We start from the raw sequence: 57,671 nt of genomic DNA, 5'->3' as shown, positions 1-57,671 counted from the left end.
CCGGCAATCTCCAGCGGCCGGGTGATGGCCCCGCCCACGATGACTGCCCAAGCGCCCATATCCAGCATTTTCACAGCCTCATCCGGCGTGTGCACACGGCCTTCCCCGATAACCGGGATAGGAAGTTCTGACGCAAGGCGCCTGACCAGTTCAAAATCCGGTCCCTCCAGCTTGGGGGTGTAGTCCGTGTATCCGCTCATGGTGGTGCTCACCAGGTCAATGCCGCTTTTCCATGCCTTAAGACCCTCCTGGTAATCGGAGATATCGGCCATCAGAATCTGATCCGGATATTTTTTTTTGATGCTCTGTATGTATTCCCACGGGCTCAGGCCGTCTCCCCGCCTCCTGTCCGTACAGTCAATGGCAATGATGTCGGCCCCTGCCTCTGCCAAGGCATCCACCTCCCCCATGGTAGGCGTAATATAACCGTCAAAGCCCTCATACACCTGCTTTATCAGACCGATGACGGGAAGCCCTGTCTCCCTCTTGATTCCCAGCACATCCCGCACCGTGTTGGCACGTATCATAGGACTTCCGGCCTCCCTGGCCGCCCTGGCCATATAAGGCATCAGGGATCGCTCCGGATCATAAAGAGGTTCCCCGGGCAGGGCCTGGCAGGAAATGATGAGCTTTCCTTTGATACGGTTAAAAAGTTCTGTCTTGTCCATTTCGTTCCAATCCTTTCACTCCGGCTATCACGGCCTTTCATCGGCCACAGCCACCTTCACCACACATTTTTTGATAGATTCAGGCTCTTCCAGACATCCGCCCGGCCCATGAGCCTCCCCGGCCATGCACAGGATGAACCTGCCGGGTCCCATAACGCAGCGTCCCCCTGCCCCGCCCCTGGCTGCCGCCTTCTGAAAGTCCGGTTGGTATTCTCCGATGGGAGTCACACCGTCAAGGGCTGTCTCTATGACCTCGCACCCCTCAATGTCTATCTGGATGTCCATATAATCTCTGTGCACTTCATAGCTCTCATCCGTCAGCTGGCGGGTCCTGGCTTCCATCACCTGCAGGAATACCCTGTCCCCGTCAATCACCGTCTTTCCCAGGGGAAGGGTGTTTATATCCGATGCCATCAGATAATCAATGGCCTTATCAAGATTCCTGTTCATGCCCCTGTAATTTCCTATATTAGTCAGCAAGTCGTATATCATATCAGCAGTATCTCTCCTTTGCGTCTTCTATCATGGCGGCTGCCTCCCCGGCAATGGCCCGGTCGCTGCCGCATAAGTCTGTCAGCGGTTTCCTGACTCCGCCTATATCAATTCCCCTGCTGATGCGCAGCACTTCCTTTATCATGGCGTACATATTGCATGTTCCCGAACAGAGCTTATATATGATTTCATCCGCTTCATACTGGATGGCCCTGGCCTCTGCTATCCTGTTTTCCGACACCAGCTCATATATCTTTAAAAACAGCTCCGGCATGGCTCCGTAGGTACCGCCGATTCCCCCGTCCGCCCCCATGGCCAGACCGGACACCAGCTGTTCATCCGGACCGTTGAACACGATGAAGTCCTGCCGTGTCTTCATGGCCTCCGCCTTAAACATCTGGATGTCCTGTACCGGCATGGATGAGTTCTTCACGCCTGCCACCTGCCTGTTTAAAAGCATTGTCTTTAAAAGATTCATGGTCAGGGCCGTACCGGCCAGCTGTGGTATGTTATAGATAATGAAATCCGTCTCAGGCGCTGCCTCCGATATATCATTCCAGTACCCGGCAACAGAATATTCAGGCAGCTTGAAATAAATGGGCGGTATGGCCGCAATCCCGTCCACACCCAAGTCCTGGGCATGGGCTGCCAGAATGCGGCTGTCTCTTGTATTGTTGCAGGCAACATGGGCAATAACTGTGAGACAGCCCGCGGCCTCGTCCATCACAGCCTCCAGCGTCTTCTTCCTGTCCTCCACAGACTGGTAGATACATTCTCCCGAAGATCCGCCCACATAGACGCCCTTCACCCCCTGGTCCACGAAGTACCTGGTCAGCGCCCGCACCCCGTCCTCACTTACCTCTCCTGCCTTGTCGTAGCAGGCGTAAAATGCCGGGATAATTCCCCTGTATTTGTCAAGCTTCATTCTTATTTCACCCCCGTTATCTCAGACAGCTTCACCTTTCTGTTCTCAAACCGGGACTTGGTGCAGGCGTCTGCCGTGGCAATGGCGTTCCTGGCAGCCTCCCCTGTAAGCAGGGCCTTAAACTCCTCGTCCGGCTGGGCCCCATGCATGATATGGTTGAAATACTCCATCTCATCATACATGATGCTGTGAAGCCACATAGGCGGCTTCTTCCCCGGTTTGCCGTACATGATGGCTCCGTCCATCTCCGTGCCGTGATAGATTCTGGTGCGGTCGTCGTCCTCCTCCTGCGTCTTGTGCATGAGGAAATGCTCCTCCTTATCCCCCTTCTTAAGGGTTCCGCCGCAGTTAAACATATCCAGGCGGATGGCGCCCTCTGTTCCCTGAATCAGCACATAATGTTCCGGCCAGTGGAAAGCGGAGCCGTACTCCAGAACAGCGTACCGGTTATCACCGTATTCCATGGTGATAAACAGCATATCGTCCTCATCCCCGAACTGTTCCCCGCAGTGGGCCACATTGCCGCCTGCCATGGTCACTTCATCAGGGCAGCCGCCCATAAGGAACTGGATACAGTCCAGCTCATGGATGTGATGGTAGAGATGGCCTCCTGATTTGGCCCTTATTTTCTTCCAGCTGACAGAGGGCTGAATATCCTCCCAACCGTTCCTGGCAGAGTGGCAGTACAGCACCTTGCCGATGACTCCCTCATTAATCATCTTTTTGGCTGTGCGCACACCCCTGAAAAAGTTCATCACATGGCCTGCCATAAAGGTGACGTTGTGGGCAACGCATGCCTCCACCATCTCCACGCAGTCCTGATAGGACAGGGCAATGGGCTTTTCACAGAATACGTGCACCCCATGCTCCGCCGCCTTGATGACCGGTTCCTTGTGAAGGTAATTGGGCGATGCCACTATCACCGCGTCCACGTCCTCACGGCTGTATAACCGATCCAGATCCGTCTCCACGTCACAGCCCAGCTCAGCCGCCACTGTCCCCGCATTCTCCGGGTCATAGACAGCCACTACCCTGGCGCCCTCCTGCTCCTTCATGATGCGGGCCAGCTCCGCCCCAAAATATCCCGTTCCAACCACTGCATATCCAATTGTCTTCATGACTGTTCTCCTTTACCGTCCATATTATTTCAGTTCATAATTTCGCTGAGCTTTACCTTCCTGTCTTCCCTGAGGGACAGGGTGCAGGCGTCTGCCGTAGCTATGGAATTCCTGGCAGCCTCACCAGTGAGCAGGGGAAGGAACTCGTCCGTCACCCGGGCGCCGTGAAGCACATTGTTCAGAAACTCCATCTCCTCATCCATAATGCCCCTGAGCCACAGGAAGGGCTTTCTTCCCGGCCTTCCAAACTGGTTGCCGTTGTCCCGCTCCGTCTCCCTGTAAATCCGGGTTCTGTCATCGTCCTCTTCCTTTGTGCGGTGCACCAGGAAATGTTCCTCCTTTTGCCCGGTCTTAAGGGTCATGCCGCAGTTGCACATATCAATTTTAATGGCTCCCATGGTACCCTGTATCAACAGATAGTGCTCCTGCCAGCGGAAAGCGGAACCATATTCCAGAACCGCATAGCGGCTGCCCGGATACTCCATGGTTATGAACAGCATGTCGTCCTCATCCCCGAACCGGTCGTCCCTGTGGGCAACATTGCCGCCTGCCATGGTCACTGTTTCAGGACAGCCTCCCATAAGAAACTGAACGCAGTCCAGCTCATGGATGTGGTGGTACAGGTGTCCTCCTGATTTGGATCGTGTCTTTTTCCAGGTTTCGGATGCCCCGGTTCCCTCCCACGCATTGCGGGCCCCGTGGCAGTAGAGAATATCCCCGATAACGCCCTGTCCTATGAGTTCCTTGGCCTTTCTCACGCCCCTGAAAAAGTTCATCACATGACCGGCCATGAACACCACATGGTTTTCCTGACACGCATCCACCATCTCCCGGCAGTCCTCAAAGCTTAATGCAATGGGCTTTTCACAGAACACATGAAGTCCATGCCCCGCGGCGGCCAGCACGGGCTCCTTGTGCAGATAGTTGGGAGTGGCTACAATCACGGCCTGTATATCCTTCCTGGATACCAGCGATTCCAGGCTGTCCTCTGCATCGCATCCCAGCTCCGCCGCCACGGTGCCTCCATTTTCAGGGTCATAGACGGCCCGTATCTGCGCCCCCTGTTTTGTATTCATGATACGTGCCAGCTCCGCCCCGAAATAGCCGGAGCCTATCACGCCGTATCCAATGATTCCTGTTAAAGCTTCCATAAAATATAACACCTTTTACCTTTCTGTTAAATTCATTAGGATTTCACAGCGCCATCCGACATGCCGCCCGCAATCTTATTCTGTATGAGACAGAAGAAAATCACAGAGGGAAGCACCACCAGAGCAGATGCTGCCATCATGTCGCCCCAGTCCAGTATCTCAGCTCCGTCCAGGGAGCGCAGGGCAACCGCAACCGTCATCTTGCTGGTATTATTCATCAAAATCAACGCATACAGAAACTCATTCCAGGTATTGATGAAGGTGTAGATGGCCGTGGCCACCACGCCGGGCGCCACCAGCGGAAGCACCACCCGGACAAAGGTCTGCATCTTATTGGCCCCGTCGATTCTGGCCGCCTCCTCGATTTCCAGGGGTACGGTCCTGAAAAATCCGGTCAGGAGCCACACCGCATATGGCACGGAGAAGGACAGGTACACGATAACCAGGCCAATCCTTGTGTTAATAAGCTCCAGCTTTCCCATAACCACGGAGTAGGGAATGGCCAGAAGGATGGGCGGAAATATGTAAGTGGTCACCAGCACCTTGGACATGGCCGATCCCAGCCGCGTAAAGAACCTGACGATTCCATAGGCCGCCAGCGCAGCCACCGTAATGGCAATCAGGGTGGTCACCAGAGAAATGATGACACTGTTTTTGATGTTCACGAAAAACTTAAGGTCATTGATAACATGGGCATAATAGTCAAAAGTCCATGTCTTAGGCCAGAAGGCCGTGGGATTACCTGTCAGTTCCCCCTTTCCCTTCAGGGAGGATATGATAATCCATACCAGCGGGAAAATGGAGATAAAGGTCAGAATAATCAGGTATATATGGCTGATAATATTTCCTGCTTTAAACTTTTTCATTTACTGTCCTCCTTTTCCCACTTATTGATGACCGCAAAGTAGATGCCGCATATAATCATCAGGAATATAAACAGCAGCACGGTTACTGCCGATGATCGTCCGATAAGCTTGGTGCTCCATCCCATATTGTAGGCATAGAGCGGTATGGTCTGGGTGGTGCCCGCCGGCCCGCCGCCTGTAATCAGGTAAATCAGGTCAAAGTTGTTAAAAATCCACACTGTCCTTAAAACCACCAGCAGTCCCACCACCATCTTGATATGGGGCACTGTGACATAGTAGAACGACTGCCACGGCCTGGCCCCGTCAATCTGGGCAGCCTCGTACTGGTCCCTGGGAACCGTTTCCAGAGCCGAGAGCACATTTACCATAATCATGGGCGCTCCGAACCATATATTAATCAGCACCAGGCTTACAAAGGCCAGCGTACCGCTGGTCAAAAACTGCGGCGCCGCCTCACAGATACCCAGCTTCACCAGGATGTTTGGCAGGAAGCCGTATACTCCGTTGAGAATCCACTTCCAGGAAAATGCGATGACAATGGATGGAAATGCCCAGGGGATGATGAGAAGGGTCTTATAAACGCCCTTGCACACCTTAATCCGCTTCAGGGCCAGGGCAGCGGTAAATCCCACCCCTATCTGTCCCATCAGGGACAGGACCGTCCATTTCAGAGAGTTGAAAAATGAAAGCCAGAAACCGCTGTCCTTTAACACCTCGGCATAATTCTTAAAGCCAATGAATTTATAGGCCGGCTTAATCAGGTTCTTGTTTGTAAAGCTGTATACTATGCTGGAACAGATGGGATATATGAACAATGCAATTACAATGACGATTGCAGGAAGCACAAACAACCACCTTGTATAACTTTTCTTCCCCAAGATTTCCTCCTCCTTCTCAGTATTAGAGCGTGTCTCAAAATGCATCCGCCTTTTCAGACACGCTCCGGGACGGCTTATTCAGCTGTCTCAAACAGTGCGTTCAGTTTATCTTCCGCTGTTTTTGCAGCAGTCTTTACATCTGTCCCGTTGGTAATGATATCCTGGAACATATCCTCAATCACATGGTTGTTCTGCATGATTCCGGCCTGGACATTAGGACCGTGCTCATAACCGAAGGCTGTACCGATATCGGCTGCCGCGGTCAGCACTTCCTCTGCATGTGTAAACTGCCTGATGGTATCGTCATCCCTGTAGGCGTCCGTGTCAGCAATTCCCTTGATGGCGGGAAGCATGCCCACCGGAGTTGCGTGCAGGAATTCAACATATGTATCCTCGTCATAAAGGGTTTTCATAAATGCCTTGCAGATTTCGGGATGCTTGGAAGCCTTCCACACGACCATAGGCGTGTTGGTGGTCATGATTCCCTCGTCCGGGTCGTCCGCGTGGATCTTTGGAATCGGGTAGCAGTCCACATACTGGAGCAGGTCCGGTGAGTTGGCTGCAACGCCTGAAATCTGGAAGCCGGAGTTAAAATCAAATGCGGTTTTGCCCTGGTAATACAGGGTTGCCTGGTCCAGTACATCAAAGTTAATGGAATCCTTAGGCGAGCAGTCATTGTACACCTTCAACCAGTAATTGATGCCGTCAATGGCCAGATCGCTTGTCAGGTTGGCTTTCAGGTCATCGGTCAGCAGGCTGCCGCCGCCGCTTCTCACATAGAAATCCAGGAAAAAGGTTGCCTGGAAGTCATTGGTTCCGCATGGGAAAGACAATCCGTAGACGCCGTCCTTTGTAAGTGCCTTGGCTGTGTCGTAAAGCTCATCCCAGGTCTTGGGGACTTCCAGACCGTTTTTCTCCAGCAGGTCCTTCCTGATCCACATCACATGGGCGTGTCTGTAAAGAGGAACAGAATAGTTATTGCCGTCCACCGTACCCTCGGAAATGGCTGCCTCAGCAAATTTGTCACGGCCGATACCGTCAATCAGGTCATTGATGGGCAGCAGGGCGTCTGCGTTAATCATCTCCGCAACCTGGGCCGGAAGGGCGGTACTCATATCAGGTACATTGCCGGATGCAAGTCCGGTGGTCCACTTGGTGTAAAAGTCATTCCATGAGAACGTCTCAATATTGATTTTCACATCCGGGTTCTCTTCCATGAATTTGTCCGCCGCCTTCTGGATGGTCTCCAGTCTTGGCCCCTGGGTAAAGGAATGCCAGAAGGTAATTTCACCCGAAAGCGCTCCCTTAGTCCCGCTGTCAGTTCCATCCTGGCTTCCCGCCTCCTGTACCCGTGTCTGTCCTCCCGCTTTCCCGGAACCGGAAGCATCGGCGGACGACCCGGAACTGCCGCATCCGGCCAACAGGGCTGCTGCAAGTGCTGCCGCAATAATAAAACTTACATGACTCTTTTTCATACCATTTCTCCTTTTTCTGAATTATTTGCGTCCGTCATTTTGCTGTTTCTATAGGTATTATATTGATTTTCTTTATGCATTTCAACATTCTGGACAACTTATAATAGCATAAAACAACCATTATACTATTTTTTTGTCTTGTTTTGATTTTAAGAGGTGCGGGTAACTGTCGGGGTAAGGGGATGAGCACTGTCCGGGTGATTGCACGGGGGGGTCTGCGTATCTCTGGAAAACAGAAAAAGGACAGGGTCGGAACCTGATTCCGGATACCCGTCCTTTTTTCTTATCCTTGTTTCTTATCTCCGCCCCCTGTCCCGGCTTCCTGATTCTGAGTGTACTGCGTTTCCGGCACAATCCATTCTTTTTTAATCTGCCACAAGGCAGCCTGGACGCTTTTCGCCCCGGATTTCTCCCCTGCCCGTATCTGTTCATGATGGCGAAACAGCCTGGGCCAGCTGTCCATGATTTTCTGCTTCATCTCAGGATAAAACCCGGTGAGCACAGCATCCATTTCCCTGACCCCGCACTGCTTTAAATATGCCTGAAAAGCCCGATCGTCCGCCTCGTCTTCCCCCAGATATTTCAGGCACAGAATCTTATTCCAGTCATACATATCAAAAAACACAGCCTCGTCCCTGGGAACGCAGAGCGTCAATGTCCTGGTTCCTGGCGACTGGTCCAGGCTGTACAGGTTCATGAAGGACCAGTAGGGAAATTCCGCCCCCTCAGGCCTGGGAACCAGCTTCACGGCCTCCTTCACAAACCATTTGTACACAGTCAGGAAAATGGGACCGCTTTCCCCATATTTCCTGCGGACATATTCCTCCCGCGAAAAACAGCGGCCGTCCCTCTCTATGGCCTTTAAAACCGCATCTGCCTGCGCCGCATATAAAATCACCTTATCACCTGTGTCACCCATTCTTTTCTTATCTCCCATATATTCCCATATTTTGAATCATTGCCCAAAATTACGCTGTCATCAAAAAGCCGGTCCCAGCTGGCGATAATTTCCCGCTTAAGATATGGATAGAACCGGGACATGTATGCCTTGGCGTCGCTTACTCCGTACTGCTCCATCATATCCTGATGGCGTCTGGCGTCCGCCTCATCCTTTGGGATATAGGAGTAATTGAGGATACTTCCCCATTTTTCTATATTGACAGAGGTAATACAAGCCGGGTCCAGGGTCAGTTCCAGTATGACGGCACCCGGACTGGGAAGCATGACCGCCTCGCTGGTAAAGGAAACCCACACCGGATACTCCACATCCCCGGGCTTTTGGGCCGCGTCCGGGCTGTGCCTTACCAGCCAGTCATATACCTCCAGCACCAGTCCCGCATGTTCCTGCAGGTCACTCCGGATATACTCCCGCCTGGCAATGTATCTGCCTGTTTCATTCAGCTCCTTCAGCACGTTTTCATGCTGCTTTGTCCATACCTTAATCTGTTCCATCCGGTCATCCTTCCTCTCTCCATTGATTTGGCGCCCTTGCTTTAGTGCCACTGTTTTAGTGCCACTGCCCTTGCACGGTTCCTGCTGCGCCGTTTCGCCGGTCTCACGGCCCCTGCTTTGCTTCCTCGTCACCGTCTCTCCCCCACCGCTACTCCTGTGACATCTTCCTGTACCGGCCCGGCGTCATCCCAAATGCCTGCCTGAATACCCGTGTAAAATGGTTGGCATCCTCGAATCCCACATCGTGGGCAATACAGTTCACAGGATCATTGGACACCAGCAGCAGTCTTGCTGCCGTGGTCAGGCGTACCTGGCGTATAAACTCAGTGGCGGTCTTTCCTGTGGCCTCCTTAAACAGACGCCGGAAGGTGGTCTCAGCCACTTCCGCCATGCCGCTTAATTTATCTGAAGTATATTCCTCTGTGGGATTTAACATGATATAGTCAATGACAGTCTGTATCCTTGGGTCGGTCTGGACCGTGGATTTCTTCACCCGCTTTCGTATCTGCTCCAGGTTATACTCCAGCCCGTTAATATCCGCCTTCACATCATCGGGCTCATCGGAGTTCAGAATATCAATCAGGCTGGCAATCAGAGTATCAAGAGCTCCTCTTACGTGAAATGACTTCGACTTTTTGTCCGTGCGCACCCACTTGTAGATATCACTGAAATAAGGCTCGATTCCCTCACCCACATCCATCACCAGGGGAAAGTTATAGTACTCCCTGAGAAAATTGGCCCCCTCATAGAACACGGATGTGGTGAAACGGATACTGTAAAAAGCAAACGTATCCTCCAGCGCCTTACATGACAGCCAGCAGCCCTCCGGTATATAGGACACCTGCCCCTTCCTCACAATGACCGTCTCCCCATCTACCACAAACTCAGCGCTCCCGTCAATGATGTAGCGCAGCATATTGTATGGTATGGCGCTCTCCGGATAAGTCCAGGTCCGCCCAAAGGAATATTTATCTATATATAGAAAATTAAATCGGATGGTATTCATAAATGAGGAAAGCGACTGCATGATGTGCACCCCCTTTAACTGTATCTTTTTATAACTTCCAGCGCACTGTCCCCTTAGGGTTTAGTAATCTGTGCTGCACCCGGCCCTTTATGATTTGATTGTATCAAATCACGCCCCCAATAGCCAGACCCATAACAGGAAATTTTATATGGCCGGTATATTCCTGGCCGTTTCCCTCTCACTGCCCGATTCCCATCCGTTCAATCAGCTGTTCAATCCCCTCAGGGCTGTCTGCAAATGTTTTCACAGGAGCTCCGGCCATTTTCCCGCACTCCTCCTCCGTAATGGTGCCATGCCGCCAGACAGGCCCCTGTTCCAGCTCCACGGTATAGTTCCAGCTAACCTGCCCCAGGTTATCGGTCAGGGCAATCAGCACACAGGCATACGCTTTCATACGCTCCTCAAATACGGCTGAATTAGGCGTGCTCTCCTCAAAGTTAAGCGTCCAGCCGCAGGGCTCTACGGAGGTCTGCAGTTCATTCTTAAAACTTCCCAGTTCCCTTGATATCCCCAATGTGCCTGAGAGCCTTCCGTCTGCCGAGGCATCGCCTATATATGGATTCCTGGCCCTGTACAGTTCATTGGCCAGGCTGCTGACCACGGTTCCGCTGCTCTTAATTGTAATGCCCTGAATATACAAATCCTTTCCCCCGCCGGGAAGTCTAAGTTCCAGGTTAAACGTTCCGCTCCTGTTCCAGAATGACGGCAGACAGGAATAGATGACCAGCCTCTTTGCCCCATCCTCCTGCGCCAGCTTATATCCCCTGTAAACAGCAGCCGAATCAATCATGATTCCGCCCACATTCACCTGTTCCCCATTGACATCCGTATAGGTGACCATATAGGACTCCGTAGGATATCCTATCACAAACAGCTTCATAAAAAGGACAGTCCCCATAACTAGTACAGCATTGCCAAAATAATAATGAATAGACGTTGCTTTTTTATTGTAGTCGGTGCATAATAATTCTATCACTAAAGAATGGATGGGTTATTATGCGAAGGAAAACAATTGATACTATCCCGGTTTTATCTGATGCCATGAAAAACATATTATCTGCTTTTTCAAAAAGCCGCTCCCTTCCGTCAGGACTGGTCAAAAGAGCCAGCATTGTCCTGCTTGCGTCACAGGGGGAACTCAACCAGAATATTGCACCACAGGTCGGGCTTCATTATAATAATGTTGCCACCTGGCGCAGTCGGTTCCTCGCGGCGCTCCCAGCCTTGCGGAGGATTGAAATGGACGACCCGAAAAAGCTTGAAGATGAGATACGGGCAGTCCTGTCCGATAAAAAACGCCCCGGTGCCCCGTCTGTTTTTACGCCGGACCAGATCATGCGGATCATCGACCTTGCCTGCAGCAGCCCAAATGATTTTGGGTACGAAGTAAGCCAGTGGAGTCTCCCGCTGTTAGTGGCAGAAATTAAAAAGCAGGGGATCGCTGAACAGATTTCTGAGAAATCTGTCAGCCGTTTTTTAAAAATGAGGTAGATTTACATCCCCACAAAATCCGTTACTGGCTTCATTCTTCGGAAAAGACGGAAGCCCCGGAATCTTTTGCGCGGAAAGTAAACGAAATCTGCGGCCTGTACCAGAGTGCCCAGGAACAAAGCCGGGAAGGTGCACACATTGTTTCCACGGATGAAATGACCGGGGTACAAGCGCTGGAACATAAATATCCTGACAAGCTCCCATTACCCGGCCAGTGCGCCAAAATGGAGTTTGAGTATATCCGCCATGGCACGACCAGCCTCATCGGGTTCTTTGATGTTGCAACGGGCCGTATGGAAATGCCGTATTTAAACTCCACACGCACAGAAGAGGATTTTGTGGAAGCCGTGAAAGCATTGGTAGGGACAGACCCGCAAGCCCCATGGACATTTATATGCGATGGCCTAAACACCCATAAATCGGAAGCCCTTGTCCGCTTTGTGGCAGAAGCCTGTGCCCTTGGCGTGGAACTGGGCAAAAAAGGGAAAACAGGGATCCTTAAAAGTATGGAAAGCCGAGCGGATTTCCTGCATGACCCTTCCCACCGGATCCGCTTTGTCTATACTCCGAAACACAGTTCCTGGATGAACCAGATTGAGATATGGTTTGGCATCATTAACCGGAAGCTGCTGAAGCGGAAAAGCTACCTATCAATAGAAGAACTGGAAGCAAGCATCCTGCGCTTTATTGAACAATACAATCTTACAGCACACCCATTTAAGTGGACATATGCCGGGATACCATTAGTAATTTAATCACTGATATTTAAGCAATGCTGTACTAGGAACACCCCCGCGGCTCCCAGAACCACGTTTCTCACGTTCCTCCTTCTCACCTTCTTCAGATAATCAATTTCCGATGGCTTCCCTGCTGTTTGGGATACCCCTTCCATATCTGCTTTCATCCGCTCATACATTTCCCTGCAGGTGCCGCATTCCTCCAGATGGACCCGGATTTCGCGGTTCGTTGTTTCAGACGTCAGGCCGTCCGCATACATGGGCATTAAATCCCGAATAATTTCACATGGTATCCTTTGGTTCATATTTTTCCTGCCTCCTTAACGACTCTCTCTTTCCCGCGGTAATAGGTTACTCTTGCCCAGTTCTCGCTGCGCCCCATGATTTCTCCAATCTGCCCAAAGGTAAGGTTTCCCACCAGACTGAGGTACATAACCATATATCATTTTTCCGTGTTTCTTATAAATCTCTTCCATGGAATCCATATACGCATTTCCTCCTCATTCGCGTCTGGGGAAAAAAGACCCAGTCTGAACCTAAGATATGATATCCCCTGGTATCTGGCTGGGTAATAATTGGCTGGAGCCTAATTTGCTGGAGCCTAATTTGCTGGAGCCTCATTGGATGAATCCTATTGGTTGGATCCTGTTATTTGGAGTCCTTTGATTCGAGCCTGTTAATTTGATTTATGCTGTGCTTCCAAAATGAGAATTTCTCTCATCCCTTAGGTATATCCAGTATCTGCCCCTCATATATCAAGTCTGGATTCTTTACAGAACCGGAATTAGGCTGGTAAATAATATCCCATTTCAGAGGATCTCCCAGCTGCCTTTTGGCAATACTCCAGGGAAGTAATCTTGAAATTGCGCCGGACCTCTATTTTCTTACCATTCTTTCCCCTTAACTGGAAGGCTTCGCTGGGAGAAGATGTTTTCTCCACGTCAACCTGATAGTAAAGCGGTTCAAATATTCCGCCGTCCGCCCGCACTTCCTTTTCGCCGTTATCCGCCAGAAACTCATAGGACAGCTGGCAGCCCTCCTTCATATTAAGGTACCAGGTGCCGCCGTGGACCGAATTCCTGGCGGAAAACCCATCCCCCTCTGACCGCAGTAAAAAATCTCATATTCCTGGCCGTCAGGCAGAGCGCAAAGACCGCTGTAATCCGCCATTTCATGTATCTCCTTAAAGGTATAGATTCTCTCCTGAAAATTATCCTTCCCGGAACCGTCCCCGTCCTGGGCTGCCGATACCGGATAGCTGAACAGTGGAACAGCTGAAACGGAAATAGAAAATGCCAAACCGAACACAGTTAAACCTTTTAAAAAATCAGATACCCATTCATAGCGCCTCTCCTTTCCCTGCCAGAATATCATGCAGGTACCTCAATATACCAATATAAAATATTTCGTCCCGTAGGCTGTTTTTTAATGGGACAAATCATAATTTTGCGATATCCTGAACTTACGAAATATCTTTAAATTTCACCCGCCTGCCACATTCCACACGTTATCACAAGTATACTATTTTCTTCGGGCAGACTCAACACGTTTTCGTAGATAGTTTCTCTTTCCCGCTCCGCAATCTCACCAAAATTTTTCAAAAAAAGTGCCCGGCATCAGCCATTAACGCCAATTCCGGACACCATTTCTTATCTCAACTGCCAATTTTCCCAACTCACTATTTTCCAGGGACAGCTCCCCTACATTTCGTTCATCTTCGCCAGCTTTGCCGCCTGGTCCGCCGCAATCAGATTATCCAGCAGTTCCTGAATATCCCCATTCATAATAGAATCAATCTTATACAGTGTCAGTTTGATTCTGTGGTCCGTCACGCGGCCCTGAGGGAAGTTGTAAGTACGTATCTTCTCAGAACGGTCGCCGGTGCCAATCTGACTGCGGCGCTCTTCTGCCTCTGAGCTCTGGCGTTTTTCCAGCTCGATGTCGTACAGCTTGGAACGCAGCAGGCGGAATGCCTTCTCCTTGTTCTGCAGCTGGGATTTCTCGGTCTGGCTGTAAATAACGATTCCCGTAGGGATATGGGTCAGACGAACCGCGGAATCTGTTGTGTTAACGCACTGTCCGCCGTTGCCCGATGCGCGCATAACGTCGATACGGCAGTCATTCATGTCAATCTGCACGTCCACTTCCTCGGCCTCAGGCATAACCGCCACAGTGGCGGTGGATGTATGGATACGGCCGCCGGATTCTGTCTCAGGCACACGCTGGACGCGGTGCACGCCGCTCTCATATTTAAGCTTGGAGTATGCGCCCTTACCGGTAACCATGGCAACTACTTCCTTGAAACCGCCGATACCGTTTTCATTGAGGCTGACAATCTCCACCTTCCATCTCTGGCTGTCCGCATAGTTTGAATACATGCGGTAAAGTTCAGCCGCAAACAAAGCCGCCTCATCGCCGCCTGCGCCTGCCCGTATTTCCAGTATGATGTTCTTATCGTCGTTAGGGTCTTTTGGAAGCAGGAGAATCTTAAGCTCATGCTCCAGATCCTCAATCCGTTTCCTGGCGCCGGACAGCTCTTCCTTGGCCATCTCCCGCATCTCCTCGTCGTTCTCTTCCTCCAGAAGGGCCAGGCTGTCCTCCACGTCCTGCTTCGCCTGCTTGTACTGCTTATAGGCTTCCACAATAGGAGCCAGGTCAGCCTGCTCCTTCATGAGCCTGGTAAAACGCTTGGTATCCTGGGTCACATCCGGATCACCCAGCATAAGCATCAGTTCTTCATAATGAATCAACATATCGTCCAGCTTATCAAACATATCTATCTCCTGCTCCTGCGATTATTCCAATTACAACCACTACATTATCCTGTTACCCTGTGTTCTCTCCAAATCCGGCATCCCGGACAGTCCCCATCAGACATTTAAGTCCGAACTTTAAATCCAGACCTCACGCCCCGGCTCTCACCACCCGGTCCTGTCCTGCCAAATCCTTAAACGTCCTCACGTCCCTGTATCCCCCGGACCTGAACAATCCTTCCACTGCCTCTGACTGGTCATATCCAATTTCCATATAGATACTTCCGCCCTCCGCCAGATGATTCCGGGCCTCTTCAGCCAGTATGCGGTAAAATGTCAGCCCGTCCGAGCTTCCGTCCAGGGCAATCCTGGGCTCATGGTCCCTCACCTCAGGATCAAGGCCCTCTATGACCCGGCTGGGAATATAAGGCGGGTTTGAGACAATGACATCAAAGGTCCTCCCCGTCTCCAGACCACAGAACATATTGCTCTCAAACAATTCAAACTTGCCCTCATATCCGCCTAAAAGCCTGTCCCGGTTTCTGCCTGCCACCATAAGGGCCTCAGCCGACACATCCAGGGCCGACACATGTCGGTATCTGCCCTTAAGAGCCAGACTGATGGCAATGCACCCGGAACCAGTACACATGTCCAGTATACGCTTTTCCCTGTCCTTCTGTTCCTCCAGGACCAGCTCCACCAGTGTCTCCGTGTCCTGCCTTGGTATCAGCACATGTTCATTTACAAGGAACTCAAAACCCATGAACTCCTGCGTCCCGGTCAGATGCTGGAGAGGGGTCCGGCCGGCCCTGATTTCTATGAGCCTCCTAAATTCCCGGCATTTTCCCTCTGTCTCCTCATCCTTCTCCAACTCCCTGCCCTTCATGGCCAGGAAGGATGCCAGGTTCAAATGGAACACCTCCAGAAGCAGATACCTGGCATCCAGCTCCGGGTCCGGCACCCCGGCCTTATTCAGTTCCTGAACACCCTGCCACAGCAGCTGCTGCATGGTCATGTTTTACTGCTCCTTCACTGTCATTGCCGTTGTCATCGTCATTACGGCGACCGCCTTCCTGCCATCCCGGAAAATTCTCATCCAGGTAAGCACGCCAGTCAAACACAGTCTCCACTGCCGCGATGGCCACCTCTATCATGCTGTCATCCGGCTCCGTGGTAGTCAGTCCCTGCATCCACATGCCGGGGCGGCTGAGCACATTCACCAGCCTGGAATCATGGCGTCCCGCAAAACGCAGAAACTCATAGGACACGCCTGCGATCACAGGTATCAGCACAATCCGGCTCACCACGCGCAGCCAGACCGTATCCACCCGGATGACCATGAAAAACAGGATGCTTATGACCATGACAATCATAATGAAGCTGGTTCCGCACCGTTTATGTTCCTTGGAGCTTCCCCTCACATTGTCCACGGTAAGCTCCAGCCCGTGCTCAATACAGTTAATGCACTTATGCTCGGAACCGTGGTACATAAAGGTCCTCTTGATATCCTCCATACGGGAAACCATCTTGATATAGGCTATGAAGATGACGATTCGTATTACGCCCTCCAGTATGGCCATCACCGTATCGGAATGGATGAAGCCTCTGCATATATTGGCAATAAACAGGGGAAGCACCATGAAAATACCAATTGCCATAACAAAGGAAAATATCATAACCACTGTCATGAGAGCGCTCTCCAGCTTCTCGCTAAAGACCTTATCCAGCCACGCCTCAAGTTTACCGGGCTCTGCCTCCTCATCGTCCTCAAAAAAACTGCAGGACCAGGTGAGGGCCCTCATGCCCACTACCATGGAATCTATAAAACTGAAAATACCTCTGACAAAGGGAAGACCTAACATTTTATGCTTCTTGGTCATACTAAAATAGGTATCCTTTTTCACCTCAATATCCCCGTCCGGCTTGCGGACCGCAATGGCGTAGTCATTGCCGTTCTGCATCATGATGCCCTCGATTACGGCCTGACCACCAATTCCTGAATATTTCATTCCTTTAACCTTTCTCTTGTACGAAAAAGAAACCCTCTTTCCATGATTTCCCATGAATTCAGAAAGGGCTGAGCCTGCTCCCAAGCTCAACCCTCATCTCTTTGCTTATTAGTTAGCATTCATGCCATATTTACGATTGAACTTATCAATACGTCCACGAGCCTGAGCAGCCTTCTGCTGTCCGGTGTAGAATGAATGGCACTTGGAACAAACCTCAACGTGGATGTCCTGCTTTGTTGAACCTGTTACGAACTCATTACCACAGTTGCAGACAACCTTTGCCTGGTAATAGCTTGGATGGATTCCTTCTTTCATGATTTTCACCTCTCTGATATTATTTGCGGTTTCCGACCGCGGCCTGTGTATGCCAATCTGTCTCTGTACATTACAGGCAGCCGGCCGTATGCCGTCACAAGAACGCACAGATATCAGCAATAACTAAGTTAAACGCGCCCTCACCGTAAGGTTCTGACTCACGCGAACGCTAAAACTGCCGTCAATTCAGACAGCTTACATAGTATATCATAGAACCCCGGGACTTGCAAGATATTTTTTTGAAAATGTGGACAAATTACAGTGGTCCCCAGAACCTGTCACTCAGCCGCTTCATCCTTCCAGCATTCCGGAAGCTCCGGCTCCCGGACCCTCACCGGCTCCGGATAAACCGCGCCGTAAAGTTCCAGCTCCACCCGTTCAATGATTTCCGGCCTCACCGGACGGTTGACCTCCACACCTTCTATGGGGAAATCCGTCACAGGCACTGTCTCTACCTTTTCCAGCCTGCAGACCTCGTCCATTCCCTCCAGAACACGGCCGAACACAGGATAAATACCCTTGTGGTCCGGACAGTCTCTCAGCGGAAAGAAAAACTCGCAGCCGGCCAGCCCTGCCTCGCCGTAGCCGCCCATGCACACGGATCCGGGATGGGAGTCCAGGGGCTCCACATCCGGGTTCAGCTCAAACTCATTGGGTATCAGATACCGGCATTCCTTCTTTCCAAAGGCCGTGTAGCTGACGTCCACCCAGTTTCCGGGCACAATCCGCTCAATGGCATGGTGGTCCAGGTATCCCCTGGAGGCTGTATAGATAAAGCTGTTCACTGTATTGGGCGCTGACTCCGGCAAAAGCTCTATGACAATTTTCCTGCCGTTGGCCATATGTAATGTCGCGATTGGATTCATATATCCTCCTGTTAGCCGTTTACCGGTTAACCGATTATCTCAAATTCCTTGGAATAGTGGTTAAGCGCCTCACATCCATCTTCTGTCACCAGCACCAGATCCTCCACACGGACACCTGTATCCCCGGGCAGATAGATTCCCGGTTCAATGGAGAATATCATTCCCGGCTCTGCTTTCTGGGTATTCACAGAGGACACGTCTCCGAACTCATGCTCTCCCAGACCGATAAAATGCCCCAGCCTGTGGGTAAAGAAAGGTCCGTATCCCTGCTCAGCAATCAGGTCCCTGGCCGCCCCGTCCAGCTCGCACAGCGGAACACCCGGTCGTATCTTTGAGATAGCTGTCTCATTGGCGCTGCGGACAATCTCATAAATACGGCGGTGCTCGTCACTGGCTTTCTGGAAATAAAAGGTACGGGTCATATCGGAACAATACCCGTCTTTGATACAGCCCACATCAAAGAGCACTGAGTCGCCCGGCCTTATGACGGTGCCGTCCGGTCCGTGATGAGGGTCCGCCGCGTTGGCGCCAAAGGCCACCAGCGGCTCAAAGGAAAATCCGTCCGCTCCCAGGTCCATATATATCTTAAGCATCTGGTCCGCAACCTGCCGCTCCGTGACGCCTTCATGAATCAGCTTCTTAAACTCCGCCATGGCCCTGTCATTGATGCCGGAGGCAGCGCGCATCTTATCCTGCTCCTCCTCATCCTTCACGCCCCTTGTCCTGTCCACGGCAATGGAGGAATTCACAAAGCCAGCGGCAGCCCCCATCTCCATGAGGGGCAGCAGAAACCGCGCCTTTAAATCCTTATCAACGCCCAGCGGGTTTTCCTTATCCAGATAGCCTGCCACGATCTCCGCCGCCGGGTCTGTATCCGAATACCAGACCTTCTCAACACCCACATCCTCAGGCACGGTAAACAGCTTATTCAGGAAATACACATGATTTCCGTCCTCCCTCAGATAAAGGGAATAAAACCGTTCAAAGGGCTCCACATACACGCCTGTGAGATAATAAATGGACATGGGATCCACAATCAGCATCTGTGTCAGTTCCATCTCCTTCAGGGCTTCCATGATACGCTCCACTCTCTTCTGCTTCATGATAACATCCTCCTCTTCTAAAACTGCTTTCTCAGCTTGGGGTCCAGCAAATCCCTAAGGCCGTCGCCAATGAAATTAGCGCCTACAGCCATTGTGAAGATTGCCAGTCCCGGAAAACCAGCCACCCAGAACTTATTGAAATAGTCAGCTCCATCTGAAACCATCATGCCCCACTCCGGCGTGGGCGGCGCAGATCCCAGTCCCAGAAAGCTTAAGGTAGAGAACATCAGAATCTGGTTTCCGATGTCCGTGGTAGCCATAATCAGAACCGAACTGATGCTGTTGGGAATGACTTCCTTCATCAGGATCCGGATTTTGGAGGCGCCCAGAACCTCGGAAGCCGCCACATATTCATTTTCCTTTACACTCAGCACCACGCTCCGCATCATACGGGCATAGGTGGGCCATGCCACCACAATCAGGGCAAACATGGTGTTGAACAGGTTGGAACCCATAACCGCATTGATAATCATTGCCAGAATCAGGGAGGGGAAGGACAAAATCATTTCTGAAAAACGCATCATTGCATTGTCCACCAAACCGCCCACATAGCCTGCTATGGCTCCGTAAAACGTGCCGATGAAGCCTGCTATGACCACGGTGAGACAGCCTGCCAGCAGGGAATACCTGCCTCCGTAGAGCACCCGGCTGAAAATGTCCCTGCCAAAATTGTCCGTGCCGAACCAGTGCTCCGGAGACGGAGCCTTTAACCGCTGCCCCAGGTCCTGCACAATAGGGTCATAGGGAGCCAGCGCCGGCGCCAGGATGGCCGCCGCAATCCACGCCAGGCAGATTATCACGCCCAGCGTGAACAGGTAATTGGATTTAAATAACCTTTTTAAAGACTGTACCATCAGCTGCACCTCACTCTCGGGTCAATGATTCCGTATAAAATATCCACCACTGTATTGATGACCATGTAATTTAAGGCAATCAGAAGGGCCACCCCGATGATGGAGGGAAAATCCACAGAAAGCACGGATTCATAGGCAAACTGCCCCACACCCGGCCAGTTGAAAATGGTTTCCACCAGCACCATGCCGCCCAGCAGGTTGCCCAGGCCCAGGCCGATGACAGTGAGCACGGGAATCAGGGCATTGCCCAGGGCATGGCGGATAATCAGCCCCGGTCTTGACAGTCCCTTGGCCTTTGCCGTACGGATATAGTCCGTGGACATGACGTCCAGAAGGTTGGAACGGGCTGTCCTGGTAATCAGACCCATGGTAAATGCCGCAAGCACGGTTCCGGGAAGAATCAGGTGGCTGACCGCGTCCAATGCCTTGGGAATATTTCCCTCCAGAAGGCTGTCAATGACATACATGCCCGTGACCGTAGCCGGCGCCGTAAAGGCGTTGCTCAGGCGGCCGGGCCCCGGCAGCAGCTTCAGCTTGTAATAGAAGAAATACAATACCAGCAGCGCAAACCAGAAACTGGGAATGCTGACACCTGTAACAGATATGGCCCGGACCGTCTGGTCCAGGATGCTGTTGCGCCTGATGGCGGATATAATGCCGAACAGGACCCCCAATATGGCAGCAATCACAATGGCAAACAAAGCCAGTTCAATGGTGGCCGGATAACACCTGGCCAGCTCTGACAGCACAGGTTTGTTTGTGCGCATGGAAGTTCCCAGGTCAAACTGCAGAAGATTCTTCATGTACAGGATGTACTGCACGGGCAAAGGCTGGTCCAGGCCGTATTTCGCCCTGTAGGCAGCCACGATTTCCGGGTCGTTAAGGGCTCTCTGGCTCAAGTTTGCCACGGTGGGGTCTCCCGGTATCATTTTGGTCAGTATGAAAACCAGGGTGGCGACGCCAAACAGCATGACTACCAGATACACCAGTCTTTTTCCTATAAATTTCAGCTGTTCCATACGATACCTCTCTTTTCTTATGTTTCAATCCATACTTAATATAAAATACAAGCTTATGTTAAAATCCAGTCTCATACAGATATTCCCGTCAACGGTATCCCCCTTGGATGGACGTTCACGGCAATACCTGCCGCCGCTTAAGCTCCTGTCCGCGCCCGGGCCTGCGCAGTACAGTACAGATTACGGAGCCAGCGGGCAGGAAGATATCTGCCTGCCCGCAAAACAGCTCCGTATATAAAATCATTACTTCACATGAATCAAAGTCAGATCCAGAGCATAGGGGTCCGATATGGCCACTCCCTCCAGCCTGGTGTTATAGCCGATATGGGACGGAGCCTGTGCCGCCATGATAAAGGGCCCATTCTCGTACATTGCATCCTGGATTTCCTCCAGAACAGCGATACGCGCGTCATTGTCCGTTGCAGACATGGTTTTTTCATACATGGCCGCAAGCTCCGGATCCATGTCGGCACTCCAACCTGCCCTCTTTCCGACTACGCCGCCCGGAAGGAATTCCAGCTGCACGTTGGGGTCGTTATAATCAGTTCCCCAGTACATAACCGTAAAGCCCAGGGTTCCGTCGCGGTAAGCATCGCCGTATCCCGCCGCCCATGGCTGAGATACGATATTCACATTGATTCCCACCTGTGACAGGTCATCCGTTATCTTCTGGGCCAGGTCTGTCAGTAGGATTCCCTCCATATCCAGATCTGTCACAGTCAGATCCACATCAAATCCATCCGGGTATCCTGCCTCTGCCAGAAGTGCCTTAGCTTCTTCCAGATTCGTATAGTCAGCCGGTCTCTCGCCCTTGCTTCCCATGAATCCCACCTGGATGATATCATAAGGAGTGATGGTGCCGCTGCCGCAGATAGTCTGGATGCCGGTGTAATCCAGGGCCCTGCGGATGGCGTTCTGAACCTGGGGATTGGACACAGGGCCGCCGTAGGCTTCATCCATGTTCATCATCACAAATCCAACTGTCTTGGTTGCTCCGTTGATAATGGAAATATTCTCAGCGCCTTCCAGCTCGGACATGGTGTCGTCTGTCATGTTCATAGCCACATCAATATCTCCGCCGGACAGTGTCATCATCTGTGTGTTTGCATCAGGCTGTATCTTGATGATGTACTTGTCAACATTGGTAGCTTCTCCCCAATAGTTAGGATTCTTTTCCAAAACCACTTCCTGGTCCGGAATATAGCTGGTCATCACATACATGCCGGAACCTGCGCTGGCTGTATCCAGATAGGACTGGGCTGTGTCAGTGGACGATGCATCCTCTGCATCCGTGCCGCCGTGCTCCTTCACAACCGCGCTGTCCAGAACAGCCGTGGAGCTGTAGGTCAGCTTGGACAGAATGGCACTGTCAGCCTGGGTCAGATGGAACACCACCGTGTAATCATCAGGCGCTTCCATGCTCTCAATGGTATCACAGATAAAGGATGGATTTCCCTGAAGGTTCTTGCAGCGGTTGATGCTGAAAAGAACATCCGCGCTGGTCATGGGATTGCCGCTGGCAAATGTCACATCCTGTTTCAGCTTTACCGTCAGTGTCAGGCCGTCCTCTGAGAATTCATAGGTATCAGCCAGACAAGGCTCCGGCGCGCTGTCATTGCTGTAGAACTTAAACAGGTTCTCGTAGCAGGCATTGACAATGAGAGGCGGATACTTCTCATATACATACCCCGGGTCCAGGGTGGAAAATCCGGAGCCCATGGCTACCACAACCGTATTGGAGCCGGCTGCCTGTGAAGCCCCCTCAGCAGCGGCGTCTGTCTTGCCGGCCGATGTGCCGTCCGCGCCATTGCCTCCGCACGCGCTGCAGGCAAGTGAAACCGCAAGGCACAGAGCAGCAGTCAATAACTTCTTTTTCATAATAGACCTCCTCTAGGTTTATTGAGATGCCAGTATTCTGGCAGTGTCTCCATATTGCAATATTTTTTCTGGTGCAGTGTTTCCTTAAGCAAAGGCCGCTCTAATAAAGATGGCAGGCCACAAAATGCCCCTCCGCCACTTTCTTTAATTCAGGTACTTCCCTGCGGCACCTGTCACAGGCCTTGGGACAGCGTGTGTGGAACCGGCAGCCGGAGGGCGGATCCGAGGGACTGGGCACCTCCCCCTCCAGATGGATGCGCTCTGTTTTCACATTCTGGTCCACCTGGGGAATGGCTGACAGCAATGCCTCGGTATAAGGATGGTAACGCTTTTCATACAGCTTATCATAATCTGCAATCTCCACCATATTTCCCAGATACATGACGCCCACCCGGTCGCTGACCTGGTAGACCACGTTCAGATTATGGGAAATGAAGAAATAGGTCAGCCCCAGCTTTTCCTTTAACTCCTGAAGCAGGTTCAGCACCTGGGCCTGGACCGATACGTCCAGTGCCGATACAGCCTCATCGCAGATGATAATGTCCGGCTCCAGGGCCAGCGCTCTGGCTATGCCGATACGCTGCTTCTGTCCTCCTGACAGCTCATGGGGATACCTGCTCAGGCAGTACAAATCCATTCCCACCAGGTTAAGGAGCTTCATAATGCAGGCTTCCACATCCATCTTCCCCTTCATCCCGTGTATCTCAAAGGGTTCCATCAGAATCTGGCGGACAGTTCGCCTGGGATTCAGGCAGGCGGACGGGTCCTGGAATATAATCTGGACCTTCCTGCGCATTTTCTTTAAATCTGCTCCCTTTAGCCCTGCTATGTCCGTTCCGCCCATATAAATGTGGCCCTCTGTTGGTTTTAAGAGGCGGACAAGGGCCCTGCCCAGGGTACTCTTGCCGCAGCCGCTCTCCCCCACCACGCCAAAGGTCTCCCCCTTCATGATGTGGAAGCTTACGTCGTCCACTGCCTTCACGGTCCCGGACTTCTTATCCTTTCCCTTAAAATATACCTTTACATGGTCGGCCTTAACCAGCACTTCCCTATTGCTCTTGTCTTCGTTTATGTCTCTGTTCGGATTCTGCGCCATACATTAAGCCTCCTTCCCCGCGGCCTGGTCTTCAAACAGCCAGCAGCGGACCTTCCGCTCCTCTGAAAGCCGCTTCATGGGCGGGCTGACTGTCCTGCACCGCTCTGTGGCATGGGGACATCTGGGCCAGAAGCTGCACCCCTTAATCCGCTCCGTGGGATTAGGCACCATGCCCTCTATGGCGGACAACGGCTTCCTGTCCTTTGTGATGACCGGTATGGCATTTAAAAGGCCGATGGTATAGGGATGCTTGGGATCCCTGAACAGTTCCCCGGCCGGTGCCTGCTCCACGATATGACCCGTATACATGACAATGACCGTATCGCACAGCTCGCTTACCACTCCCAAATCATGAGTAATGAACAGGACCGAGGAATGAAGCTCCTCATTCATCTCGCGAATCAAATCCAGAATCTGGGCCTGGATGGTCACATCCAGAGCCGTGGTCGGCTCATCCGCAATCAGAATCTGGGGCTGGCAGGCCAAAGCCATGGCTATCATCACACGCTGCCTCATTCCACCCGACATCTGGTGGGGATACTCGTGGGCCCTTACCTCAGGATTGGCGATTCCCACTGCCCTCATCATGCGGATGGCTTCCTCCATGGCTTCCTTTTTCTTCATGCCCCGGTGCAGGCGCAGGGATTCCGCAATCTGTTTTCCGCACTTGATAATGGGATTTAAGGAGGTCATTGGTTCCTGAAAAATCATGGAAATCTCATTTCCCCTGATTTTCTGCATATCCCGCTCAGAGGTCTTCACCAAATCCCTTCCGAGATACAAAATCTCCCCTCCTGTAATCTGTCCCGGAGGGTTGGGAATCAGCTGCATCATTCCAAGAGAGGAAACACTCTTGCCGCTTCCGCTCTCTCCCACGATACCCAGCTTTTCACCCTTATGTAATACATAACTCAGATGGTCCACCGCCTGAACGGTGCCTTCCGCTGTCCTGAATTCCACACATAAATCTTTTACTTCCAATATGATATCTGTCTGTGTCATTTTATCCGCCCTTTGTTTTATTACATCAAAGCGTCAACGCGGTGCCAATGTATTTACCCGCAGTTTTCTGCATATATACTCAAAACGATACCACATTTTCTGGGATAATTCAATATATAGATTGACCTGTTTTGCCCGGAAACAGGCCAAAACCAGCACAGAAACGCAAAAACAGGACGCTGCCAAGGCTGTTTTAACAGCTTATTTACAGCGTCCCGCTCTTACGTTTGTTATATCTTACCGTTCACATTCCAGGGCTTCTTCCAATAAATGGCATCCACATTACACTCTTTCATACATTCGCCGCACTGTATGCACTCCCTGTCTCCCACCTGTCTGATATCCATTTTACAGGTCCGCACACAACGCCCGCAGTCAATGCAGGCGTCCCTGTCAATATTCACCCCCAGCAGAGCCGCGGGTGCAAACAGGGAATAGATGGCACCCAGAGGACAGAGGAACCGGCAAAAGCTTCTGTATACAAAACAGGCGCTTACCAGTATAACTGCCATCACAAGGACCTTCCAGTTAAAAAGGGCTCCTGCCAGGCCGCCCAGTGACTCGTCCAAAAGCACCAGGGGAATTCCTCCCTCCAGGGTTCCCGCAGGACATATGTATTTGCAGAAGGCAGGAACCGGCAGGCCGGAGGCCGCCTTGAATACCACAGGCAGGATGATGACAAACACTGCCAGAATCACGTATTTCACCCTGGACAGCTCCCGTGTGACGCGGTTCTTTTTTATCTTGGGTACAGGTATCTTATAGAGAAGCTCCTGTACCAGCCCAAAGGGACAGATGAAACCGCATATAGTCCTTCCCATGGTAACCCCAAAAAGCAGGAGAACTCCCAATATATAGAAGGGAAGCTTCCTGTCCATGGCGGACAGGGCGTTCTGCAGGGTGCCTAACGGACAGGAACCAACGGCTCCCGGACACGAATAGCAGTTAAGTCCGGGAACGCACAATCCTTTTGACTTTCCCTTATAGATGGACGCCTCCGCAAATCCCTTCAGGTTCAGATTATATAATAATGCCGCACAAAGCTGTATCAAACGCCGTTTCATCGCTGCTGCCCTCTCATGGTCATGGTGTTCTGCCGCTGCCTTCTCATCCGATTCCGATACATTCCAGGCACACTCTCACTGCCTTGCGGAAGGCGTCCTGGTATCCTCCCTGGGCAGCTCCGATACACAGAAATACTACGCCCAGGACAAGGAGGATAACTGTTATCTTATTCTGTCTGCACCAATCCATCATATCAACGCTCCAAGTCTTACACCCCAAGGGCTTCCTTATATCTCTCATACATCGTGTCCGCGTCCAGGGCCCCGGTTGATATATGGGCCACCTTGCCCTCCGCGTCCAGCACCACTGTATACGGAATGGAATTGGTGGGATACAGCATGGATATGGAATACTCCTCGTCCAGCACTACCGGGAAGGTGTATCCGTTCTCCTCCACAAAGTCCTTCACCGTCTCGGCGTCATCTCCGCAATTCACCGCGATAATGCCGATCTTATCCCCAAAATCATCCTTCAGGCGCTCAAATGCCGGCATCTCCTTGACGCACGGGCCGCACCAGGTTGCCCAGAAATTGATGATAACAGGTTTGCCCTGTAATTCGGACAGCGTAATGCTGGTTCCGTCCATGAGTTCTCCTGTAAAATCAGGAGCTGCCACCCCTTCCTTGATGGGCATGCCCGGCTTAAACTCAATCATGCTGTCCCCCTGGCCTGCTGCCGCCTTTGCATCTGCCTGGCTGCTGCCTGCGGACTGCTCCCGGCCTGTTTCCCCGGCCTCTCCGGCTTCCCGGGTCTTTCCCGGCTCAGACTCCTTGTTCCCTGTATCCTCCGCTTCCCCGGTTCCAGAGCCGTTTTTCTCAGTTTCTGCGCTGCTCTTCTCAGCCCCCGCGCCTTCCTTCTCAGTCCCTTGGGCCTGCTCCGTTTTCTGAGCAGCCTTATCCTGGTCCGCTGTCTGGCTGCATCCCGTTATCTGCAAAGCCAGGAAAAGGGCTAGACAAATGCCCGAAACACTCCTTTTCACTGCCTTTTTATCTCTGTAAAATTGTTCTTTTCTCATGTGTTATTCCTCCCCTTTCAACTAATGGAATAGACAATCGAGTAGGAGGAAGGCGATTATTTCGCCTTCCGACCTCTCACACCACCGTACGTACCGTTCGGTATACGGCGGTTCAATCAACTTAACATGTAACAGCCTTTTCGGCGTAGTAGTCTTCCATGGATACAAGACCAAACTTAGCTAGTCTCTCTTTACTGATACAAATGTGGAGATTCCAGCTTCTGCACACTCTGGCATATCCTTTGGCATATGAAATGCCATGTGCCGCATTTGGCGGCAGACCAAGTTTGATAAGATTCTTTTCCCTGTTCTTTGGCGTTTTCCAGTGTTTCCATATGCACATGCGCAGTCGATACCGAATCTGTCCGTCCATTTTTGCGCACAGCCTTTTCATGCTTCCGATTTTGAAATAATTTATCCACCCTCGGATAAGCCGGTTGAGTTTCCCAATTTTATAACCATTGCCCACTCCCCAGCTCCTGCTTGTATATTTCTTCATCTGCGCCTTGAACTTTGCTGCCGCTTTCGGGTGTGGTCTGGCTTTGTACCCTTTGGCAAATGAGTCATAGTAAAATCCAAACCCCAGATACTTAATGCCCTTTGGTTTATCAACCCTGCTCTTTTCCGCGTTCACTTTCAGTCCAAGCTTTTCCTCTATAAACCGAGCCACGCTCTTCATTACCCGCTCTGCCGCCTGTCTGCTCCCGACCATTATAATAAGGTCATCTGCATACCGGACGAAATCCAGCCTCCTTGCTTCCAGTTCTTTGTCCAGCTCATTTAACATGATATTTGCTAACAGCGGCGAGATATTTCCACCCTGCGGTGTGCCGACTACCGTATCTTCATACTCATCATCAATCATTACGCCGCTGACCAGAATCTTTCTTACCACCGATATGACATCTCCGTCCTTTATTGTCCGTCCGAAAATCGTCATCAGCTTGTCATGGTCTACTGTGTCAAAGAATTTCGCTAGGTCGATATCCACTATCCAGTTGTGTCCGTCATTCATCATTTCCAATGCTTTAAGGACTGCCTGCTGTGCACACCGCTTGGGTCTGAATCCATAGCTGTGGTCGTGAAACTGCTCCTCAAATATCGGGGTAAGCACCTGTGCCACCGCCTGCTGTACAAAGCGGTCTACTGCTGTTGGCACTCCAAGATTTCTTGTACCACCATCGGGTTTGGGTATCTCCACCCTGCGGACTGGCTTCGGCTTATACTTCCTCGTCCGCAACTGTTCCTTAATGTTTTCGCCGTTTTCCGAAAGATATGCGCCAAGTTCTTCAACGGTCATCCCGTCCACGCCTGCCGCTCCTTTATTCCTTACGACTTGCAGATACGCCGCATTTAGATTATCCCTGCTTAATATCTGCTCCATGAGACTGCTTGTGTCCATGCGTTGTTTCCTTTCTGCCCCTTTTGCCTTTGCCGCCTTTGAAGTCATCGACAGGCGTATGCTCCGGCTACGAAGTGGAACGTACTTCAACTGATTGATTGTTCAGCCCTTCGCTCCGTCCCCATTACAGGAACTTCCTCACTACTATGGCTTCTGCTGACTTCTCACAATTCGTTGTTACTACGGCTAATGAGACCGCCTGTGAGACCTCCCCAGTTAAGGTGCGTGTTCTTTTCCTCCATGTACCTGCCGCATTTACTCGTACTTCCGGCAACCTTTTGGACTTCAGTGCCTTTTGCCACCTTATCCGTATTTCCGAGCCTTATATGCGGTTCCTGTCCGTCAGGTCAGAGGTTTGCTTACAGCTTCTTTCAGATTCCGTCTCACGGCGGACACCCTTGCTGTTCGGCTATGTGCTTCGTTGTTGCCTACGCGCACTTGGGACTTTCACCCATTAGAAAACGCCCATGCTGGGCAAACAAAACCCAGAGAATGCCGCTTGTGTCATTCTCTGGGTTTTACTCTAACATAATTATTATTTTCTGTCCACCCGGCTTTATGGGGTTTCTATGAAAGTTTTATTAAGCTTTCATGAAGATGCCTGCTACATCTCATCTACCACGGGAACCACTTCCCGCTCGCTGTAGTGGTGCGCTTCCTCAAGCATCATATCCTTTACCTTCATAAGCCTTGTCTGGGAGCTTCGCTCATTCTCATCCAGCTTCATGGTGATATAGCGGATGTTTGACTGGGTATCGGGAATCATCACATGCTCCAGCGCGTTTACACGGCGGCGGGTCTTTTCAATCTCCGCTGCCATGAGCTGGCAGGATTTTTCGCACTCAGCCAGACGCAGCATGTCAGGCAGTAAATCTGCCAGACTCTTTACCGCATCATCCAGGTCACTGGAAGTAAATGCAAAGCCGTAGGAATAGATGTCGTTAGGGTCTGAAGTCCTGGTCTTATACTTGAACACAGGAATCTCCACACTCATGACGTTCTTTGTCTCAGTTTCCAGATAGACCTCCTGCTTGGGAGCCATCAGGGCTACGTTCAGGGCCTCGTCTGTCATGCCGGAACGTGCCAGCACGAAATTTTGGTTAGCCGCAGCGATGCCTGCCTCCACCTTCTCGCGGAGGGCCTTGTTCTCACGCACCAGGTCCAGGAACTGACGCATCAATTCATCCCGCTTGTCTTTCAGAAGCTTGTGTCCGCGGATGGCTGTTGCCAGCTTTTTCTTAAGGCGGGTAAGCTCCATACGGGTGGGATTTACATGTTTTGCACCCATGTTATGTCAACTTCCTTTCTGCCGGCCGGAAACCCCGGCGCGCGTCCTTTCCGCACATAGCGGAGGGACGCACGCCTGCATGTTCCCTGCCGGGCTGTGACTGCCGGTTATTTTGCTTCGTAATATAAATCAAGGAATTTGTCCTTAATACGTTTCAGCTCGCTCCTTGGGAGGATGCGCAGAAGCTTCCAGCCGATTTCCATGGTCTCTTCGATATCACGGTCAGCATAGTAGCCCTGGGATACATACTCCTTCTCAAACTCATCAGCAAACTTGGCATACAGTTTATCCATATCAGTCAGGGCTGCCTCGCCCAGAATGATCATCAGTTCCTTTGCGTCCTTACCACGGGCATAGGCTGCAAAGAGCTGGTTCATAACGTCTGCATGGTCTGCGCGTGTCTTGCCTTCACCGATACCCTTATCCTTAAGACGGGACAGGGATGGCAGTACATCAATTGGAGGTGTTACATTCTTACGGTACAGCTCACGGCTCAGGATAATCTGTCCCTCAGTGATGTAGCCTGTAAGGTCAGGAATAGGATGTGTCTTATCATCCTCAGGCATGGTAAGAATGGGAATCATGGTGATGGATCCGTTCTTGCCCTTCTGACGTCCGGCTCTCTCATACAGGGAAGCCAGGTCAGTGTACATATATCCGGGATAACCGCGGCGTCCGGGAACTTCCTTACGGGCTGCGGAAATCTCACGCAGTGAATCTGCGTAGTTTGTAATATCAGTCAGAATAACCAGTACGTGCATGTTCTTTTCAAATGCCAGGTACTCTGCTGCTGTCAGCGCCATACGCGGAGTCGCGATACGCTCTACGGCAGGGTCGTTTGCCAGGTTGATGAACATGACGCTTCGGTCGATAGCGCCGGTCTCACGGAAGCTCTCCATAAAGAAGTTAGCCTCCTCAAAGGTGATACCCATGGCAGCAAACACAACGGCGAATGACTCGTCGGTGCCGCGCACCTTTGCCTGACGCGCAATCTGGGCAGCCAGGTTGGCGTGGGGAAGACCGGATGCCGAGAAAATAGGCAGCTTCTGACCACGGACCAGGGTGTTCAGTCCATCTATGGCAGAAACACCGGTCTGGATAAACTCCTCAGGATAACTTCTGGCGGCCGGGTTCATGGGCAGGCCGTTGATATCCATGCGCTTCTCAGGCAGGATGTCGGGACCGCCGTCAATGGGCTTGCCCATGCCGTCAAACATACGGCTGAGCATATCCTCAGACACGCCTAACTCCATGGTACGTCCTAAGAAACGCACCTTACTGGAGTCCAGGTTGATACCTGTAGACGCCTCGTACAGCTGTACCATGGCATTGCCGCCGTCTATCTCCAGTACCTTGCAGCGGCGTCTCTCGCCGTTAACCAGCTCGATTTCTCCCATCTCATCGTAGGTTACTCCCTGTACGCCGCGGACCAGCATAATAGGACCTGCTACCTCTTCAATTGTTCTATATTCCTTGGGCATTAGAAGTCCTCCTTTCTGCTCATCTCACTGTAAATCTCTGACTCCAGGGTCTTGATGACATCCTCGTAAACCTTATCCAGGTCAGCTTCCTCTGTATATTTGAAACGGCCAATGGCCTCACGCACAGGAAGGCTTACAAGACGCTCAATATTCACGCCCTGTGCCAGAGCCTCTCCTGCCTTGTCATAGTATGCCATCATCAGCATCATCATCATGTGCTGTTTCTTTAAGGACGTAAATGTATCAATCTCATGGAAGGCGTTCTGGTGAAGGAAGTCCTCACGGATGGAACGGGCCGCTTCCAGTTTCAGACGGTCAGGCGCAGATAATGCATCCATACCTACCAGCTGTACGATTTCATTCAGCTCAGACTCTTCCTGCAGCAGCCGCATGAGACGCGCGCGCAGCTCGGTCCAGTCGCTCTCCACCTCTGCGTTAAACCATTTTTCCATGGTGTCCACATACAGGGAATAGCTGGTCAGCCAGTTGATGGCCGGGAAGTGTCTCTTATATGCCAGGTCGGCATCCAGGGACCAGAATACCTTTACGATACGCAGGGTAGCCTGTGTAACCGGCTCGGAAATATCGCCGCCGGCAGGGGATACTGCTCCGATAACGGAAAGAGCGCCCTCGCGGTTGTCCTGGCCCAGGGAGATAACACGGCCGGCACGCTCGTAAAACTGTGCCAGACGGGAACCCAGGTATGCGGGGTAACCTTCCTCACCAGGCATCTCCTCCAGACGTCCTGACATCTCACGAAGAGCCTCGGCCCAACGTGATGTGGAGTCTGCCATCAGGGCTACGGAGTAACCCATGTCGCGGAAATACTCCGCAATGGTAATACCTGTATAGATAGATGCCTCACGGGCAGCAACAGGCATATCGGAGGTATTGGCAATCAGCACAGTACGCTCCATCAGAGATTTGCCTGTCTTTGGATCCTTCAGTTCCGGGAACTCGTTCAGAACGTCCGTCATCTCGTTTCCACGCTCGCCGCAGCCAATGTAAACCACGATGTCCGCGTCAGCCCACTTAGCCAGCTGATGCTGTACAACCGTTTTACCGGACCCGAAAGGTCCCGGAACAGCCGCAACACCGCCCTTTGCGATTGGGAACAGACAGTCAATAACACGCTGTCCTGTTACAAGAGGCATATCCGGGGACAGCTTTCTCTGATAGGGACGGCCCTTACGTACAGGCCACTTCTGCATCAGCGAAACCGGATGCTCCTGTCCCTTCTCGTCTGTCACAACAGCCACTGTATCGGTAACCGTATACTCTCCGCCGCTGATATAGGTAAGAGTGCCGCTTACGCCAACAGGAATCATTATTTTCTGCTGTACCACCTCGGTCTCCTGAACCGTACCGATGATGTCGCCGCCGCCTACCTTGTCACCCACATTTGCAGTGGGTACGAAGATCCACTTCTTCTCACGCTTCAGGGAGGGAACCTCCACGCCGCGGTTCAAAAGGTTTCCGCCTGTTTTCTCCATAATGGCATCCAGGGGACGCTGGATACCGTCGTATATACTTCCAATCAGGCCAGGCCCCAGCTCCACGCTCATAGGTACGCCTGTGGATTCCACCGGCTCCCCGGGTCCCAGTCCGGATGTCTCCTCGTATACCTGGACGGAAGCCTTATCGCCATGGATCTCTATAATTTCGCCAATCAGACGCTGCTCGCTGACTCGAACCACGTCGAACATGTTCGCGTCGCGCATGCCTTCTGCGATGACCAGCGGACCGGCTACTTTTTTAATTACGCCTTTGCTCATCTTTTACCTCCATTGTTATTGCCCATTAAATATAATATCCGAGCCAACTGCCTGCTCCACTGACTTCTTAACTGCCAGGATACCTTTTCCCGTATTGCCTGATATGCCGGGAATCAGTATGATGGCCGGAAGGCCAGCCTCGCGGTAGCGGTTGATCTCCGGTTCAATCTGGGCGGCCAGGGCCTCTGTGATGTAAATCACCGCGTAGCCGCTTTCTGCCAGATCCTTAACCTTCTTTCCTGCCTCCGCCGGGTCTGTCAAAGGAAACGGTTCCAGACCCAGACTGGCGAAACCGTAGATACTGTCCCGGTCGCCCATAACTGCAATCTTATACATACATCTCCCTTATCCTTTCCCGGATGGACTCCTCGGGAAGATGGTTTAATTTCCCGGAAAGCACAATCCGAACTGATTTAATCTCGTTCTCCCGTGCCAGAATATAAGCTGCCAGCGGACCCAGACCAAAGGCGCTGTACTGCTGGGGCTTAATCTTACGAATCAGCAGATTGTCGCACCACCGCTCAAAAGCTGAAGGTGAGCGCCGCAATTCTTCCACTGCATCTGCATAGGCCGTGGTTTCCAGGTAGGATCCGATGGAATCCACGCCTTCTATGGCTGCCTGAGCCAGACGGGCAACGTTGATGCTGCCGCATGGCGCCAGCGCCTGTTCCAGAAATACCCTGTCCTTGCCGGTACGGGATGCCCGCACCGCCGTCTTTATATCTGCCGCCGCAACTGTCAGCTCCGCGTAGAGTTCCAGGAACTCATTGCCGGAGGATTTACCGGCTGCGTAGATTGCATCCAGGGCTGCTTTGTCGATTATGATGTCGCAGAGCTGTCCGTCCTGGGTGTGAAGGAGCGCCTTGTAGGCTTCCTCCGCAGGCGTTCTCATGGCCGCCGGAAGATTCTGGAATTCCCTGGTCTGAACCGCTTCTCGGATGAGCTTCACATCCACAGTCCCCTGCTCCATAAAGATTCCCGGGTATTCATCACCCATGCGGACCTCCTTGATGGCCGCCTTCAGATTGTGGTAGTCGTTGGCGTACAGGAATACATCAAATACCGACATATCCTTCACCAGCTCATTAATCAGCTCCCAGGTCTTCCTCTTCTCAATGGCCAGGATATCTCCGGCATTTGTGATGCCGTCCTCTCCCCAGCCCTTCTCCATAAGAAGCTGGATACACTCGTCATAGTCTTTTGCAGCCGTCAGCTGCTCTAAAAATGCACCGGATAGCAGGGACAATTCTTTGGAACGGATGCGGGCTACTGCATAAACATACTGTTTGTCTGCCATTTAATTAGTTCCTCCCTACGTTCATGAAAACAGAATCTCCTGCACTTTATCCTGTAATACCTCATGGGCCGCGTCGAAGAGAGCGTCAATGGAACAGTTCTCCTCAATTCCTCCATAAGTAAGCACAAAACCGCCGTCTATATCCCGGGTGTCTCCCGATATATGCAGCACTGCCCCTTTGTCCTTAAGCGAGGCATTTAACCTGTCCTCAAAGCCTTCGGGCAGGCGTTCCAGGTCCTTCTTTGAGAGCAGGAGCTCGCCTTCGCCGGGCTGTGCGGATTTAACTGCCAGTTTCAGAATCATATCAAAGTAGGCACCGGTCTCAAGCCCCTTGAGTTCAGCCTTAGCCATCCCAATGGTCGCACCGATGAGCCTCTGCTTTTCAGCCAGAATAGCACCCCGCTTCTTAAGTTCGGCTGCCGTGCGTCCTCTTTCCAGAATGTTGGCTACCGCCTGTTTGGAGCGCCTCTCAATATCAACGCACTCCCTCTGCGCATCCGCACGGGCCTGTGCCAGAATCTCATCTGCCTTGGAACGGGCTTCTGCCCTGGTGCGTTCCGCCGCCTTCTGGGATTCTTCTTTAATCTGGCTGATGATCTTATCTAATCCCGCCATGCCATGTTCTCCTTTCCTTAAGTCACCTTATTTGGTATGCTGATTAAATGTTAAGTCCCGCAATACCAAAGATGGAAAGGATGGAGATCAGCAGTGCCAGGATGGCGTATGTCTCAACCATGGCCGGGAAAATCATAGCTTTACCAAACTGCTCAGGTCTCTTGGCAACCAGGCCGATACTCGCTGCTGCCGCCTTGCCCTGTGATGCGCCGGAAATCCAGCCCACAATGCCCATAGGAAGGCATGCTGCCAGGTATAAAGCGCCCTTTATTAAGGAAAGGTCAGCGCTTCCGCCCATAATACCAATCTGTGTCAGTGTGATGAATGCAATCAGCAGTCCGTATATACCCTGTGTACCGGGAAGCAGCTGTAAAACCAGAACCTTACTGAACTTGTTGGGATCCTCTGTAACAACTCCGGCTGCAGCCTGACCTGCAATACCTACTCCAATAGCAGAACCTACTCCTGCAAAAAGCGCTGCGATTGCAGCTCCTAATAATGCTAAAGCAACTCCCATATTTCCCATAACTAAATGTCCTCCTTGATTTTATAATATTTGGTGTGAACGGCAAAGGGCTCAAATTTCCTTCCGCCGCCTTCATAAAACTTTCCAAAAAACTCTACATACTGCAGACGGTTAGTATGGACATATGCGCCCAAGGCATTAATTGCCAGGTTCAGGCTGTGTCCGATTACGAATACCAGTATGAATATGATTGCTCCCGGAATGGAAGCGCCCATCATACTTCCCATCTTGTTAAATACTGTGGATATAACGCTGGTAGCCAGACCCAGGGCCAGAAGTCTGGAATAGGACAGGATGTCGCTCAGGTATGAGCTCACTCCGTATGCCCCGTAAAGGCCCTTAAGTATCCTCTTAACCCAGTTTTTGGATTCCCGTCCGCTGGTAAGTACAATACCCACAAAACCAATGGCTGCCGCGTAAGCAGCTACAGTACCCGCAACTGCCGGAAGCGTAAAGGTAAGACCCAGCATCTCGGTAAACATAGGCATGGTCAGCAGATAAACAATGCCGCCGCCAACCAGCATATACCAGAATATGGCGTCATATATACCGTCAGCCAGGCTGCCGTTCTTCACACAGGAGTAGAATTTGATTCCAAGTCCTATGAAAAGGTGAAGAATACCAAGTCCAAATGCAAATACCAGAAGCTTCATAGGAAGGCTTACTGGCTCAAACCAGAGAGGAGCGAGCCTGATATCCGGCCGGTTGAAGAATGTGGTCGCGATAACATTGACAGCATCTCCGAAAAAGCTGCCGAACATGAAGCCCCAGAACGTTGTGGAGATACCACAGTACATGAACATCTTCATGAACTTCTTCATTCCGGCTTCCATGTTCTTGAATTTGGTGAGGCAATATGCGGTACCTGCCACCATGATAAGACCGTAAGCAGCGTCTGAGAGCATGAGCCCGAACTGTACATAGTAGAACAGTGCCACTATCATGGACGGGTCAATCTCTCCCTTGGAAGGAACGCTGTAACTCTCAATAACGCCCTCCACAGGTTCCGCGAACTTATTGTTGTGGAGCAGAATTGGTACATCCTCCTCATCACCCGGTTCCGTGTACTCTACAACCACCTCATATTTTTCCTGAAGCAGCTTCTCAAGCTTGGCAGCCGCGCTCTCAGGTACGTATCCGGTTATAAAGAATACACGTCTTGACTGGGCCATACCGTTTAATACACCGTATTTCTCAGCCCGCATGGTGTAGTAATCCATAACAAACTTTATGAGCTCCCGGTCCGGAGCCATCTCCGCTACAGCCTTTTCCGCTTTTTTAATCTCCGCCTTTTCCTTTGCGAGCTCTTCTTCCAGCTGCTGCTGGCGTTTAGCAGGCACTGTCTGGCTGAGGGGCGGTTTTACAAAATTCATTTTCTTAAGCGCATCCTCCACTGCTTCCGCATCCGGTTTCGCGCAGACAATGAAAAGACAGGTCTGCTCCTTGGATGCACTTACAATGGTCACGTCAATTGTCTCTGCCTGAGGTGCCAGCTCCCCAAGCTGTTCTGTTACCTGTTCCAGGGTAATCTCATCCTGGATGGAACCGATGAATGCCGCAGTTTTCTTTGTTCCCTTAAAATCAAGGGGCAGGTCAAAGGACCTCCATGGCACCAGTGCTTCCATTTGCTGTTCCAGCTTCGGAACCGCGGCACTGTGCTCGCCTATCTGCTTAGCAAGTTCCTGTAAGCGGTAGGCTTTTTTCATGACCATGTCGTGTTTGCCTGCATTGGCCTCATATTCGTCCAGGGAAAGTACTTCCCTGCCTTCGAACGAGGACAGCATGCCCTTCTCCTCAGGCGCGTACCTGTCCAGAATATTAATGGCCTGCTCTGCTATATTGGCATTTCGTTCAAATACGGTTTTGGAAGACGTCACGTCCATTCTGCCCAACATGTCATCTTCCTGCAGCACATTGCTGATTTCAAGTACCCCTTGGCGCTGCAGAAGCTCAAGGGTGCCCTTGCGGTCCTTTTTAAGACCACAAATCAGCACTTTTTTCATAGGCACTACTGCCAACCTTAAGCGCCTCCCTTCCTATAGCAGTTCTGATAAGATAACTTCAACTGCCTTTTGTTGTTTCTCAGCTACAGCTTTCTGCAATGCTTCCAAATCCTTGCCTTCCTCGGCGCCGGCTGCCTGCATCATCTGCTCGCTCTGAGCCTTGGCATCCTCCTCGGCCCCCACTGCGCTTTCTCTGGCAGATTTCGTCATCTCTGCCTTCATCTGCGCCGCCTGAGCCTTTGCCTCTGCCACAATTGCCTCCGCCTCTTTTACAGCTTCCTTCTCGGCTGCTTCCGCGGCCGTTTCTGCCTGACGGATTGCGTCAATCGTCTCCTGGGCCAATCCAAATCCCCCTTTCTGTACCGGAATCCCGTTAGCTATCCTGCCGGAATATATGGTTAGTTTGCGCAGATATGCCACCGGGAATACGATGGACCATACGTTTGTGTTGCAAAATGACAACTTATCCAGTATTTGTCCATAGCTTTCCTATTATTTTTGTACAATATGAATAGATTATAACCCATGCATAAAAATTTATCAATCCACTTTCTCAATATTTCATGAAAAAATTTTAGACTTTCTAAATATTTTTGTACAGCATACAAAAAACTTCTATCCATATTAAAATAATTGTCCCTTTAAACATCAATTCCGGCGGGACATATTTGTTACATTAATAACAAATTTATTTATTAAAATAGGCTGCAGTTCCAACGCCTTCCATCTGCGTCATAAGCTACAGCCTATTTAATAACATCATAACATTTTATCCTGTTATTTGAAACAGTAATTTTTTAACATCTTTTTAACGCCCGGCCATTGCCGCCAATTTCAGGCTAATCCGCAATAATCATCCGTTTCTTACCGCCGCCGTTCATCAGGCTGTAGTATGCGGGAAGCATAAGCAGCGAAAGAATGGTGGATGCGGTCAGGCCGCCGATATTAACAAGAGCAAGGCCCTGTGTGGTGGAACCGCTGTCGCCCAGAGCAAGGGCCATGGGTACCATGGACACAACCGTGGTCAGGGTGGTCATGAGAATAGGTCTCAGCCGGGTAGCCCCCGCCTCCACCAGGGCGGTATTTAAATCCATCTCTCTGCGGTACTGGTTCACCGTATCCACATAGAGAATACCGTTGTTAACAACCGTACCAACCAGCATCAGGAATCCCAGAAGGGACGTCATGCTGATGGCGCTGTCTGCCAGCCACAGGAGCCCGAACGCACCTATGAGACAGAACGGGATGGTGGTCATTACCATGATTGAGAACTTGGGTGACTCGAACTGGGCCGCCATGACCACGAATACCAGGAAGATAGCCAGGGCAATTGCCTGGAACAGTGCCGTGAACTCCTCTGTCATGGATTCATCCATCTGGTTCTGGGCAATGGTCACATTGGCGTTGTCACTTACAACCGGCTGCACCACCTCGCTTAAAAGCCGGCTCTTTGTGTTTTTATCTGAATTCTCGGTATAGACACCGCTGATGGTGGCGCGGTACTGCTTATCCTGCCTGGTGATGGACGCAGGGCTGTCTGCAAAGTGAATGTCAGCCACATCTGTCAGTGCAACGGAACTGCCCTTTGGCGTCTGGAGGGTGATTGTCTCAATCTGGTCCAGAGTCTTATAGCGCTCCTTAGGATACTCCACCTTTACGTCAATATCATTTCCGTTAATATTAAGGGAGGTGGGAGTGGTTCCGCTGAGCATGTTATTCAGGGTACCGCCAATCTGGGCCGGCGTCAGTCCTGCCGCCCTGGCCTTGATGGGATTCACCGTAACCTTCACTACAGAGGCCGCATTTTCCAGGGATGAGTGGACCTTGGTCAGCTCCGGACGTTTGCTTAAGTTTTCCGCCACATGGTCGCTGACCGCCTTCAGGTCATCGTAATTCGTACTCTGAAGGTCTACTGAGTATTCATCATCCGATCCCATCATGGCACTTACCTGTGAGTAGGCTTCCACCGTTATATTGGTATCTGAGATTCCGCCCAACTGCTGTTTCCAGAGACGGACCACCTGGTCTGTCTCCATTTTTCTGTCCTTCTTAAGGTAGACAGTAATGCTGGGGTCAGAGCTCATGCTCAGTCCCGAACTGCCTGCCAGGGTAATGTAGGATTCCACATCTTCCTGCTGGGAGATAATATCCTCTATCTGTTTCATGACACGGTCTACCTTGTCAATCTTCATACCCGGCTTTACTTCCGCGGTAATGGATATCTGGCCCTGGTCATCCTCAGCCATCATCTCCACCCGCAGGAACTTGGCAATGAAGAAGGAGAACAGGAGGAGCGCCACGGAGGCCAGCATGACAAGCCCTCTCTTGTTCAGAAGCTTTGTCATGATTCCCCGGTAGGCTTCCTGCATCTTCTCAACAGGTCTGGACAGGGGAGCCGCCTTTCTCTCCACCGGTTTATAAATCATGTAGCACAGAGGCACCACTGTAATAGCTGATATGAGAGATGCCGTCATACAGAATACGATGGTAAAGCCCAAGGGCCGGAACATCTGGCCCGTCATGCCGCCCAGCATGGCCAGCGGCAGGAACACCACGCAGGTGGTCAGCGTGGAACCGATAACTGACTGGTATACCACGCCGGTACCGTTTAGGGCTGCCTTGGAAAATTCCCGGAAACCGGTATCATCCGTGGCCCTGAAACAGCTCTCCAGCACAACGGTGGAGTTATCCACCATCATACCGACGCCCAGCACCAGGGCGCTCAGAGTGATAACATTGAGGCTGAAGCCCATGAGCTGCATCAATATAAGAGACGACAGGATGGATACGGGAATGGAGCTGCCTACAATCATAGACGCCTTCAAGTCCCCGAAAAACAGCCATATGATGACCATGGAAATGATGATGGCCAGAATCATTGTCTCGATAACCGAGCTCAGGGATGACATGATAGAATCCTTATCATCGTCTACTATGGTAATCTGCAGGCTGGGATCCTTGGCGGTAAGCTCGTTCACCACCCGCTTCACATCTTTTGAGACATCCAGCGTAGCCGCGTCCTGCTGCTTGCTGATAGTTAATGCCACAATATCCTCAGGAAGTCCGTTCTCAGCCTTATAGCGCGCGATGCTCTCCACATCATCCGCGCCCATATACACCTTTGCCACATCGCTCAGATATACGGTCTGGTTACCGGATACGGTCAGCGGAATATCATTGAGACTGTCCATGGTCTCAAAGGGCTGCTCGGTTGACACAGACAGCTTCTGGTCGCCCACCTGCGTATCGCCTGCCGGATAAGTGATATCCGATCCCGCAATATCGCTGGCAATGGAGCTCATGGATACGCCGTACTGTTTCAGCTTCTCCGGCATCAGCTCCACCTTGATATATTTCTGGAGACCGCCGGTGATGGAAACCTCGGCCGCCGTTGACAGCTTCTCAAATTCAGGTACAACCTCATTGTTCACATAATTGTAGAGGTCGTCGTCCTCCCCATGGCTGACTGCCATGATCACATTTGGCTTCAGGCTGGTATTCAGCTCCAGCATGATGGGGTCATCCGCATCCTCCGGAAGCTCTGCCTTAGCCAGGTCCATCTGCTTCTTCAGGTCATCATATGCATCGTTCATGTCAGTGCCATACTTGTATTTCAGCATGACGATGGACATGTTCTCCTTTGACTGGGAGGATATGGTATCCAGACCGCTCAGGGTACTGGCCCTGTCCTCGATGGGTTTCGTAACCAGCTCGCTGACGTCGTCAGGGCTGGCGCCGGAGTAAACGGTCATCACAATCATCATGGACATGTTCATGTCCGGCATCAGCTCCAGCGGTGATTTCATCACCGAGGACAAACCGAACACAATCAGACACAGGATTGCGAGAACCGTACTGACCGGCCTTTTTAAGACAAGTTTTGTTAAGCCCATTTTCCTGCCTCCTTCTACTGTGCCTGACTCTGGTCTGCGGCCGGACTTTCAGCTTTGTCTGTCTGACTGGTTTCCTGGATAACCTGCATATTTATCTGTGCATCGGCTTCCGTTCCATTCATCTCTAAGGTTGCCGGCGCCTCGGTCTCCAGTGTCACTTTGGTTCCCTCCTTTAATTCGGAGGTCCAGGTGGTGAGGATCCGGTCATCCAGGGTAATGCCTGAAAGCACCGCGATATTCTCACTGTCATAGATGCCCACTTCCACCGGCACCTCGTGGATGATGCCGCTGTCATAAGTATATACATAGGCATCGCCTGATTTATAATATACACAGTTATTTGGAATCAGCATGGCATTTCTGGCGGATGCGGAAGGCACCCGCAGCTCCACACTGGTTCCGGCTGCCATGGCCTCATTGTCATCCACAGATGCCTTTATCTTGAACAGGCCGACGGATGCCTCAGCCATATTGCTGACTTCAATGACATTGCCGCCGTATTCTGTTCCCTCCTTGATGACCGTGATGGGGTCACCTGCGTTCAGATGATTCTTAACCTTCTCGGTTACATAGAAAGTTACATTGTTGCCGCTGTCGCCTGCGATGACGCAGAGCTGGTTAGAGTTTCCAACCGTGTCATGTACCTCCACATTAAGCTGTTCCACCCGTCCGTTTATGGGTGACGTCACATGGCTGAATTCCATCTGGTTTTCATATGCGATCTTGGCGGACTCATACTGAAGCCTCTTAGCCTCAGCGGCAGTCTGATATCCCTCAAACTCTTTATCAGATACAAAGCCTGAAGCATGAAGCGGGGCCATACGGGCCAGGGTAGACTGGGCGTCATCCCACGCCACCTTTGCCGCGTCCATGGAGTTTTTGGATGTATCCACCTGTTTTGTATCGATCTCTAACAGCACCTGTCCTGCCGCAACCACATCCCCGGCCTTCACGTTGACAGCTGTCACGTCGCCTCCTGCCTTGGGATATATGTACACAATATCGGCCGGCTCAATGGTGCCTACCAGGTCTGTTGTCAGCAGTATGTCGCCCATCTGCGGCGTCTGTACCGTTACCACCGGGTCCGGAGTGGGGACAACAGGCTCTTCCTTCTTGAAAACCCGGGCAATCACAATGACTGCGATGATTACAATCACGATTCCCCAAATAATGCGCGTCCTTGCTTTTTTCATCTTCTCCTCTTTCCTTTCATGTCCTTTTTAATATGAGAATCTGTCATAGCGCCGGCGCTGTCCTTAGAGGGAATACAGCGCCAGAAAAAAACAAGGGAAATGAGCTGCCTTGGTCCACAGCCCTTCCCCAAATTACGGCTTCTTTCTTTTTTACCACCATCTTGTATTTTAGACAGTTGCCCCCCTTTTTGTCTAACACCAAAATGCGGATAATTAACAACTCATTGTTGTTAATTATAATTATTTTTCAAAAATTTAATAAAACTTTCAAGTCTTTTCTCATTTTCTTTACGCCATACAATGATTACACTGGCGTGAGCCTGGCTATTGGAGTTGGGCATGGGATGCATGACCAGCCGTTCCCCGTAGTTATGATAGAACTCCTTAAAGCCGATATGAATCCCTTCATTGGCAATAATTGCCAGCTCCAGGCTGTTTACATTTTCATAATACCGGGCCTTCTGAAGGATATGTTCCTGCTTGGCAATCAGTTCAAACAGACGCAGCTCGGCTCCTGCAAAAAAATTCTTGAAGAGACAAAGCATGGTCTCTCCCTTAAAATCCTCCATGACTATTTCTTCCTTCTGAGCCAGGGGATTTTCCTTGGACATTACATAGTATAAGGGCAGGTTCTTTACCACCACCAGCCCGCACTTCTCCTTCAGCTGCTCGTAGGACGGGGTAAAGCTTACAGTCATCATCAAATCCGGATTTCCGTTGGTTATATCCTTAATATTGGTAAACTCATTGATTTCAAATTCCACATCCGGGTCAAGAGCCATATAATCAGCCAGTATGTTGCCGGCCATCTCTATGATACCGCTCATTCCCACCACGGACAGGTTAATCCGGCGTTTGGCCCTCTCCCCTTCCTCCCTGGCCATATCCACGGAGTCATATATCTCCTTGGGAATATCTTTCCAGCGCCATAACAGAAGCTCCCCGCTGCGGGTCAGCCTTACATCCCTGGTGGTCCTGTCAAAAAGGCGCAGCTCCAGCTCCTTTTCCAGGGACGCTATCTGGCGGCTCAGCCCCTGCTGCGATATATACAGATGGTTGGCCGCCTCCGTAAAATTAAGGGTCCTGGCTGCTTCCAGGAAACATTCAATCTGATGGATGGTCATGGATATACTCCTTTTGTATGCATTTCAGTATAGTTATATGCTATCCGCCGTTTCCTGATCCTCGGCGTCCTGATCCTCGGCGTCTTGATCCTCGGCGTCCGGCTCTGCCCCGCCCAGATTCAGAACCGCCGACGGGTCCAGGGCATCCCTCAGGGCATCGCCCACAAAATTAATGGCAACCACCAGGACCACTATCAGGAATCCGGGCGGAATCCAGAGCCACGGCTGTTTTGTGAGCACGGTCAGGGACTGGGCGCTGTTCAGCATATTGCCCAGGCTGGCAGTGGGCGGCTGCACTCCCATTCCAAGGAAGCTTAAGGAAGCCTCATCCAGCATGGAAAGGGCCATCACTAAGGTGGCGTACACCAGAATCGGCGCAACTGTATTGGGAAGTATCTCTGAAAACAGGATATGTCTGGCAGGCATCCCCGCCACAATGCTGCTCTTTACAAAATTAGTCTCCCGTAGGCTCAGCACATTGCCCCTGACCAGACGGGCGATGCCGGGCCAGTCCACAAATCCGAGAATCAGTATGATGCTCCAGAGCCCCGGTTCAAAGATGGCTGCCGCCACCAGCACCAGCAGAATATATGGAAAGGACATGACCATATCCGTAAAACGCATGATGGCTATGTCCAGCCAGCCTCCGAAGTATCCCCCCAGCAGCCCCAGGCTGACTCCTATGGCCGTGGATATGGCTGTGGCCAGCACGCCCACCAGCAGGGATATACGTGTTGCATATAAAAGGCGGGAAAACATGTCCCGTCCAATCTGGTCCGTTCCCAGCAGGAACCCGGCGCCTGGCGGGGCGCCGAAGGGCCCTGCGATGGCGTCCGGGTCATAGGGCGCTATGACGGGCGCCAGAATGGCCGCCGCGCAGATAACTGCCAGCACCACCAGACTGATACAGGCCAGGCGGTGGTGGAGAAACCGCCGCCTTACGGTCTGCCAGTAATTTTCTCTTCCGATATCCCCATAAGGGTTCTTTCTGTTCATTTTCATTCTATCTATGCTTACTCCTGTCAAGTGCTTGCGCCGGTCTGTCAGTCATACTGAATAGCCGGATTTACGATGGCGTACAGAATATCCGTCACCAGGTTGGCTGCCAGCACCACCACGGCGGAAAGCAGGCAGACGCCCATGATAACCGGATAATCCCGGTTCAGGATGGCGCTCATGGTCATAAGTCCCAGTCCGGGCCAGGAAAACAGCTGCTCCACAATGACCGCGCCGCCAAACAGCGCCGGTATCTGCATGCCGATAACTGTCACAATGGGCACCAGGGCATTGCGCAGGGCATGCTTATATATGACCTTCCTGCTCCCGATTCCCTTGGCCCTGGCTGTGCGCAGATAATCCTGCTGGAGTATTTCCAGCATGGCGCTGCGAATATAGCGGATATTGGTCCCTGCCATGGAGACAGACAGCACCAGCACGGGCATTACCATGTGGACCGCCACATCCGCCGAGCCGCCCGCAGTGCCCAGGGTAGTCATCCCTCCGGAGGGCAGGATGCCCAGGTTCACGGTAAAGAGGTACACCAGCAGCAGGGACAGGAAAAATCCCGGTATGCTGCTTCCGAAAAAGGAGGCTGTCACCACGGCGTAATCCCCCTTGGAATACTGATGGATGGCGCTGTAGATTCCGGCAGGCACCGACATTATAAGGCTTACAATCAACGACACCCCCATCAGAAGAAGGGTAGGTCCCAGATGGCTTCCAATCATGGCGCTGACCGCCTCGTAGGATTTCACGGAATACCCCATGTTTCCGGAAAGAAGCTGCCCCAGCCAGATAAAGTACTGTATATAGAAAGGTTTGTCCAATCCCATGGCTGCCTCCTTGGCGGCGATGGCTTCCTGGGAAATGCGGGCTCCCTGAAGCATTTCCAGGGGGCTGCCCGCAAAACACATGATGGCGTAATCGATGATGGTGATGCCAAGCAGGGTGGGAATGGCAATCAGAATACGCTTCAGTATATATTTTGTCATGCCTGCTCAACCTCCTTCTCTAATTCCTTATACCGGATACAGGCTGTCAGGTGGCTGCTTCCGGGTGCCGCCGGTTTCAGCTCCATTTCCCCGCTCATACACTCTCCCCTGCAGTGGGGGCATCTGGGGTGGAAGGGACATCCTGAAGGCGTATTCACATTGGACGCCGTCTCACCGCCCACAATTCCCTCAGACCGCTTCCTGCGCTTTCGCGGATCAGCTATGGGCACTGCCTCGAACAGAGCCCTGGAATAAGGATGAAGGGGATGGTCAAACAGCTCCTTCCGGCCGGCAATCTCTACAATCTTTCCCAGGTACATGACGGCAATCCGGTCGCTGACATAGTTCACAGCTCCCAGGCCGTGGCCGATGAAGATACAGGTAAGCCCCAGCTCCTTCTGCAAATCCCTGAGCAGGTTCAATATCTGGGCCTGTATGGACACATCAAGTGCGCTGACCGGTTCATCGCATACCAGCAGCCTGGGATTTAGGGAAAGTGCTCTGGCAATGCCTACGCGCTGCCTCTGTCCGCCGGAGAATTCATGGGGATATCTTCCCAGACAGTTTTTCGGAAGTCCTACCATGTCCAGCAGCTTTTCCACGTGGGAGTATACGTTCCCGCGTTTGGCCAGTCCGTGATACAGCATGGGTTCCGACAGTATCTCAAATACATGCTTCCTGGGATTTAAGGATGAATAGGAATCCTGGAATATCATCTGCAGCCGGGTGCGGAAGGGCTTCATCTGGGCCTGGCTCATATTGCCCAGGTCATTGCCGTCATAGATGACATGCCCTCCCGTGGGATGCTCCAGTCCTACCAGCTGGCGCCCCAACGTGGATTTGCCGCAGCCGGATTCTCCCACCAGCCCCAGGGTTTCCCCCTCAAACAGCTGAAAGGATACGCCGTCCACAGCCCGCACCACACCGGAGGGATGGGAGAACATGCCTGATTTTGACGTATAATATTTTTTCAGTCCCTCCACCGAAAGCAGCGGGACATGAGATTTATCAGCCATCTGCCGGCACCTCCTTCGCCCTGCAGCACCGCACAATATGGGAAGCCCCTACAGGCACCTCCTGCTGCGGCTTCATGCACATTGCTGTTCTGAAGGGGCATCTCCTTGCAAAACGGCATCCCCGAATCCTGTCGTAGTGTTCCGGCACAATTCCCTCTATGGACTCCAGCCTTCTGTCCTCCTCATCCCTGATACCGGGTACGGAACGCAGCAGGGCCCTGGTGTAGGGATGGGCCGGATGGTCAAACAGCTCCAGCACCCTGGCCTGCTCTATGAGCTGTCCCGCATACATTACCAGCACCCGGTCAGCCATCTGAGCCACCAATCCCATGTCATGGGTGATGAGCAGCACCGCCATGCCCATCTCCTCCTTAAGCTCCAGAATCAGGTCCATGATTTGGGCCTGAATCGTCACATCCAGAGCCGTGGTAGGCTCGTCGGCAATCAGAAGGGACGGATTGCAGGAAAGGGCCATGGCAATCATGACACGCTGGCGCATGCCTCCTGACAGCAGATGGGGGTATTTTTTCATCACGGAAAGGGTGTCCGGCAGCCCCACCCTTTTAAGGAGGGACGATGCCCTCTCCCTGGCCTCCTCCTTTCCCAACCCCATATGGGCGCGGATGCTCTCCGTCATCTGGCTCCCGATGGTAAATACAGGGTTAAGGGAGGTAAGAGGGTCCTGGAATATCATGGTCAGGCGGTCTCCCCTGACTCCGTCCAACTCCCTCTCTGTCATGGAGAGCAAATCCCTTCCCTCGAACAGGATCTGGCCGTCAGTCACCTTCCCCCCTTTGCCTAAAAGCCCCATAACAGACAGGGAGGTAACGCTTTTGCCGCAGCCCGACTCCCCTACTATACAGACTATCTCCCCCGAATCCACATGGAATCCCACGTGGTCCACACTTATATTCTTCCCCCCGTCACCAGAAAATTCAACTTCCAGATTCGTGACTTCAAGGATATGTGACATACTGTTTCCTCATTTCTTGATATTAATGGCGGATTTCCCATGAATGAAGATACCCAGAGAGCATATGCCCTCCGGGAATCCGTTCATTCTTTCCAATTATGGGGTTGTCCTGCCGGGATGCCTTCCAATGTGACACATTCTATCGGGATAAATTCTATTGGGTCACATCCCACTGCTCCACATGATTGAGGAAGCCATAGACGCTGGGCTTAACCCCTGTCAGGCGTTTATTGGCCGCCGCCATGGTCCTGATAATGTAGGCGGAAAACATGGGCACATCCTCCTGGACTTTCCGGTCCACGATCCCATACAGCTCCTTCAGCTTATCCTTGTCATTTGTCAGGGCCACATTTGACAATGCCTCCTCCACCTCCGGCCTGGTATAGCCGGTCCAGCTGCCCTCGCCGCCTAAAAGCCAGGCTATGTCCGCATAAGGATCCACCGGCGGATAGGTATACTGTACGGCCAGCACATCAAAATCACCGCTGGAGGCAGTGCTCATCAGCGTATTGATGTCCATGGTCTGGATATCTGCCTTAATGCCCACCGCTGCCCACTGGGCTGCTATAACAGAAGCCGCGTTCACAAAGGTGCTGTCGCCTGAGTCAATGCAGAAACGTATGCTTTTGCTCTGGTCCCATCCGCTCTCCGCCAGCAGGCTCTTTGCCTTTTCCGGATCATAGGAAACAGGCACCAGGGAACTGTCAAAATACGGGCTGGCCGATGACAGAAATCCGTCCGCCACTTCTCCGTTGCCCTTTAAGAGCTGCTCCAGGAGCTGGCTGCGGTCCACCGCGTACAACATGGCCTGGCGCACCTTTGCGTCGGTGATTCTGGCTGTATTGATGAATACGGACTGGTTGGTGATGGGAGCCCCGTAGGAAACCTCCACGTTCTCCAGCGCCGCCACACTCTCATAGTCCTCCAGGGGAATGGTGCTCATGGTGTTCTGGGTAATGTCAATTTCCCCGGACTTAAGCCCGGCATAGAGCTGGCTTCCTTCCACAATTTTTATGTTGAGACGCTCAATCACCGGAGCGCCCTTCCAGTAGTCTTTGTTGGCCTCATAAGACACATAATGGTCCCGGTCAAACTCAGTCACCTTATAGGGACCGCTCACCACGTCCGGATGGCTGAACCACGGGTCTGATGCCAGCGCCTTCTCGCCGATATCACCAATCACATGCTTTGGAAGGGGCATGAGATAGCGGGCATAGGAGCTGTTAAAGGTTATGAGTGACATGGGAGCCTTGGTGGTAAAACGCACGGTCTTGTCATCCACCCTGGCAATGCCTTCCACATGGTCGGCTCCCTCTTCCACAAACCCGTCGTCGCCCACGCCTTCAAATACATAGTACATCATGGCCGGGTTTCCGATAACCGGGCTGCAAAGCCTGAGGGCCGTGTACACCACGTCATCCGCGGTAACCGGAGTTCCGTCGGACCAGACCGCCTTATCATCAATATGCACCAGAAAATTCCTCTCGTCCTCCGCTGACACGGAATCTGCCAGCATTCCTTCAAACTCCATATTCTGGTCCAGTTCCACCAACGGCAGGAACATGAGACCTGTGGCATATTTATTCATCTCCACGCCGTCCATCAGCAGGGGGTTCAGCGTATTGAGAGAGCTGGTCACACCAATATTGACGATTTTTCCGCTGTCAGAGGCCGCTGCCTGGGTCTGTCCCAATCCCGTCTGTCCTGATTCCGTCTGGCCCGACGGCCGGCTGCCGCCTTTGCCCCCGCATCCCGCCGCTGACAGGACCATGACCGCAGATAAAACCAGGGCAAGACATCTGCCTGCCATTCTCCCCGCTGTTCCTTTTGTATGTTTCATAAGCCTCCTCCTTAAATCCCCGGAGCACCCGTATACGCGCTCCGGACGCTGGCACCGCATACCGTCAATACCGACAACATGACCTCCGTTTCTGCAAAACGCTGTGCCGCGCAACAAAACCACACTATTCATAGCAAATTAGTATGGTTTTATTTATATCATTACACGCAATAAATGTCAATAGCTCTGGCCCCCCGGCTTTTAAAATAAAGTGGAAATTTACACCAAACTGTTATAGAAAGATATTCTACACTCCTAATTTCCCTTTTGATTCATTCCGCATTGTGGTAAATGCCTGATGGGTACGGAACGGATTGGCGGCGCTACCATCTTCATCATGGGCAAGGCCAGGCTGCTGAAGGTCAAAGGAGGGGGCTGCGGGGATTAAGCGCAGGGAAAAACAGGAACACAAAAACGGGACTCCATACTTCATATATGGAATCCCGTAATCTTTTTACCCATCAATCCCTGCTAAACTAAGAATTAATCACAGGTATACGGCATCAGAGCAATGTGACGTGCGCGCTTGATAGCTACGGTCAGGGCTCTCTGGTGCTTTGCACAGTTGCCTGTGATACGGCGGGGAAGGATTTTTCCTCTCTCGGATACGTATCTCTTTAACTTGTTAACATCCTTGTAATCGATGGTTCCGTTCTTATCTCCACAGAATACACAAACTTTTTTTCTTCTGCGTATTCCGCCTGGTCTTCTCATCTTAGCGCCATCTGGTCTATCTGTTTTATTAAATGCCATTGGTGTTGTCCTCCTTTATTATTAACCATGAACATCCTAGTTAAATGGAAGTCCTTCGTCCTCCACTCCATCAGGAATATTCATAAACCCATCACCAATCGCACTGGTAGGAGCCGGTCTCTGAGACGGAGCTGCCTGGGCATATCCTCCCATTTCAGACGCCGCACCCTTACTGTCTGCGAATTCCTGGTCATCCAAAATGACCTCGGTGGTGTATACTTTCTGACCTTCTTTATTTACATAGCTACCTGTCTGGATTCTGCCTGACACGAGCACCCGCATTCCCTGACGGAAATACTTCTCGGCAAACTCGGCGGCGCGGTCAAATGCAACACAGTTGATAAAATCGGCTGTCTGCTGCTCCGCGGAACTGTCCTGGTTCCTGCGGCCCCTTCTGTCCACCGCAAGGGTGTACCTGGCTATAGCCATGGAACGCTCTCCCTGTGAATATCTGACTTCCGGGTCTCTTGTCAATCTTCCCATTAAGATAACTCTGTTCATACGGTCACACTTCCTTTTCTCTCCCGCCATAGGCGGTCTGGGTATCTCTTATGCCTCTGCCTTAACGCATAAGTATCTGATTACTGGTTCCATAATACGAACGTGAGCTTCTACTTCATTCGGGCATACAGAATCAGACTCGAACTGTATGAAGTAGTAGTAAGCTTCGTGCATCTTCTGAATCTCGTAAGCAAGTCTCTTCTTGCCCCATTCATCTACGTTTGTTACAGTGCCGCCGAAACGGGTGATGTAACCCTTTACCTTTTCGATTGCTGCTGCACGCTGCTCGTCTTCCAGCTTCACATTCAGAACAACGGTTAATTCATACTTGTTCATCTTGCTTTACCTCCTTGTGGTCTCTGGCCCCTGCTTTCAGTAACAGGAGCAAGGATATAATATGTCACGGAGTATTATTTTAACAAATTTCATGGACAAATGCAAGATATTTTTTTGTTTTCTTACAATTTTCATGACGGATTTCACGGTATCTTCCGGGGCAGCCGCCTAAGAGTCCTCTTTTGCCTTGGTAAGTCCTCTGGTATTTTTCTCCACCAGCCTGCGGGCAATCATGATCTGATGTCCGCATCCCATGCATTTGAGCCGGAAATCAGCTCCCACCCTGAGGATTTCCCACTGGCTGCTGCCGCAGGGGTGGGGCTTTTTAAGCTTTACTATATCCCCAACTTCATAATTTAACCTTTCGTTCATGCCATATCTCCATTTCTGTATATGGGTCTGACCGCTGCCTGTCACCCTTTCAGTATGCCTTCTATCTCAGCCAGCTCCTCACGGCTGAATGCCAGGTTGTCAAGAGCCTTTACATTATCCTCCAACTGGGCAATGCTGCTGGCCCCTATGAGGACGCTGGTGACTTCCTTCCTGCGAAGCACCCAGGCCAGGGCCATCCGGGCCAGGGACTGTCCGCGCTCTCCGGCCACCCTGTCCAGAGCCCTGATTTTAACCAGCTTGTCCTCTGTCAGGTATCTTCCGCCTATCGTGGAACCTTTCTTTGATGCCCTGGAGCCTTCCGGTATCCCATCCAGGTATCTTCCTGTCAGGGCGCCCTGTGCCAGAGGGCTGTAGCATATGCAGCCCACGCCCTCACGGTCCAGAAGCTCCAGAAGGCCGTCCTCCGCCCAGCGCTCGAACATATTATACCGCGGCTGGTGAAGAAGACAGGGGGTTTTGTTTTCCCTCAGTATGCGGATGGCTGCCTCCGCTTCCTCTGCCTGATAATTGGAGATCCCCACATACAGGGCCTTTCCCTGGCGCACGATGTCCGACAGGGCGCCCATGGTCTCCTCCAGGGGCGTCTCCGGGTCAGGACGGTGATGGTAAAACACATCCACATACTCCAGTCCCATACGCTTTAAGCTGGAATCCAGACTGGCCATAAGGTACTTCCTGGAGCCCCAGTTGCCGTACGGTCCCGGCCAGAAATCAAATCCCGCCTTTGTGGAGATAAACAGCTCATCCCTGTACCTTCCCAGACCATCCCGAAGAGCGGATCCGAAATTTTCCTCTGCACTGCCCACTGCCGGAAATCCATAATTGTTTGCCAGGTCAAAATGGGTGATACCCATATCAAAGGCCCTGAAAAGAACAGCCTCCTGTTCCTCCAGGCTCTTTTCAAGTCCAAAATTCTGCCACAGTCCCAGGGATATCCTTGGAAGCAGGACGCCGCTTCTGCCGCTGCGCATATATTCCATACTGTCATATCTGTTCTCTGCTGCCTGATACATCTGTGATTCCTTCCTTTCTTAATCAACCACAGTCCCAAGGACCTCCCCGATAGGAACGCTGATGACCAGATCCGCCTGGGAGTCCCTGGAAGTGGCTGCTTTATTGATGAGCACCAGTTTATTGCCTCTGTAATAATCAATCAGCCCTGCCGCGGGGTATACCACCAGGGATGTCCCTCCTATGATGAGTATGTCTGCATTCCTGATATAATCCACGGATTTCTGCAGGGTCCTGTTATCCAGTCCTTCCTCGTACAGGACCACGTCCGGCTTAATCACACCGCCGCAGCTGCAATGGGGCACTCCGTCACTTTTTACAATGTAATCCAAATCATAAAACTGTCCGCACCTGGTACAGTAATTCCTATGTACGCTGCCGTGAAGCTCCAGCACTTCCCTGCTTCCCGCCATCTGGTGGAGGCCGTCGATGTTCTGGGTGATGACCGCCTTAAGCTTTCCTCTCTCCTCCAGCCGGGCCAGGGCCTTATGGGCCCCGTTGGGGAGAGCCCCGGCAAACAGCATCCTGTCCTTATAAAAGCGGTAAAATTCCTCCGGATACCGCATATAAAAGCTGTGGCTTATGATGGTCTCAGGCGGGTATTTGTACTGCTGGTTATAGAGCCCGTCCACACTGCGGAAATCCGGAATCCCGCTTTCCGTGGATACTCCGGCTCCGCCAAAGAACACAATATTATCGCTGCCGTCAATCCATTCCTTTAACTGCCGCCATTTTTCGTTCATACCATTACCCCTCCTGATTCTGCCAATCCATACCGTGTTCACGTTTACACAACCTCATCCAGATACACGCCGTCCAGGGCCTGCACATACGCGCACCAAAAAGGCACCACATTCGGTTGCCCATCTGCCAGCTCCTCCAGGACGCTGTATCCAAACAGCCAGGATGCCAGCTGTTCTATGGTAATATCCAAAACCTCCGTGGAAACCAGTGTCCCCGGATAATCAGGCTCCTCCGCGCATTCCCCGGCATGAACCTCCGACAGGGTCAAACCTCTCTTTGTAAGGGATGAGCCGTTTCCGTCGATTTTCCATCTCCACAAACCGCTGTTGCCCGGTATCAGCGTGTCATGGATATTGACCATCACATCCATGGCAGGGCAGGGACACCCTTCATCCAGGACAATGGCTTCCATAAAGGACCGCACATCGGTGATGCGGGCCATGATTGCCGGTCTGGGCGGATATTGGCCGCTGTCCGGTTCCAGCCATTCGTCCCTGCCCGCGTACAGGAACCTCTGCTCCCGCTTCTCACGCCCCCAAAAGGACTGGAACGCCTGCAGGGCCCCTGTACCGTCGTACCATCCATATACGCTTCCCGCCTCGCTGTCCAGCTCAGACTGGAGCATCTCCATATAATCCCGGTCGCGCAGTGCATATACCTGGAATCTGGAGGAAAGCCAATGATTTATCCAGCCGGCCAGCGGGGAACAGAGATTTCCGTCCAGCCGAAGCTCCCTCCTGTGAAGGCGCTCCTTTGCCTCAGGTCCCAGCCTGTACCGCGGCTGGTCAAATATATACCGGAACCCAAAGGGCCTGTAAATATCCGGCGAGGCCGGCATAAGGTAGCAGAAGGGCTTTCTGTCCTGGTGCATGTCTCCCAGCATCCTCATGAGCACATCCCTCATATGTCCGCGGTGTCGGCTGTCGGCAGCCGTAGCCACGCCAACGATATAATCCAGCTTCCACATCTTCTTTCCCACATTAACCCTGTATGGGTTCATGTGGGCCATGGTTACGATACGTCCCGTGTCGTCCTCCTTCACCAATACGGCGCTCTGACATAGCTTTTTATCAAAATAATAGTCTGCAAATTCCCGGGAATCCTCCGGGAACGCTTCCTGCCAAAGGGGCCTGCACGCCCCAAACTCACTCTTCTCCAAATACCGGATCATCGTTCCCTCACCATATATTTTCTCGCAAATCCAATGGGATAATAGCTCATCTTGGCCTTTCTAAGACCCTCCATCCCCACATCGTCCTCCCGGTTCACAAGTTCAGCCTCGGGAAATTCATTTATCAGGAACTGCTGGTTGATAAACTGGTACAGTCCCCTGATTTCAGGGTTGGCCTTCTCAATATGAATGACAGCCATGTTCTCCCGTACATTAAGGCTCCCAATAGTAAACGCCTCCAGCTGTCCGTCAATGTATACCCCGGCCATCCTCACGTAAAGGTTGGAACAGTTTTTAAGTATATCGTGTATTCCCGCCACCTCATAATCCAGTGACAGCTCCATGGCGCCCACTTCCTCCCTGTGCTGCCTCCAGCGCTCCATAAACTGCCACACCTCATGCCGGTCGGAACAGCACAGACGCCTGTACTCATACCTGCCTTCATACGTGCGCTTAAAGCCGTTAAGATGGTTTCTCTTCTTGACGAACTTCTTCCCTTCCAGCTTTCTCAGCTCCTCGCCGCTGTAGAGATAGTCCTTTAAATCCACCTGCTCTTCCACCTCAAAGAGGGCCGGGTCCAGATTCAGGTACTGTACCGCTTCCTCATCGGCCAGGGAGATATAGAAGGGCTTGTGAAGCACCTCCGAAAAATAATCCACCATCTGCTGAAAGAAGTAAGGCAGGTCTTCCTCCCTGCACAGAGGCATGGCGGTTGAAACCTGGCCGTCCTTTTCCATAAGCCACAAAGCAGCCCTTCCCTCGCTCACCGCGCACTGTACATGGTAATAGTCCTTCCACAAAAAACTGTCCAGAAACACGCTGTCACATGTTTTATTGGGCCTCATCCCATAAAAAGGCCGAAGCCTGTCTATATCCCCGGCCACCACCGGCTTAAATTCCAATTCCATAGCATAGCACCTTCTTTTCGTTTAACTCTAGATAGTATACCATAAAACCGGGTTCTATAACAGTTTTTTTGCATCACAGGAAAAAGACCTGGAAGCAGTTTCCAGATCTCTTTCACTTTCCGGACTTCATTTTCCCAAAGCCGTCCGGCCTCTTCCGGCAGGATCCTCCATTACAGTCCCTGGGCAATCTCTTTCACCAGCAGCAGCCTCTGCCCCTGTTTCACCTGGTCGTCCGCCAGTTCGTTGGTGGATATGATATTGCCCACGGTTGTATGGAATTTTTTCGCTATTTCCCACAGACTGTCTTCCGGCTGCACGATGTATCCCACGATTCCCGGCAGCTCCTGAAGCTTCTGCAAATCCATGGGATGGATGGCTGCCCCTGTAATCACCGGTTCACACACCGGCTGCAGAACCAGAAAATCCAGGGCAATCACGGCCTTCACTTCCACCATGTCCCCGCCCATCATCACGGCGCTTAACTGTTCCAGTCCCGCATCCAGCTGGTATACGCTGTCCTCCCGGATTCCTCTGGCCTCCGCCACGCAGTGGAAGGGCACCTGCTCCACAGAGGACTGGACCGGCGATGTGTCGTCGCTGGTAAGATATAAAAGAGTCACTTCCAGCACACCGTCAATCTCCAGGCAGTCATCCCCGATTTCCACCTCATCCAGCTTGATGGTCCCCTCGTTATGGCAGATCTGGAGAATCCGTTCAGCCTGGGGCAGACTCAGCTTCTCCGCCACCTTGGATTTGCACACATTCCTGGTCAGAATCTGGTCAAAACAGGCATCTGAACGGTTCAGCTCTATTTCCCGGTTGTTGGAGTACATATCGCTTAAAAGCTCCACCACCTCCTCCTCATAGAGCTTTATATCCAGCTCCAGCACCGCGTCCACGTCCATTTCCCGCATTTCCCCGTCGTAGTCAGGCTTGGCTTCAATATCCTTATGGGCCAGGCGCACTGTCACCATGGGGATCTGGTCCTCCTTCACATCGCTCATTTCCATGTCCCCTGAAAATGGGATGGTCTCCTCCAGCCACTGGACAGGCATATTTTCATCCTCTGCCCCGTAAATAACAAAAACACTGAGTTCGCCGTCCAGGTGGAGCCTGCCGTCCAATGGTTTCACGGTCACGTCCCGCAGCTTCATCTCCCGCCATAACAGCCGGCCAATGTTGGGCTTGCCTCCGGTAAGGCTAAGTTCCTCCTTAATCCGGTATGTATCCTTGCGCCTGACAGCAATGGCAGCCGCATTGGCCGTGCGCTTAAGCGTCTCCACCTGCACCTGTCCCGCTCCGTCCGTGTCAGACATGCCGGCCCCCGCGGGACGGCTGTTATTTTCTATGTCCACATCCACAGCAGCTTCCACGTCCCTCAGGGTCTCCACCCGCACCTGAAGGGTAATGATGGCCTGGACTCCCAGCTTCCTGGAATTAATCATATCCGTGTTCAGATCTTCCAGCATCCAGTTAAGCCCCACGTAATCCTTTTCCTCCAGGCCCTGGACATTGACCACCTCCTCAAAGGGAATATTGCCGCCCAGGGTCTGGAGCCCGCCGCTCTCCTTCCGGTACAGCACCTGGAATTCCAGCTTTCCCTTTACCGCCACCTTATCACCCTGGTTCTTCACTGTCTCAATCTGTATTTCGCCGGTGTCCAGCATGACCTGCTCCATATCATCCAGGGTATCCGGTACAATAAAGTCATCGTCCAGGGTAATCTGTGTGGTCACGTTGCCCTTCCATTGGTTCATATGTATCTGCTTCTTTATCAATTCCATAAAAAACACCTGCCATCTCTCATAGTCTTTTAGAAAAATCTATGCGGACAGCAGGTGATTTATGCTCTTTTTCTATCTTTCATCGTATTCGTCCATGAAGTGGCGGCGCACCCCGTCCTTCACGTAGCCAAGGCAGGCGTCCAGATTAATGTTCTCCACGCTTTTCATGATATTGGCGTCTATGAAGGGGCTGGTCTTTCTGAGGGATCGGATGAGCTCCTTCATCTCCTGGCGCTTGGAGGTGTGCACGATATCAGCCGCCTCCCCTGCCATCCCTCTTGCAGCCTGTTCCTTAGCAATCCGCTCCGTAAACCGGCAGGCACACTGCAGGAAATGCAGGCCGTTGTAATCCTTCCAGGCCAGTATATCTTCTTCCTTTACATAGTACAGGGGGCGGA

At 51.8% G+C, this 57,671-nt stretch carries 57 protein-coding genes and 3 pseudogenes (2 of these 60 running past the window's edge); 2 read left to right on the top strand and 58 right to left on the bottom strand.

Annotated features, from left to right (window positions below; translation table 11 throughout):
- From LA360_RS21150 to LA360_RS21095, 12 genes and pseudogenes are all read right to left on the bottom strand, one after another.
- On the bottom strand, nt 1-668 hold the 5' portion of the coding sequence (locus LA360_RS21150; protein WP_022201548.1) for an N-acetylmannosamine-6-phosphate 2-epimerase. Its footprint begins 37 nt before the window's first position; 668 of the gene's 705 nt are visible here — the first part of the coding sequence; it begins with the start codon at nt 666-668; its stop codon lies off the left edge, out of view.
- Nucleotides 669-695: 27 nt separating this feature from the next.
- Complete coding sequence (locus LA360_RS21145) at nt 696-1,160, bottom strand: NanQ anomerase/TabA/YiaL family protein (RefSeq protein ID WP_022201547.1); 465 nt, start codon at nt 1,158-1,160, stop codon at nt 696-698.
- Between the two features lies 1 nt (nt 1,161).
- Entirely contained in the window at nt 1,162-2,085 is a 924-nt protein-coding gene (locus LA360_RS21140; protein WP_022201546.1) for a dihydrodipicolinate synthase family protein, read from the bottom strand.
- A gap of 2 nt (nt 2,086-2,087) precedes the next feature.
- Entirely contained in the window at nt 2,088-3,203 is a 1,116-nt protein-coding gene (locus LA360_RS21135) for a Gfo/Idh/MocA family protein (RefSeq protein WP_022201545.1), read from the bottom strand.
- A 29-nt stretch (nt 3,204-3,232) separates the two neighbouring features.
- Complete coding sequence (locus tag LA360_RS21130) at nt 3,233-4,354, bottom strand: Gfo/Idh/MocA family protein (protein WP_022201544.1); 1,122 nt, start codon at nt 4,352-4,354, stop codon at nt 3,233-3,235.
- 35 nt (nt 4,355-4,389) lie between these two features.
- Nucleotides 4,390-5,220 carry a carbohydrate ABC transporter permease gene (locus LA360_RS21125; protein ID WP_002585737.1) on the bottom strand — a complete coding sequence of 277 codons (831 nt, stop codon included), beginning with the start codon at nt 5,218-5,220 and terminating at the stop codon, nt 4,390-4,392.
- Complete coding sequence (locus LA360_RS21120) at nt 5,217-6,098, bottom strand: carbohydrate ABC transporter permease (protein WP_022201543.1); 882 nt, start codon at nt 6,096-6,098, stop codon at nt 5,217-5,219. Before LA360_RS21120 ends, LA360_RS21125 begins: the two co-directional genes overlap by 4 nt.
- 74 nt (nt 6,099-6,172) lie before the next feature.
- The gene (locus LA360_RS21115; RefSeq protein WP_022201542.1) at nt 6,173-7,573 is read right to left on the bottom strand and encodes an ABC transporter substrate-binding protein; all 1,401 of its coding nucleotides are present in this window, start codon (nt 7,571-7,573) and stop codon (nt 6,173-6,175) included.
- A 283-nt stretch (nt 7,574-7,856) separates the two neighbouring features.
- Nucleotides 7,857-8,492: a DUF3841 domain-containing protein gene (locus LA360_RS21110; RefSeq protein ID WP_112481547.1), complete on the bottom strand. Its 636-nt coding sequence runs from the start codon at nt 8,490-8,492 to the stop codon at nt 7,857-7,859.
- Nucleotides 8,468-9,025 (bottom strand): DUF3841 domain-containing protein, encoded by a 558-nt coding sequence (locus LA360_RS21105; RefSeq protein WP_112481546.1) that lies wholly within the window; start codon nt 9,023-9,025, stop codon nt 8,468-8,470. The genes LA360_RS21110 and LA360_RS21105 overlap by 25 nt, the downstream gene beginning before the upstream one ends.
- 148 nt (nt 9,026-9,173) lie before the next feature.
- On the bottom strand, nt 9,174-10,052 hold the full coding sequence (locus tag LA360_RS21100; RefSeq protein ID WP_057571507.1) for a helix-turn-helix domain-containing protein: 879 nt from the start codon (nt 10,050-10,052) through the stop codon (nt 9,174-9,176).
- Nucleotides 10,053-10,230: 178 nt separating this feature from the next.
- Nucleotides 10,231-10,956 (bottom strand): annotated as a pseudogene (locus LA360_RS21095) (DUF4825 domain-containing protein); the annotation flags it as partial.
- Between the two features lie 92 nt (nt 10,957-11,048).
- Here LA360_RS21095 and LA360_RS21090 point away from each other — a divergent pair.
- Nucleotides 11,049-11,543 carry a helix-turn-helix domain-containing protein gene (locus LA360_RS21090; protein WP_089776580.1) on the top strand — a complete coding sequence of 165 codons (495 nt, stop codon included), beginning with the start codon at nt 11,049-11,051 and terminating at the stop codon, nt 11,541-11,543.
- Entirely contained in the window at nt 11,513-12,298 is a 786-nt protein-coding gene (locus tag LA360_RS21085; RefSeq protein ID WP_112481403.1) for a transposase, read from the top strand. Before LA360_RS21090 ends, LA360_RS21085 begins: the two co-directional genes overlap by 31 nt.
- Before the next feature lie 26 nt (nt 12,299-12,324).
- Here LA360_RS21085 and LA360_RS21080 read toward each other — a convergent pair.
- From LA360_RS21080 to LA360_RS20850, 46 genes and pseudogenes are all read right to left on the bottom strand, one after another.
- A pseudogene (locus tag LA360_RS21080) lies at nt 12,325-12,585 on the bottom strand (zf-HC2 domain-containing protein); the annotation flags it as partial.
- Nucleotides 12,582-12,716, bottom strand: a pseudogene (locus LA360_RS21075) (RNA polymerase subunit sigma); the annotation flags it as partial. The pseudogenes LA360_RS21080 and LA360_RS21075, both read right to left, overlap by 4 nt.
- A 348-nt stretch (nt 12,717-13,064) precedes the next feature.
- A complete protein-coding gene (locus tag LA360_RS21065) occupies nt 13,065-13,325 on the bottom strand; it encodes a hypothetical protein (RefSeq protein ID WP_022201536.1) in 261 nt (86 codons plus the stop codon).
- A complete protein-coding gene (locus LA360_RS21060) occupies nt 13,322-13,654 on the bottom strand; it encodes a hypothetical protein (protein ID WP_022201535.1) in 333 nt (110 codons plus the stop codon). The genes LA360_RS21065 and LA360_RS21060 overlap by 4 nt, the downstream gene beginning before the upstream one ends.
- Before the next feature lie 326 nt (nt 13,655-13,980).
- Entirely contained in the window at nt 13,981-15,054 is a 1,074-nt protein-coding gene (gene prfA / locus LA360_RS21055) for a peptide chain release factor 1 (RefSeq protein ID WP_002585727.1), read from the bottom strand.
- A gap of 130 nt (nt 15,055-15,184) precedes the next feature.
- Entirely contained in the window at nt 15,185-16,048 is an 864-nt protein-coding gene (gene prmC / locus LA360_RS21050) for a peptide chain release factor N(5)-glutamine methyltransferase (protein WP_022201534.1), read from the bottom strand.
- The gene (locus LA360_RS21045) at nt 16,002-17,126 is read right to left on the bottom strand and encodes a DUF1385 domain-containing protein (RefSeq protein ID WP_170321106.1); all 1,125 of its coding nucleotides are present in this window, start codon (nt 17,124-17,126) and stop codon (nt 16,002-16,004) included. The genes prmC and LA360_RS21045 overlap by 47 nt, the downstream gene beginning before the upstream one ends.
- Before the next feature lie 24 nt (nt 17,127-17,150).
- Nucleotides 17,151-17,357 carry a 50S ribosomal protein L31 gene (gene rpmE / locus LA360_RS21040; RefSeq protein WP_002568352.1) on the bottom strand — a complete coding sequence of 69 codons (207 nt, stop codon included), beginning with the start codon at nt 17,355-17,357 and terminating at the stop codon, nt 17,151-17,153.
- Between the two features lie 278 nt (nt 17,358-17,635).
- Nucleotides 17,636-18,223 (bottom strand): peptidylprolyl isomerase, encoded by a 588-nt coding sequence (locus LA360_RS21035; protein ID WP_022201532.1) that lies wholly within the window; start codon nt 18,221-18,223, stop codon nt 17,636-17,638.
- Nucleotides 18,224-18,249: 26 nt separating this feature from the next.
- The gene (locus tag LA360_RS21030) at nt 18,250-19,326 is read right to left on the bottom strand and encodes a M24 family metallopeptidase (protein WP_022201531.1); all 1,077 of its coding nucleotides are present in this window, start codon (nt 19,324-19,326) and stop codon (nt 18,250-18,252) included.
- A 17-nt stretch (nt 19,327-19,343) separates the two neighbouring features.
- The gene (locus LA360_RS21025; RefSeq protein ID WP_022201530.1) at nt 19,344-20,180 is read right to left on the bottom strand and encodes an ABC transporter permease; all 837 of its coding nucleotides are present in this window, start codon (nt 20,178-20,180) and stop codon (nt 19,344-19,346) included.
- Nucleotides 20,180-21,199 carry an ABC transporter permease gene (locus LA360_RS21020; RefSeq protein WP_112481545.1) on the bottom strand — a complete coding sequence of 340 codons (1,020 nt, stop codon included), beginning with the start codon at nt 21,197-21,199 and terminating at the stop codon, nt 20,180-20,182. Before LA360_RS21020 ends, LA360_RS21025 begins: the two co-directional genes overlap by 1 nt.
- A gap of 243 nt (nt 21,200-21,442) precedes the next feature.
- On the bottom strand, nt 21,443-23,077 hold the full coding sequence (locus tag LA360_RS21015; RefSeq protein ID WP_022201528.1) for an ABC transporter substrate-binding protein: 1,635 nt from the start codon (nt 23,075-23,077) through the stop codon (nt 21,443-21,445).
- Between the two features lie 100 nt (nt 23,078-23,177).
- Nucleotides 23,178-24,173, bottom strand: coding sequence for an ABC transporter ATP-binding protein (locus LA360_RS21010; protein WP_089774396.1), 996 nt, complete (start codon nt 24,171-24,173; stop codon nt 23,178-23,180).
- A gap of 3 nt (nt 24,174-24,176) precedes the next feature.
- Complete coding sequence (locus tag LA360_RS21005; protein WP_002585717.1) at nt 24,177-25,175, bottom strand: ABC transporter ATP-binding protein; 999 nt, start codon at nt 25,173-25,175, stop codon at nt 24,177-24,179.
- A 230-nt stretch (nt 25,176-25,405) separates the two neighbouring features.
- Nucleotides 25,406-26,239 (bottom strand): 4Fe-4S binding protein, encoded by an 834-nt coding sequence (locus LA360_RS21000; RefSeq protein WP_002585716.1) that lies wholly within the window; start codon nt 26,237-26,239, stop codon nt 25,406-25,408.
- A gap of 43 nt (nt 26,240-26,282) precedes the next feature.
- Nucleotides 26,283-26,432 carry a CD1871A family CXXC motif-containing protein gene (locus LA360_RS20995; RefSeq protein ID WP_002585715.1) on the bottom strand — a complete coding sequence of 50 codons (150 nt, stop codon included), beginning with the start codon at nt 26,430-26,432 and terminating at the stop codon, nt 26,283-26,285.
- 16 nt (nt 26,433-26,448) lie between these two features.
- Nucleotides 26,449-27,255, bottom strand: a complete 807-nt coding sequence (locus LA360_RS20990; RefSeq protein ID WP_022201526.1) for a TlpA disulfide reductase family protein — start codon at nt 27,253-27,255, stop codon at nt 26,449-26,451.
- 121 nt (nt 27,256-27,376) lie between these two features.
- Nucleotides 27,377-28,657 carry a group II intron reverse transcriptase/maturase gene (ltrA, locus tag LA360_RS20985; protein WP_002578445.1) on the bottom strand — a complete coding sequence of 427 codons (1,281 nt, stop codon included), beginning with the start codon at nt 28,655-28,657 and terminating at the stop codon, nt 27,377-27,379.
- Nucleotides 28,658-29,261: 604 nt separating this feature from the next.
- Nucleotides 29,262-29,945 carry a V-type ATP synthase subunit D gene (locus LA360_RS20980; protein ID WP_002585713.1) on the bottom strand — a complete coding sequence of 228 codons (684 nt, stop codon included), beginning with the start codon at nt 29,943-29,945 and terminating at the stop codon, nt 29,262-29,264.
- A 107-nt stretch (nt 29,946-30,052) separates the two neighbouring features.
- Complete coding sequence (locus LA360_RS20975; protein WP_002568364.1) at nt 30,053-31,426, bottom strand: V-type ATP synthase subunit B; 1,374 nt, start codon at nt 31,424-31,426, stop codon at nt 30,053-30,055.
- Nucleotides 31,426-33,201 carry a V-type ATP synthase subunit A gene (locus LA360_RS20970; protein WP_002585712.1) on the bottom strand — a complete coding sequence of 592 codons (1,776 nt, stop codon included), beginning with the start codon at nt 33,199-33,201 and terminating at the stop codon, nt 31,426-31,428. Before LA360_RS20970 ends, LA360_RS20975 begins: the two co-directional genes overlap by 1 nt.
- A gap of 15 nt (nt 33,202-33,216) precedes the next feature.
- On the bottom strand, nt 33,217-33,537 hold the full coding sequence (locus LA360_RS20965) for a V-type ATP synthase subunit F (RefSeq protein WP_002568366.1): 321 nt from the start codon (nt 33,535-33,537) through the stop codon (nt 33,217-33,219).
- Complete coding sequence (locus LA360_RS20960) at nt 33,530-34,498, bottom strand: V-type ATPase subunit (protein WP_022200578.1); 969 nt, start codon at nt 34,496-34,498, stop codon at nt 33,530-33,532. Before LA360_RS20960 ends, LA360_RS20965 begins: the two co-directional genes overlap by 8 nt.
- A 21-nt stretch (nt 34,499-34,519) precedes the next feature.
- A complete protein-coding gene (locus tag LA360_RS20955; protein ID WP_112481544.1) occupies nt 34,520-35,113 on the bottom strand; it encodes a V-type ATP synthase subunit E in 594 nt (197 codons plus the stop codon).
- A 43-nt stretch (nt 35,114-35,156) separates the two neighbouring features.
- Nucleotides 35,157-35,639, bottom strand: a complete 483-nt coding sequence (locus LA360_RS20950; RefSeq protein ID WP_002585709.1) for a V-type ATP synthase subunit K — start codon at nt 35,637-35,639, stop codon at nt 35,157-35,159.
- Nucleotides 35,640-35,641: 2 nt separating this feature from the next.
- On the bottom strand, nt 35,642-37,657 hold the full coding sequence (locus LA360_RS20945; protein WP_022200580.1) for a V-type ATP synthase subunit I: 2,016 nt from the start codon (nt 37,655-37,657) through the stop codon (nt 35,642-35,644).
- 18 nt (nt 37,658-37,675) lie between these two features.
- Nucleotides 37,676-37,984: a hypothetical protein gene (locus LA360_RS20940; RefSeq protein WP_027641947.1), complete on the bottom strand. Its 309-nt coding sequence runs from the start codon at nt 37,982-37,984 to the stop codon at nt 37,676-37,678.
- 497 nt (nt 37,985-38,481) lie between these two features.
- Complete coding sequence (locus LA360_RS20935) at nt 38,482-41,535, bottom strand: efflux RND transporter permease subunit (RefSeq protein WP_112481543.1); 3,054 nt, start codon at nt 41,533-41,535, stop codon at nt 38,482-38,484.
- Between the two features lie 14 nt (nt 41,536-41,549).
- Nucleotides 41,550-42,728: an efflux RND transporter periplasmic adaptor subunit gene (locus LA360_RS20930; protein WP_022200584.1), complete on the bottom strand. Its 1,179-nt coding sequence runs from the start codon at nt 42,726-42,728 to the stop codon at nt 41,550-41,552.
- A 230-nt stretch (nt 42,729-42,958) separates the two neighbouring features.
- Nucleotides 42,959-43,852: a LysR family transcriptional regulator gene (locus LA360_RS20925; protein ID WP_022200585.1), complete on the bottom strand. Its 894-nt coding sequence runs from the start codon at nt 43,850-43,852 to the stop codon at nt 42,959-42,961.
- Nucleotides 43,853-43,885: 33 nt separating this feature from the next.
- Complete coding sequence (locus LA360_RS20920) at nt 43,886-44,854, bottom strand: ABC transporter permease (protein WP_022200586.1); 969 nt, start codon at nt 44,852-44,854, stop codon at nt 43,886-43,888.
- 41 nt (nt 44,855-44,895) lie between these two features.
- Nucleotides 44,896-45,843: an ABC transporter permease gene (locus LA360_RS20915; protein WP_022200587.1), complete on the bottom strand. Its 948-nt coding sequence runs from the start codon at nt 45,841-45,843 to the stop codon at nt 44,896-44,898.
- Nucleotides 45,840-46,859, bottom strand: a complete 1,020-nt coding sequence (locus tag LA360_RS20910; protein WP_022200588.1) for an ABC transporter ATP-binding protein — start codon at nt 46,857-46,859, stop codon at nt 45,840-45,842. The genes LA360_RS20915 and LA360_RS20910 overlap by 4 nt, the downstream gene beginning before the upstream one ends.
- A complete protein-coding gene (locus tag LA360_RS20905) occupies nt 46,852-47,832 on the bottom strand; it encodes an ABC transporter ATP-binding protein (protein WP_022200589.1) in 981 nt (326 codons plus the stop codon). The genes LA360_RS20910 and LA360_RS20905 overlap by 8 nt, the downstream gene beginning before the upstream one ends.
- A 154-nt stretch (nt 47,833-47,986) precedes the next feature.
- Nucleotides 47,987-49,672, bottom strand: a complete 1,686-nt coding sequence (locus LA360_RS20900; RefSeq protein WP_022200590.1) for an ABC transporter substrate-binding protein — start codon at nt 49,670-49,672, stop codon at nt 47,987-47,989.
- Between the two features lie 483 nt (nt 49,673-50,155).
- Nucleotides 50,156-50,425: a 30S ribosomal protein S18 gene (gene rpsR, locus LA360_RS20895; protein WP_022200591.1), complete on the bottom strand. Its 270-nt coding sequence runs from the start codon at nt 50,423-50,425 to the stop codon at nt 50,156-50,158.
- 36 nt (nt 50,426-50,461) lie between these two features.
- Complete coding sequence (locus LA360_RS20890; RefSeq protein ID WP_002585698.1) at nt 50,462-50,926, bottom strand: single-stranded DNA-binding protein; 465 nt, start codon at nt 50,924-50,926, stop codon at nt 50,462-50,464.
- Nucleotides 50,927-50,974: 48 nt separating this feature from the next.
- Entirely contained in the window at nt 50,975-51,262 is a 288-nt protein-coding gene (rpsF, locus tag LA360_RS20885) for a 30S ribosomal protein S6 (protein ID WP_022200592.1), read from the bottom strand.
- 168 nt (nt 51,263-51,430) lie between these two features.
- On the bottom strand, nt 51,431-51,634 hold the full coding sequence (locus LA360_RS20880) for a DUF951 domain-containing protein (RefSeq protein WP_002595885.1): 204 nt from the start codon (nt 51,632-51,634) through the stop codon (nt 51,431-51,433).
- A 41-nt stretch (nt 51,635-51,675) separates the two neighbouring features.
- On the bottom strand, nt 51,676-52,668 hold the full coding sequence (locus LA360_RS20875; protein WP_022200593.1) for an aldo/keto reductase: 993 nt from the start codon (nt 52,666-52,668) through the stop codon (nt 51,676-51,678).
- A gap of 18 nt (nt 52,669-52,686) precedes the next feature.
- Entirely contained in the window at nt 52,687-53,409 is a 723-nt protein-coding gene (locus tag LA360_RS20870; RefSeq protein ID WP_112481542.1) for an NAD-dependent protein deacylase, read from the bottom strand.
- A 44-nt stretch (nt 53,410-53,453) separates the two neighbouring features.
- Nucleotides 53,454-54,581 carry a GNAT family N-acetyltransferase gene (locus LA360_RS20865; protein WP_089775660.1) on the bottom strand — a complete coding sequence of 376 codons (1,128 nt, stop codon included), beginning with the start codon at nt 54,579-54,581 and terminating at the stop codon, nt 53,454-53,456.
- On the bottom strand, nt 54,578-55,489 hold the full coding sequence (locus LA360_RS20860) for a DUF2156 domain-containing protein (RefSeq protein ID WP_022200596.1): 912 nt from the start codon (nt 55,487-55,489) through the stop codon (nt 54,578-54,580). The genes LA360_RS20865 and LA360_RS20860 overlap by 4 nt, the downstream gene beginning before the upstream one ends.
- A gap of 170 nt (nt 55,490-55,659) precedes the next feature.
- Nucleotides 55,660-57,273 (bottom strand): DUF3794 and LysM peptidoglycan-binding domain-containing protein, encoded by a 1,614-nt coding sequence (locus LA360_RS20855; protein ID WP_022200597.1) that lies wholly within the window; start codon nt 57,271-57,273, stop codon nt 55,660-55,662.
- Nucleotides 57,274-57,345: 72 nt separating this feature from the next.
- Nucleotides 57,346-57,671, bottom strand: the 3' portion of a protein-coding gene (locus tag LA360_RS20850; RefSeq protein ID WP_022200598.1) for a tRNA 2-thiocytidine biosynthesis TtcA family protein. It continues 547 nt past the right edge of the window; 326 of the gene's 873 nt are visible here — the last part of the coding sequence; its start codon lies off the right edge, out of view; it ends in the stop codon at nt 57,346-57,348.

Origin of the sequence: Enterocloster clostridioformis, from assembly GCF_020297485.1 — a bacterium.
In the GTDB taxonomy this organism is placed as follows: Bacteria; Bacillota; Clostridia; order Lachnospirales; family Lachnospiraceae; genus Enterocloster; species Enterocloster clostridioformis.
The sequence above is the reverse complement of the archived record's forward strand: the minus strand, read 5'-3'. Positions and strand labels throughout refer to the sequence as shown.

Coding starts and splice junctions, on each gene's coding strand:
- LA360_RS21145 (WP_022201547.1), bottom strand. CDS start 1,160: ATGATATACGACTTGCTGACTAATATAGGAAATTACAGGGGCATGAAC.
- LA360_RS21140 (WP_022201546.1), bottom strand. CDS start 2,085: ATGAAGCTTGACAAATACAGGGGAATTATCCCGGCATTTTACGCCTGC.
- LA360_RS21135 (WP_022201545.1), bottom strand. CDS start 3,203: ATGAAGACAATTGGATATGCAGTGGTTGGAACGGGATATTTTGGGGCG.
- LA360_RS21130 (WP_022201544.1), bottom strand. CDS start 4,354: ATGGAAGCTTTAACAGGAATCATTGGATACGGCGTGATAGGCTCCGGC.
- LA360_RS21125 (WP_002585737.1), bottom strand. CDS start 5,220: ATGAAAAAGTTTAAAGCAGGAAATATTATCAGCCATATATACCTGATT.
- LA360_RS21115 (WP_022201542.1), bottom strand. CDS start 7,573: ATGAAAAAGAGTCATGTAAGTTTTATTATTGCGGCAGCACTTGCAGCA.
- LA360_RS21110 (WP_112481547.1), bottom strand. CDS start 8,492: ATGGGTGACACAGGTGATAAGGTGATTTTATATGCGGCGCAGGCAGAT.
- LA360_RS21105 (WP_112481546.1), bottom strand. CDS start 9,025: ATGGAACAGATTAAGGTATGGACAAAGCAGCATGAAAACGTGCTGAAG.
- LA360_RS21100 (WP_057571507.1), bottom strand. CDS start 10,052: ATGCAGTCGCTTTCCTCATTTATGAATACCATCCGATTTAATTTTCTA.
- LA360_RS21090 (WP_089776580.1), top strand. CDS start 11,049: ATGCGAAGGAAAACAATTGATACTATCCCGGTTTTATCTGATGCCATG.
- LA360_RS21065 (WP_022201536.1), bottom strand. CDS start 13,325: ATGAAGGAGGGCTGCCAGCTGTCCTATGAGTTTCTGGCGGATAACGGC.
- LA360_RS21060 (WP_022201535.1), bottom strand. CDS start 13,654: ATGATATTCTGGCAGGGAAAGGAGAGGCGCTATGAATGGGTATCTGAT.
- prfA (WP_002585727.1), bottom strand. CDS start 15,054: ATGTTTGATAAGCTGGACGATATGTTGATTCATTATGAAGAACTGATG.
- prmC (WP_022201534.1), bottom strand. CDS start 16,048: ATGACCATGCAGCAGCTGCTGTGGCAGGGTGTTCAGGAACTGAATAAG.
- rpmE (WP_002568352.1), bottom strand. CDS start 17,357: ATGAAAGAAGGAATCCATCCAAGCTATTACCAGGCAAAGGTTGTCTGC.
- LA360_RS21035 (WP_022201532.1), bottom strand. CDS start 18,223: ATGAATCCAATCGCGACATTACATATGGCCAACGGCAGGAAAATTGTC.
- LA360_RS21030 (WP_022201531.1), bottom strand. CDS start 19,326: ATGAAGCAGAAGAGAGTGGAGCGTATCATGGAAGCCCTGAAGGAGATG.
- LA360_RS21025 (WP_022201530.1), bottom strand. CDS start 20,180: ATGGTACAGTCTTTAAAAAGGTTATTTAAATCCAATTACCTGTTCACG.
- LA360_RS21020 (WP_112481545.1), bottom strand. CDS start 21,199: ATGGAACAGCTGAAATTTATAGGAAAAAGACTGGTGTATCTGGTAGTC.
- LA360_RS21015 (WP_022201528.1), bottom strand. CDS start 23,077: ATGAAAAAGAAGTTATTGACTGCTGCTCTGTGCCTTGCGGTTTCACTT.
- LA360_RS21010 (WP_089774396.1), bottom strand. CDS start 24,173: ATGGCGCAGAATCCGAACAGAGACATAAACGAAGACAAGAGCAATAGG.
- LA360_RS21005 (WP_002585717.1), bottom strand. CDS start 25,175: ATGACACAGACAGATATCATATTGGAAGTAAAAGATTTATGTGTGGAA.
- LA360_RS21000 (WP_002585716.1), bottom strand. CDS start 26,239: ATGAAACGGCGTTTGATACAGCTTTGTGCGGCATTATTATATAATCTG.
- LA360_RS20995 (WP_002585715.1), bottom strand. CDS start 26,432: ATGATGGATTGGTGCAGACAGAATAAGATAACAGTTATCCTCCTTGTC.
- LA360_RS20990 (WP_022201526.1), bottom strand. CDS start 27,255: ATGAGAAAAGAACAATTTTACAGAGATAAAAAGGCAGTGAAAAGGAGT.
- ltrA (WP_002578445.1), bottom strand. CDS start 28,657: ATGGACACAAGCAGTCTCATGGAGCAGATATTAAGCAGGGATAATCTA.
- LA360_RS20980 (WP_002585713.1), bottom strand. CDS start 29,945: ATGGGTGCAAAACATGTAAATCCCACCCGTATGGAGCTTACCCGCCTT.
- LA360_RS20975 (WP_002568364.1), bottom strand. CDS start 31,426: ATGCCCAAGGAATATAGAACAATTGAAGAGGTAGCAGGTCCTATTATG.
- LA360_RS20970 (WP_002585712.1), bottom strand. CDS start 33,201: ATGAGCAAAGGCGTAATTAAAAAAGTAGCCGGTCCGCTGGTCATCGCA.
- LA360_RS20965 (WP_002568366.1), bottom strand. CDS start 33,537: ATGTATAAGATTGCAGTTATGGGCGACCGGGACAGTATCTACGGTTTC.
- LA360_RS20960 (WP_022200578.1), bottom strand. CDS start 34,498: ATGGCAGACAAACAGTATGTTTATGCAGTAGCCCGCATCCGTTCCAAA.
- LA360_RS20955 (WP_112481544.1), bottom strand. CDS start 35,113: ATGGCGGGATTAGATAAGATCATCAGCCAGATTAAAGAAGAATCCCAG.
- LA360_RS20950 (WP_002585709.1), bottom strand. CDS start 35,639: ATGGGAAATATGGGAGTTGCTTTAGCATTATTAGGAGCTGCAATCGCA.
- LA360_RS20935 (WP_112481543.1), bottom strand. CDS start 41,535: ATGGGCTTAACAAAACTTGTCTTAAAAAGGCCGGTCAGTACGGTTCTC.
- LA360_RS20930 (WP_022200584.1), bottom strand. CDS start 42,728: ATGAAAAAAGCAAGGACGCGCATTATTTGGGGAATCGTGATTGTAATC.
- LA360_RS20925 (WP_022200585.1), bottom strand. CDS start 43,852: ATGACCATCCATCAGATTGAATGTTTCCTGGAAGCAGCCAGGACCCTT.
- LA360_RS20920 (WP_022200586.1), bottom strand. CDS start 44,854: ATGAAAATGAACAGAAAGAACCCTTATGGGGATATCGGAAGAGAAAAT.
- LA360_RS20915 (WP_022200587.1), bottom strand. CDS start 45,843: ATGACAAAATATATACTGAAGCGTATTCTGATTGCCATTCCCACCCTG.
- LA360_RS20910 (WP_022200588.1), bottom strand. CDS start 46,859: ATGGCTGATAAATCTCATGTCCCGCTGCTTTCGGTGGAGGGACTGAAA.
- LA360_RS20905 (WP_022200589.1), bottom strand. CDS start 47,832: ATGTCACATATCCTTGAAGTCACGAATCTGGAAGTTGAATTTTCTGGT.
- LA360_RS20900 (WP_022200590.1), bottom strand. CDS start 49,672: ATGAAACATACAAAAGGAACAGCGGGGAGAATGGCAGGCAGATGTCTT.
- rpsR (WP_022200591.1), bottom strand. CDS start 50,425: ATGGCATTTAATAAAACAGATAGACCAGATGGCGCTAAGATGAGAAGA.
- LA360_RS20890 (WP_002585698.1), bottom strand. CDS start 50,926: ATGAACAGAGTTATCTTAATGGGAAGATTGACAAGAGACCCGGAAGTC.
- rpsF (WP_022200592.1), bottom strand. CDS start 51,262: ATGAACAAGTATGAATTAACCGTTGTTCTGAATGTGAAGCTGGAAGAC.
- LA360_RS20880 (WP_002595885.1), bottom strand. CDS start 51,634: ATGAACGAAAGGTTAAATTATGAAGTTGGGGATATAGTAAAGCTTAAA.
- LA360_RS20875 (WP_022200593.1), bottom strand. CDS start 52,668: ATGTATCAGGCAGCAGAGAACAGATATGACAGTATGGAATATATGCGC.
- LA360_RS20870 (WP_112481542.1), bottom strand. CDS start 53,409: ATGAACGAAAAATGGCGGCAGTTAAAGGAATGGATTGACGGCAGCGAT.
- LA360_RS20865 (WP_089775660.1), bottom strand. CDS start 54,581: ATGATCCGGTATTTGGAGAAGAGTGAGTTTGGGGCGTGCAGGCCCCTT.
- LA360_RS20860 (WP_022200596.1), bottom strand. CDS start 55,489: ATGGAATTGGAATTTAAGCCGGTGGTGGCCGGGGATATAGACAGGCTT.
- LA360_RS20855 (WP_022200597.1), bottom strand. CDS start 57,273: ATGGAATTGATAAAGAAGCAGATACATATGAACCAATGGAAGGGCAAC.